Raw genomic sequence first — 57671 nt, 5'->3', positions numbered from 1 at the left:
AAATTTTATATAGAAACTATTTAAAAATAATTATATCACACTATAACGTATTCGGTGCAATTATAAAAAAATAACTATTTGTTATTTTCAGGTTCTAGGAATATAATTTAAAGAGATATTTGGGATTTACTGCAAGATTACCAAGTAGCCGTAATTTTTTATAGGGCATGCAGTGCTTAGAACAGATAAAATATTTTCAACATCGCTAAAGACTTAAAATTGGAAAAAGCACTAGCTATGAGGGGAAGTGGGAAATGATGGGGATAATAACGCTTTTAATGAACTTTGTATTTGTGTTGGTTATATATTGTTTTATTTTTAGTATAATACGACTTATTTACATGGATATAAAATCTATGAACTCTATTAGAGCTAATGGTAATGTCAATTCTCCATATCTTAAGTTAATAAATCAAAGAGAAATGCTTAATTTTAAGGTTAATGAGACTTATATGCTTGGGCAAAACTCTACAATTGGCAGGCAGGATAAAAACGATATTGTAATTAAAGACCCTTATATGTCAGGTTTGCACGCACAAATAACGATCAGGGATGGAATTTATTACATTAAGGATCTTGGAAGTAAAAATAAAACATTTGTCAATGAGAACATCCTGAGAGAGGGATATGATTGGAGATTAAACAATGGTGATAAAATCAGGTTGGGACAAGTAGAATTCTTATTTGTAGATGTATTGATGAATAAATAAAATTAAATTCCGATTTGCTATATGGCCTATTCAAGGAATCTGCGAAGCAAATTTCCTAAAACGAGGTGATTTTTTGTTTGGAATATTTACATACCGTAAGCCTATAAACTATATTATTCTATTGAACTTACTTGCATATATATTTATGTTTTATAATATGAAGACTTATAAATATGATGTACTGGCAGTTGGTTTTGGCGTAATTCTATTGCTATGCACTGCTTATTTCATAATACTGAAAAAGAGACTTGGGGATGAGTATTTGTTTCTCATTGTATCTATGCTTATAAGTCTAGGAATAATGATGATATATAGACTTGATAGTAGTTTGGGAATTAGACAAACAATTTGGATGATAATTGGAATCGGTATGTTTATTTTTTCATGCCAATTCTTTCGATGGTTTAAAAAATGGGAACAGATGGCTAAATACTATATGGTGGCGGCTGTTTTGTTGTATTTAATAACTCTAGTATTGGGTAGAAATGTAAATGGTGCTACTAATTGGATAGTAATAGGAGGACAAAGTTTTCAACCGTTGGAAATCTCAAAGGTTCTTTATATTCTCTTCCTTGCCTGCTATTTTAAGAAGCCTGACCAGTTGTTTTTTGAGGGTTCAAATTACAGTGAGGCAAACAAAGTAAGATTAAATAGGTTGATTCTGGTTCTTTTTACATTCCTTAATATCGGTTTCTTGATGCTTCAGAGAGAATGGGGCTCTTTAGTTCTGCTAGCATTTATATATTTGATCGTTCTTTATGTGTTTGGAAAGGATATTCTTTTCTTCATTTATAATATTATTCTCACAATACCTGTTGCTCTTTTCGGTTACTTTTTTGTGTATCATATAAAAGTAAGAATTGACACATGGTTAAATCCATGGGCTGACATTGCAGGAAAGGGGTATCAAATTACTCAGTCGCTGTTTGCAATAAGCTCAGGTGGATATTTTGGAACCGGTCTTGGTATGGGAAGACCTGATATGGTCCCTGTAGTCAATACCGACTTTATTTTTTCTGCTATTTGTGAAGAAATGGGGGTATTAACAGGGGTAGCAGTTATACTTTTGTATATGCTGCTTACGTATAGAGGTATGAAAATCGTTATAAAAGTGAAAAAGAGATTTAATAAGGTTTTAGGACTTGGAATAACAACAATGCTAGGACTGCAAACCTTTATAATTATAGGAGGGGTAATAAAGTTAATACCCTTGACAGGAATTACTCTTCCATATATTAGTTATGGGGGCAGTTCCCTTGTGAGCAGTTTTATTATACTAGGGATTTTACAGGCTATATCAAAAGAGAGTTATGCTGACATGGATGGTGAAACATATGAAGGAGAATAAAAAAATAATAAGGGTTCTTATAGTTATTTGCTCCCTTTTTCTTGTTTTGATTGGATACCTTACATACATACAGGTTTTTAAAAGTAAGGAGTTGGCACAAAATTCTTATAACAGAAGACAGTATCAAGCCGATGATAATACTGTACGCGGAAGAATTCTTGATCGTGATGGGAAAGTTTTAGCGTATAGCGAAGAAAAAGACAATGAACAGAAGCGCATATACCCATATGGATCCCTATACAGTCATGTGATAGGTTATAATTCGAAAGTATATGGAAGATCCTTACTTGAAGCAGCCTATAACAACTATCTGTTGGGACTTGACGAGTACACTAAAGTATTTAAGTTGTTTAAAAGCACTGATACAGAAAAAAAAGAAGGTAACAATCTTTGTCTTACAATAGATCATGAACTGCAACAGTTAGGCCGAGAGCTTTTGGAAGAGAGAAATGGTGCTGTTATTGCTATGAATCCTAAAACAGGGGAGATACTTGCTTTAGTAAGCAAACCTGATTTTGATACAAACGCGGAAAGTTTGACTGAAAATTGGAAAGCATTGGTTGAATCTCAACAAGCTCCTTTTCTTCCGCGTGCAACCCAAGGTTTATACACACCTGGATCAACATATAAAATAGTTACATCAGCAGTGGCTATTGAAAACGGTCTGGATGGACTAAAATTCAATGATAAAGGTGTTATAACTATAGATGGAAAGGAGATTAGTAATTCTAAAGGGAAGGCATATGGAGAAATAGACCTTAAAAAAGCTCTTGCTGTATCTAGTAATGTAATGTTTGCACAACTTGGTGTAAAACTTGGACAGGATAAACTAGCAGATATGGCGAAGCGGGTTGGGTTTGGAAGCGATATACCTTTTGATATTCCCGTAAGTAAAAGCTTATTTCCATATCAAAAAATGGAGCAAAATGATATGGCTGCTGCAGCAATTGGGCAGGGTAAAATATTGGTTTCACCGCTCCATATGGCAATGATAGCATCAGGTATAGCTAATAATGGCATGATTATGAAACCATTTCTGGTAAGAAGTATTGTATCTCCTACAGGAAAGGAAATAAAGGGTACAAAACCGGATGAGTTTAAACGGATAATGGAGTCTGATGTTGCGAGCAGAGTAAGTATGATGATGCGGGAAGTGGTAGTTAGCGGAACCGGTAAAAAAGCAGCGATAAAAGGCATTAATGTAGCTGGAAAGACCGGAACAGCAGAAAACGAACTGACTGCTCAAAAAAAGAATAAGGAACATGCCTGGTTTGTTGGCTTTGCTCCAGCTGAAAATCCACAGATAGTAGTTGCTGTTATACTTGAATATAGCGGTTCATCAGGAGGATCAGCTGCAGCACCTATAGCACAAAAGGTAATGGCTAAATACTTAAAAGGTAAATAAAAATTTTAAATATGGGGGTTTATTAAGTGAGTGAAAGAATTGTTATTGCATCGAAAAACCAGATTCTATATTATAATGATTCAAAGCTTTCATACTTAAATAGTCAGTATCTAAAAAACTATAAAAAAAATATTGATGAAATTAGCAAAAAATACGAATGGAAAACCCAGGGAATTAATGCAATGTTTTTAGGAGCAGGACATTCTCCTGTAAATGTAAATGCAGTTGAGCAGGCAATAGTAAATGGTATTGGAACACTTGAAAGTGACGATAAGATTATTTACTCGGTGGAAGTAGAAAATAATTCGGGTATATTTATTAAATACCTTAATGATGACAAAGAAATGGAGCACCATGTTATTCATGATGCAAAAGCCGGGTTTTACAATCTTGATTACAACCGTACTACAGGTGAAGTAGCAGTTGCTGTACAACAATCTCCAACAGAGCGGAATATTGCAATACTGGATATAAAAACATCGAGATACAGCGTAATTACAGAAGGTGATTCTATTGATAATAACCCAGTATGGGGAAAAGCTAATCCTGAAATCATTTACTTTGATTCGACAGGGGTTGGAAGAAATGGGCAGGGGATGGTAATAGGTTTTAGTTCGAAGGTTATAAACCGGCTGAATACTCAAACCGGAGAATTATGTGAGTTAATTTCATTTGACGGGCATGATTGTTTTCAACCAAAAGTTGATGGTAAGGATAATGTATATTTTATTAAGCGCCCGTATCAATCTCCATTTAGTAAGTCTATTTCGATAAAGGATATTATTTTTATACCTTTCAAGATATTAAAGGCAATATTTAAGTGGATTGAATTCTTTACCATAAAACATACGGGAGAGCCACTTGTAACAGGAGGCTCAAATCCTGCAAAATCAAAAGAGCTGGATCAGCAACAAATTATTATAAATGGTAATATTATTAATGCAGAAAAGATAATGAAAGAAAATAGCGCAAGAGGAGAAAAATACCCAGGTATTGCACCAAAGGAATGGGAGCTTTTGAAAATGGACAGAAGTGGTAGTTTAAGTTGCATTAAAAAGGGTGTAATGGGCTATGATGTTGATAGTGAAGGTAATATTGTTTATTCAAATGGTAAGTATATAATAAGAATACTTGAAGATGGGAAGGAAGAAGTAGTTGAAAAAATCGATATGGTTGATAAAATGTTAATTATATAAAGAACGCAGTATCTTTGGAAAAAGTATACAAATAGAAGGGGCTAATATGAAGGCAATTATTTTTGATATGGACGGTCTGATGATTGATACAGAGACTTTATACTATGAAACGGACAGAGAAATAGCACAATCTTTTGGAAAAGTAGTAAGTGACGAAACATTGTGGAAAATGATGGGCAGAAAGCCTATGGACTCATATAGAATATATTGTGATGATCTAGGCTTGGATATGCCTATTGAAGGACTACTAAAAATACGATATGATTCTGTCGAAAAGAAAATGTTGAATGACATTAAGCCGATGCCAGGACTCTTAAGTATTCTCGGTGAGTTTAGAGGAAAACTAAAGTTGGCAATAGCAACAGGCTCTCCTAATAAATTCATGGAGTTAGCTTTAAACAAATTAAGTTTGAATCAATATTTTGATGTTACACAGCCATCTGATGAAATTAAAAATGGTAAGCCACACCCTGAGATTTATCTAAAAGTCATAGAGAAGCTGAACCTTAATCCGGAGGATTGTATAGTTATTGAGGATTCAAGCAATGGGGCGCGTGCGGGGAAAAGTGCGGGATGTTATACGATTGCCGTCCCATCAGAATATACATATATGCAGGATTTTAGTTTTGTTAATTATGTTGCAAGCGACCTTGATAAGGCAAAAGAGCATATAAAGGGATTATTATCTTCAACATAACTAAAATATATTTTTATCATAGAATTAATAGTTAGGGCTGTATCGAAAAAATTTGAATGATATGGTTTAGCATGATATAATTATTTTGATGGTGAAATTTAACAATTGAGTTAAGTGCTAATAAAACCGAAAATATTTTAAAACTAATGAAAGGAGCTTTATAATGATGCAGTGTATCACTTTGATCATAATGTCTGTTTCAATCTGCTTGTTAGGAGCCCTTTCACTTTACTGTTTTGCTAATGTTGCGCTGAGGATAGGGAAGAATCTGCCTGGCGATTTGAAGTGGGTGCTTGAAAAGGCAGCTTCATTAGATGCCTTTATAGTATTTGTAGTTACCATACTTATAATATCTCATAGTTTAGCAAGTTCAGCTAATCAAATATCCAATCATATCATATTGTCTTTGGATATACTGTTTTTCTTGAATTCTTTAATTCTGATACTCTTCCATACAATAAAACAAATGAGATTTGCTCCGGGTAAATGATTTGCTATTTTAGCGACTAGAAAATGGTTGTGTTAAATTTACGTATATTTACCAGGAGGGAATTTTTATGTTCAAAAAGCTCTTAGATTTAAAGAAAAAGTATAATATGCTTAAAAATGATAATATTGAATATAATGTAGAAAAGTATTATGATGCGTTGGAAAAAATAAATGGTTACAAGCTTGAATTAATGGAAGATGAACAGCTTAGAAGCAAGTCACTCGAACTTAGAGTTAAGTTGGCAAACGGAAAAAGTATGGATAGTATAATGCCTGAAGCATATGCTTTGGCAAGAGAAGCATCTGCGCGGGTCTTAGGAATGCGTCATTATGATGTTCAAGTAATTGCAGGAATAGCAATGAATCAAGGCAAACTTGTTGAAATGCAAACTGGAGAAGGAAAGACTCTAGCAGCAGTTTTGCCGGCTTACCTGAATGCAATAAAAGGGCAAGGAGTTCATATACTTACATTTAATGACTACCTTGCAGAGAGAGATGCTGGATGGATGGGACCTGTGTTTAGGTTCCTTGGGCTATCTGTGGGCTATATAGTTGAAGGAATGAGTATTAATGAAAGAAAAAGGGCATATGATTCCGATGTCACCTATGTTACGGCTAAAGAGGCAGGATTTGATTATCTTAGGAGTTTTCTTATCATAAATAAAGATGATATAATTCAAAGACCTTTCAACTATGCAATAGTAGATGAAGCGGATTCTATTCTTATAGATGAAGCAAGAATTCCACTGGTTATTGCTGGAGGAGTTCAAGAGAATGAGATTAGCCTTAAGCAAATAAATGACCTGATTAATGAGTTAAAACGTATTGTTCATTATAATACAGATGAATATAAGAGAAATGTATTTCTGACTGATGAAGGTATGGAATATATTGAAAGTGCTTTAGGGTTGCAAGATCTTTTTGATGAAAGAAATGTTGGGTTGATAACCAAGATAAATAATGCGCTTCATGCTCATGTGCTTTTGAAATGTAATGTCGATTACATTATTAAAAATAGTAAAATTGAGCTGATTGATGAATTTACCGGGCGGATCGCAGAAAATAGAAGATGGCCTTATGGTTTGCAGGAAGCAATTGAAGTAAAAGAAGGATTTTTGCCTGAGTCTAAAGGTCAGATTATGGCGTCAATCACGCTTCAGAATTTTATAAGACTATATCCAAAGATAAGTGGAATGACGGGAACTGCCTTGTCTGCAGCGGATGAGCTTAAAGAATTCTATGACCTTAACGTAGTTTTACTTCCTACAAATAGGGAAAATATAAGGATTGATCTTCCTGATATAATATTTACTCATTTAGAAGCAAAATATAAAGCCTTAATTGAAGAAATATCAAAAGTTCACAAGACTGGACGTCCAATCCTTATAGGCACATCGAGTGTTGAAGAGTCAGAATACCTTGCTTTATCTTTGAGAGATGGTGGAATAGAATGCCGAGTACTCAATGCGAAGAATGATGCAATGGAAGCTAAAATAGTTTCAAAAGCTGGATCGATTGGAGCTGTGACTGTTTCTACAAATATGGCAGGCAGAGGTACTGATATTAAACTTGGCGGTGAAAATCAGGAGGAAAGGGAGAAAGTTGTAGAACTAGGAGGTTTGTATGTTATAGGAACCAATCGGCATGAGAGTTTAAGAATAGATTTTCAATTAAGGGGAAGAGCAGGTAGGCAAGGAGACCCTGGATCAACACAATTTTTTATCAGTATGGAAGATAGCTTGATGGTGAAGTATAATCTTAGTGAGCTTATTCCCAAAAAGCATATGCCGAAGACGCAGATAGAACCAATTAACAACCAAGCTCTTGTAAAGATAATTGCACATGCTCAGAGAATTATAGAGGGCCAAAACTTTGAGATACGAAAAAACTTAGTAAAGTATTCATTGCTATTGGAAGATCAGAGGAGAATTATATATAATCTCAGGAGGGATGCTTTATTTGACTTGCTCCAACTTCAATTATTTAAAACCAGACTGAAAGAGCTATATAACAAACTTTTGCCGCAAGTTGGTGAAGAAGCGTTGGTAAAGGCCGAAAAGCAAGTTACATTGTATTATATAAATAAGAGTTGGGCAGAATATTTGGATTATATATCTTATTTAAAAGAGAGCATTCATCTGGTTAATGTCGGCAATAAGCAGCCAATACATGAGTTTAATAGAACTATTATAGAAGCTTTCGATAATTTTACCAATGATTTGAAAGATGAGATAACAAGTACTCTAAAAGCTGTTAATATATCAAAAGAAGGAATTGATATGGATAAGGAAGGATTAAAAGCTCCAACTTCAACATGGACATATCTGATTAACGATAGTGCAGAGCAGGTTGGTATTTTACCTCTCTGTTCCAATGCAGGTGTTGCTGCATTAAATTTCCCTCTACTTTTGGTGTATGGAATATTTAATCGATTTTATGCAAAAGTAAAAAGATAATGTGTTCAAACAGAATTGTGAAGTAGGAAATGTTATGTTATAATCAAAATAACCGCCTTATAATATTACAAGGTCGGATTGTAATATTGTAAGGCGTAGTTTTTGGGGGAGGAGTAATATTAAAAATATTAGTAAACAGTAATGAGAATGGAACAAAGCCACTATTAGACTCTATTAGAAAAAAAATAAGCTTTTTGTGAATTTGTTAAATTTTAACCCCCCAAAATTTCGAGTTATTTCGTATTACTATTATAGAATAATTAATAGGAAAGGTTGAACAGTCGAACTTAGTTAGATTAAAAAAATGATTTTACTCTTTGGCAAAGTAGTTCTTGAAAGATTAAAAGTTTTAATATATAATAAAGTTAAGCTCATAATAAAAAATTATTTAAATATATATAAGTAGATGTATTAGGGAGTAAAGAGGTCACAATAATCCTAACAACCTTACTAATTCAAGTCCAATTCTATTCCAGATGAGGTTTAATTTCTTTTTAACTTCTTCCTCTAAATACCCTAATACAGCAAAAGTTAAAATATTATTATTTTATAATATATAATACATATAAGTTTATTTAAGGAGGAATTTGTGAGGAAAAAGAATAATCTGGTCTGTTTTATTTTCAGAGAATTTTAAATTGTTTAGAATGGATTATACTAGAGAAATAATTTGTAGTTTATTTATTAATCTCGCTGTAGCATTTATTATTATCGTACATATTTCGTAGTGTTGTTGTAATGTTTTCAATATTCTTTCTACCAAAATATTTTTCTTACTACTTCAAATCTATTTCTATTTTTATTCCAAGTGTTCTCTGGTAGCATATTTGTTTCGTACAAGTTTTTACTTATTACATGAGAGACAATAACTAACATGTATATTAGGTATCTGTTTTTTTGGGTACCTTAAAGATCTTTAAATAGATCATATAAAAATAAAATTTTTGGGAGGAATGGTTAAATGAAAAAGGTTATCAGTATGATTGTAGCTATCGCTATGCTTGTTACCATGTTTTCAACAGTAGTTAACCTTGGAACAGCATCTGCGGCAACACAAGATTACGACAAAGCGCTTGATTACGCAATTCAATTTTTTGACGCTAACAAGTGCGGTCCAGACGCAGCAAGTGACAATGTGTTCAGTTGGAGAGGCGCGTGCCACACTTCTGACAAAGGTCCTAGTGGAGAAGATCTCACAGGCGGTTACCATGACGCAGGTGACCATGTGAAATTTGGTTTACCTCAGGCATACTCAGCATCTATGCTGGGATGGGCATTATATGAATACGGAAATGTTATGGATAGCACAGGAAATAAAACTAAAATTTTATCCACTTTGAAGTATTTTTCAGATTATTTATTAAAATGCCATCCAAGTGCAAACATTTTCTATCATCAGGTAGGAGAGGGTGGACCAGACCACAGCTATTGGGGAGCACCAGAAAAACAGACAGGTACAAGATCAACTAAAGTTGTTGATTCAAATACAGCTGGAACTGATGTAGCTGGTGAAGCTTCAGCAGCACTTGCTATTATGTACCTTAATTACAAGGATATTGACGCTACATATGCAAACAAATGTTTAGCAGCTTCTAAGACACTTTTAGCTTTAGCAAAATCTAAGATAGGTGCTTACAATGAATCAGAATTTTATAAATCATATTGTATATATGATGACCTTGCATGGGCATCAATATGGTTATATATAGCTGGTGGTAGCACAGATTCTACATTATTAGCTGATGCTGAAAAGTATTCTGTAATGGATAAGCTTAATGGAGAATCTCCTTTGAAGCATGTATGGACTATGTGTTGGGATGATGTTTATCTTCCTGCTTTCATTAAATTAGCTCAGATGACAGGTAAAGCAACATATAAAGATGCTTTAGCATATTCTTTTAATTACTGGAAGAGTACTGTTACCACAACTCCAGGCGGTTTGAAGTGGTTGAACAACTGGGGAGCATTGAGATACGCTTCTGGTGAAGCAGCTCTTGCATTTATGTACAACAATCTTGTTGCGAAGGATGCAACTTTAGTATCTACTTATAAAGCTCAGATAGACTATGCTCTTGGAACAAATCCTTCAAATTATTCATATGTTATTGGTTATGGTTCTACATGGCCAAAGAGTCCACACCACAGAGCAGCTAATCCAGACAAGTCATCTAATGCTAAATATACATTAACAGGTGCATTGGTTGGAGGACCTAGCAACAGTGATTCTTATGTTGATGATGTTAATCAATACCAATATTCAGAAGTAGCTATTGATTATAATTCAAGTTTTGTACTTGCTTTGGCAAGTTACCTTGGCACAACAATGACTAGCACAACAACACCAACAAAGACTGCAACAGCGCCAACACCAACAAAGACAACATCAACTGGTACTGGATTCACAGTTAATGTTGATTCAGTTAATGGTAATGTTGGAGAGCAAATAGTAGTACCTGTAAGCTTTGCAAATGTTCCTTCAAACGGAGTAAGCACAGCAGACATGACAATCACTTATGACTCAAGCAAGCTCGAATATGTAAGTGGAGCAGCTGGAAGCATAGTTACAAATCCTACTGTAAACTTTGGAATAAACAAAGAAGCAGATGGCAAATTAAAAGTATTATTCCTTGACTATACAATGTCAACTGGATATATCAGCACAAACGGAGTATTCGCAAATGTTACATTTAAAGTGTTAAATAGTGCACCTACAACTGTTGGTATAACTGGTGCAACATTTGGAGACAAGAATCTTGGTAACATATCTGCAACAATAAATGCAGGATCAATAAATGGTGGAACAATATCAACACCAACTAAGACAACTGCAGTAACACCTACTAAGACAACTACTATAGTACCAACACCAACAAAGACAACATCAACTGGCACTGGATTCACAGTTAATGTTGATTCAGTTAATGGTAATGTTGGAGAGCAAATAGTAGTACCTGTAAGCTTTGCAAATGTTCCTTCAAACGGAATAAGCACAGCAGACATGACAATCACTTATGATTCAAGCAAGCTCGAATATGTAAGTGGAGATGCTGGAAGCATAGTTACAAATCCTACTGTAAACTTTGGAATAAACAAAGAAACAGATGGCAAATTGAAAGTATTATTCCTTGACTATACAATGTCAACTGGATATATCAGCACAAACGGAGTATTTGCAAAAGTTACATTTAAAGTATTAAATGCAGGTGGTTCATCTGTTGGCATAACTGGTGCAACATTTGGAGACAAGAATCTTGGTAGCGTATCTGCAACAATAAATGCAGGATCAATAAATGGTGGATCAATACCAACACCAACTAAGACAACTGCTGTAACACCAACTAAGACAACTGGTGTAACACCTACAAAGACACCAGTAATTGGTACTGGATTCACAGTTAGTGTTGATTCAGTTAATGGTAATGTTGGAGAGCAAATAGTAGTACCTGTAAGCTTTGCAAATATTCCTGCAAACGGAATAAGCACAGCAGACATGACAATCACTTATGATTCAAGCAAGCTCGAATATGTAAGTGGAGTACCTGGAAGCATAGTTACAAATCCTGATGTAAACTTTGGAATAAACAAAGAAACAGATGGCAAATTGAAAGTATTATTCCTTGACTATACAATGTCAACTGGATATATCAGCACAAGCGGAGTATTCACAAAAGTTACATTTAAAGTATTAAGCTCAGGCGGTTCAACTGTTGGCATAACTGGTGCAACATTTGGAGACAAGAATCTTGGTAACGTATCTGCAACAATAAATGCAGGATCAATAAATGGTGGTTCAATATCAACACCAACTAAGACACCTATAGTAACACCTACTAAGACAGCTACAGTACCAACACCAGGTAAGACTGCTGTATCTTCAAACTTGAAAGTTGAGTTCTTCAATGCAGGTACACAGGCTCAAAGTAATAGTATTTATCCTAAGTTCAGACTTACAAACACAGGTAGTAATGCAATCAATCTTGCAGACGTAAAATTACATTATTACTTTACAGTTGATGGAGATAAAGCACAGACATTCTGGTGTGACTGGTCTCCAGTAGGCAGCTCCAACGTAACTGGAACATTTGTAAAAATGAACCCAACAACTACTGGCGCAGATCAGTATCTTGAAATCGCATTCAGTAGTGCAGCTGGTACTCTTGCAGCTAATACTTCAATAGAAGTTCAGGGTAGATTTGCTAAGAGCGACTGGACAAATTACAATCAAGCAGATGACTACTCATTTAACTCAAGTGCAACAACTTATACATCATGGGATAAAGTAACTGCATATTCAGCAGAGGGCTTGATCTGGGGTATAGAACCTAATGGTACTGTAGTAACACCTACAACAGTAGTAACACCTACAAAAACAGCAACAGCAACACCAACAAAAACAGCAACAGCAACACCAACAAAAACATCAACACCAAATCCTAATGCTATGGCAGTAGCAGTTGGAGCAGTTCAAGGTGGAGTTGGTGAAACAGTAACAGTTCCTGTTACAATGACTAAAGTTCCTACAACAGGAGTTAGTACAGCTGATTTCACAGTTACTTATGATGCAACTAAGCTTGAATACGTAAGTGGAGCAGCTGGAAGTATAGTAACAAATCCTGATGTAAACTTTGGAATAAACAAAGAAGCAGATGGTAAAATAAAAGTATTGTTCCTTGACTATACAATGGCTACTGAATATATCAGTAAAGATGGAGTATTTGCAAACTTGACATTCAAGATTAAATCAACTGCAGCAGCTGGTACAACAGCAGCAGTAGGCATAGCTGGAACAGCAACATTTGGTGATAGTGCATTAAAACCAATAACAGCAGTTATAACAGATGGTAAAGTAGAGATCATAGATGGAAAAGCTATGAAAGTAGTTATAGCTAATGTAAGTGGTAATGCTGGTTCAGAAGTAGTAGTACCTGTTTCAATAGAAGGAGTATCTGCTAACGGTGTTAGTGCAGCTGATTTTACAATCACTTATGATGCAACTAAGCTTGATTATGTAAGTGGAGCAGCTGGAAGCATAGTTAAAAATCCTGATGTAAACTTTGGAATAAACAAAGAAGCAGACGGAAAATTGAAAGTATTATTCCTTGACTACACAATGGCTACTGAATACATCAGTGCAGACGGCATATTCGCAAACTTGACATTCAAGATCAAGTCAACTGCAGTTAATGGTGATGTAGCAGCAATCAGTAAGTCAGGTACAGCAACATTTGGAGATAAAAACTTAGGTCCTATAAGTGCAGTTATTAAAGATGGTTCTGTTACAGTAGGAAACGTAACGCCTACTAAGACTGCAACTGCAACACCTACAGTGACACCTACTAAGACTTCGACTGCAACTGCAACACCAACTGGTACACAAACTGGTTTCAATCTTTCAATAGATACTGTAGAAGGTAACCCAGGTTCATCTGTTGTAGTACCTGTTAAACTTTCAGGCATAAGCAAAAATGGAATTAGCACAGCTGATTTCACAGTTACTTATGATGCAACTAAGCTCGAATATATCAGTGGAGATGCTGGAAGCATAGTTACAAACCCTGGTGTAAACTTTGGAATAAATAAAGAATCAGACGGTAAATTAAAAGTATTGTTCCTTGATTACACAATGTCAACAGGTTATATCAGTACAGATGGAGTATTTGCTAATCTTAACTTCAACATCAAATCAAGTGCAGCAATAGGTTCAAAAGCAGAAGTAAGTATAAGCGGAACACCTACATTTGGTGATAGTACATTAACTCCAGTAGTAGCAAAAGTTACAAATGGAGCAGTTAATGTAGTTAAGAAAGATGATCCAAATGCTTTTAAAGTATCAATTGATACAGTAAAAGCGGCAACTGGTACACAAGTAGTGGTACCTGTATCATTTGTAAATGTACCTGCAACAGGAATCAGTACAACTGATATGACAATCACTTATGACGCAACTAAGCTTCAGTACGTAAGTGGAGATGCTGGAAGCATAGTTACAAATCCTGGCGTAAACTTTGGAATAAACAAAGAAGCAGATGGCAAATTGAAAGTATTGTTCCTTGACTATACAATGACTACTCAGTATATTAGCGAGGATGGAGTATTTGCAAACGTGACATTTAAAGTTATTGGTACTGATGGATTAGCAGCAGTAAATGCAGAAGATGCAACATTTGGTGATAGCTCATTATCTCCTGTAACTGCTTCAGTTGTAAACGGTGGAGTTAATATTGGTATAGTATCTGAAGGAACTACAGTTTCAGGCTATATTAACCCTGACTTTGTAACTACTTCTACTACAGCTCCAATAGTAAAAGCAGGATTTACAGTAGAAATAGTTGGAACAACTAAGTCAGCTGTAACAGATAGTAATGGATACTTCGAAATAAAAGATGTAGCAGCTGGAACATATACTGTAAAGATTACTAAAGCTAATTATCTCACTAGAGAAATAGCTAACGTTTCAGTAACTGCAGATAAAGAATTATCAACATCAGCTTCACCTATACTCATGTGGGCAGGTGACATGGCAATAGGCGGTACACAAGATGGCGCAATCAACTTGGAAGACATATTGGAAATCTGTAAAGCATTCAACACTTCATCTACTGATGCTAAGTATCAAGTAGGTCTAGACTTGAATAGAGATGGCGCAATAAGCTTGGAAGATGTAATGATAGTTGCTAAACACTTCAATAAAGTATCTTCAGACTATTAAAAACTGGTTAACACATACATATATGAGGAAGGGTACGTGTGTACCCTTCCTCATATCAAATAAAGGCTTATGTTAAGGTTTTCTATGTTTTGGAGATGCAGTTTAATCAATTCATAAAAGTATATCCTAAAAGAAATAGGGATGCTAAAGAAATGTTAAGAAGGGGAGAGGTATCATCGATGAAGGTTAATAGAATATTATCGTTTCTTCTAACTCTAATGTTAGTAATATACAGTCTATGTGGTAACCTAATAAACGCAGCTCCAACATCTAGTATAGAAATTGTACTAGATAAGACTACCGCATCAGTAGGAGAAATCGTTACCGCATCAATAAATATTAAAAATATCACCAACTTTTCAGGTTGTCAGTTAAATATGAAGTATGATCCAGCTGTATTACAACCAGTTACATCATCTGGTGTTGCATATACAAAGTCAACTATGCCAGGGGCTGGAACAATTCTTAATAGTGACTTTAATTTAAGACAAGTGGCCGACAATGACCTTGAAAAGGGTATTTTGAACTTTTCAAAGGCGTATGTAAGTCTTGATGATTATAGAACAGCTGCAGCTCCTGAACAGACAGGTACAGTTGCTGTAGTAAAATTTAAAGTTTTGAAGGAAGAAACTTCTTCAATCAGTTTTGAAGATACAACATCAGTTCCAAATGCAATAGACGGAACAGTTTTATTTGATTGGAATGGGGATAGAATACAATCTGGATATTCTGTGATCCAACCGGCAGTAATTAACTTAGATATGACTAAAGCAAGTTATATAACAATGGGTTATGATAAAAATGCAGCAGAGGTAGGAGAAATAATCAAGGCAACTGTAAAGATCAATAAAATAACAAATTTCTCAGGATATCAAGTAAACATAAAATATGACCCGACAGTTTTACAAGCTGTGAATCCAAAAACAGGAGTAGCTTATACAAACAGCTCATTGCCTACAAGTGGTGAATTGTTGGTAAGTGAGGATTATGGACCAATAGTTCAAGGAGTACACAAAATAAGTGAGGGTATACTAAATCTTAGTAGATCTTATACCGCATTAGAAGTTTACAGAGCTAGCGAATCTCCGGAAGAAACAGGAACATTAGCAGTAGTAGGCTTTAAGGTATTACAAAAAAAGGCAACTACGGTAGTATTTGAAGATTCAGAAACAATGCCAAATGGTATTACAGGTACAACATTATTTAACTGGTATGGAAATAGAATTCAATCAGGATATTTTGTAATTCAACCAGGAGAAATTAATTCTGCTCCAATTGCAACAGCAACACCAACAACAAAACCAACAGCATTTGCATCAACAATGCCAACAGTAACACTAACACCAACACCAACAGCAACAACAACAACAACAATACCTACAGCAGTACCAACAACAGAAAGTTATATAACAATGAATTTCGACAAGAATACTGCTGAAGTAGGACAAATAATCAAGGCAACTGTAAAGATTAATAAAATAACAAACTTTTCAGGATATCAAGTAAACATAAAATATGACCCGACAGTTTTACAAGCCGTGAACCCAAAAACAGGAGTAGCATATACAAACAGCTCATTGCCTACAAGTGGTGAATTGTTGGTAAATGAGGATTACGGACCAATAGTTCAAGGAGTACATAAAATAAGTGAGGGTATATTAAATCTTAGTAGGTCGTATACTGCACTAGATGTTTACAGAGCTAGCGAATCTCCAGAAGAAACAGGAACAGTAGCAGTAGTAGGCTTTAAGGCATTACAAAAAAAAGCAACTACTGTAGTATTTGAACATTCAGTAACAATGCCAAATGGTATTATCGGCACAACATTATTTAATTGGTATGGAAATAGGATTACTTCGGGATATTCTGTAATTCAACCAGGAGAAATTAATTCTGAGACGATAACTACACCTACACCAACAGCAACACCTACAATTATAGTAACACCTACACCAACAGCAACAGCAACACCTACAATCGTAGTAACGCCAACAGTAAAACCAACTCCAACATCTACAGGTGATAGCTATATTACTATTGATTTAGATAAAACTGATGTTTCAGTAGGCGATATTATAAAGGCATCGGTTAGAATAAATGATATAAGTAATTTCTCAGGATACCAAGTAAATATAAAATATGATACAACAGTATTACAAGCTGTCAATCCAAAAACTGGGGCAGAATATAAAAACGATTCATTGCCACTAGAGGGTGAGATACTTGCAAATCAGGATTATTCGCCATTTCCTACATGTGATAATATAATTAGCGAAGGTCTACTAAACTTCGGCAAATTATATACAGCACTAGACGTATATAAAGAAAGTAACCTTGCTGAAAAATCAGGAGTGGTTGCAGTAGTAGGGTTTAAAGTTATTAAGGCTAAAAACACTGCAATTACATTTGAAGATTGTGATTCAATGCCAAGTGGAATAACAGGAACTATGCTCTTCAACTGGGATGGTGAAATAATTAAATCTGGATATTCTATAATGCAGCCAGCAGCAATAACTGTTAGAAGTGTAACACCAACAGCCACAGCAACACCAACAGCAACACCAACAAAAACAGCAACACCAACACCAACACAAACAGCAACACCAACACCAACACAAACAGCAACACCAACAGCAACACAAACAGCAACTGCAACAGCAACAGCAACAGCAACAGCAACACCAACTGCAACAGCAACAGCAACACCAACTGCAACAGCAACACCAACTGCAACAGCAACTACAACACCAACTACAACACCAACTACAACACCAACGCCTAAATTTATATATGGTGATGTTGATGGTAATGGAAGTGTAAGAATTAATGATGCTGTCCTAATAAGAGACTATGTATTAGGAAAAATCAATGAATTCCCATATGAATATGGTATGCTTGCAGCAGATGTTGATGGTAATGGAAGTATAAAAATTAATGATGCTGTTCTAGTAAGAGACTACGTGTTAGGAAAGATATTTTTATTCCCTGTTGAAGAGAAAGAAGAATAATCTAGGCATGTAGTGTATTAGTTCACGTATGATTGTAAAGGAAGGAAATAGCATATGGTAAATAAAGGCAGGAAATGCTTATATAGCTTAAAAAGAATATCATGTTTGCTGATAATATTGTGCATTATCATTAGTACTGCTTCGATATCATTTGTACAGGCTGCAGAACAATTGCAGGTAGACATTGGAAAAGTTAGTGGAGAACCAGGCAGCATAGTGTCTGTACCAGTGACATTTAGTAATGTACCAGCAACAGGTATATATGCTTTAAGTTTTAGTGTGAATTTTGATAAAAGTATGTTGAGTGTAGTTAGTGTTGAACCAGGGTCTTTAATAGAAGACCCTAGTGACTTCAATCATTACTACAATAATGTGAATGGACTTGCATCAATGTCATTTGAAGCCCCAGTAGATGGTAGTAGAATGATTGATAATAATGGAGTATTTGCATCAATCAAATTTAAGATTTCTGAAACTGCACCAGTAGGAGAATCTTATGATATTACTACCAATTATTCAAGAACTTCCTTTTACTCAACAGGCACTGAAGAGATTGTAAATATTTTATGTAATAATGGTGCAATTAATGTTGGGGCAGATTTGAAGGCAGAAATAGGAAGTGTAAGTGGAAAGCCAGGCAGTGTTGTTAGCGTTCCGATAACGTTTAGTAATGTACCTAAATCGGGAATTTACGCGTTGAGTTTTAGGATTGGTTATGATAACACTAAAATTAGAGTAGTAGGCGTTGAATCTGGAAGTCTAGTTGAAAAGGCAGAAGATTTTAATATGTTTATTAACAATACATATAATTTTACTTCTATGACTTTTGAGGCACCTATTGATGGCTCTAGAATGATAAAAAGTGATGGAGTATTTGCACAAGTAAAATTCCAGATATCTGATACAGCTTTACAAGGCGAAACATACAAAATATCCCAAATAAGTTCTAATACTTCCTTTTATTCTACAGCAGTAACGGAAATTACTGATGTTATATATGCTGATGGAGCAATTAAAGTTGGATCTGATTTACAGGTTGACATTGGAAGTACTAGTGGAAAAGCAGGTAGTGTTGTTAGTGTACCTATAACATTTACTAATGTACCTAAATCAGGTATCTATGCTCTAAGTTTTAGAACAAATTTCGACCCACAAAAGGTAACTGTAGCAAGTATAGATGCTGGCTCACTGATTGAAAATGCTTCTGATTTTACTACTTATTATAATAATGAAAATGGTTTTGCATCAATGACGTTTGAAGCCCCAGTTGATAGAGCTAGAATCATAGATAGTGATGGTGTATTTGCAACCATTAACTTTAAAGTTAGTGATAGTGCCAAAGTAGGTGAACTTTACAATATTACTACTAATAGTGCATATACTTCATTCTATTATTCTGGAACTGATGAAATCAAAAATGTTGTTTACAATGATGGAAAAATTGAGGTAATTGCAAGTCCAACACCAACACAGAGTGCAACACCGACAGTAACACCAAGTGCGACTGCGACACCAACACAGAGTGCAACGCCGACAGTAACACCAAGTGCAACTGCGACGACAACACCAACACAGAGTGCAAAGCCGACAGTAACACCAAGTGCAACTGCGACACCAACACCAACACAGAGTGCAAAGCCGACAGTAACACCAAGTGCAACTGCGACACCAACACCGACACAGAGTGCAAAGCCGACAGTAACACCAAGTGCAACTGCGACACCAACACCAACACAGAGTGCAATGCCGACAGTAACACCAAGTGCAACTGCGACACCAACACCAACACAGAGTGCAATGCCAACAGAAACACCAAGTGCAACTGCAACACCAACACCAACACAGAGTGCAATGCCGACAGTAACACCAAGTGCAACTGCAACACCAACACCAACACAGAGTGCAATGCCGACAGTAACACCAAGTGCAACTGCGACACCAACACCAACACAGAGTGCAATGCCGACAGTAACACCAAGTGCAACTGCGACACCAACACCAACACAGAGTGCAAAGCCGACAGTAACACCAAGTGCAACTGCGACACCAACACCAACACAGAGTGCAATGCCGACAGTAACACCAAGTGCAACTGCGACACCAACACCAACACAGAGTGCAATGCCGACAGTAACACCAAGTGCAACTGCGACACCAACACCAACACAGAGTGCAATGCCGACAGTAACACCAAGTGCAACTGCGACACCAACACCAACAAAAAATGCAATGCCGACAGTAACACCAAGTGCAACTGCGACACCAACACCAACACAGAGTGCAATGCCGACAGTAACACCAGAAGTAACAACTAGTGCAACACCGACACCAACACCAACAGGAAGTGTAACACCAGGTGTAACAACTAGTACAACGCCAACGCCAACACAGACTGTTAAGCCTACAGCAACAACAGTTAATGAAGGTCCAGGTGTAATTCCAGGTGGAAATCCAGATGTAAATCCTAGTCCGATAACAACACCAACACCAAAACCAACAGCGACACCTACATCGGGTGCTGTAGTTGAACCTACATCTGAAGTTCCAGGTCCAGATGGACTTCCATTAAGTCATACAGCTTACTTGAAAGGCTATCCGAATGGTTTATTCTTGCCTGATAATAATATTACCAGGGCTGAGGCAGCAACTATTTTGGCTAAGTTATCAGGTGCGGATGTGACATATGTAAGCGATAAAGTAAGTTTCCCTGATGTTAAGGATACACATTGGGCATTATGGGCAATTAAGTATACTACTGATAAGGGATATTTTAAAGGTTATACTGACGGAACATTTAAACCTGATCAGAAAATAACAAGAGCTGAATTTGCAACAATAGTGTACCATTTCCTTGGCATTGAAGATACAAATATTACAAAATATAAGTTTGAAGATGTGAAAGGACATTGGGCTCAAGTATATATTGAAAAACTTACTGAACTCAAGTATATTAGTGGATATCCTAATGGTAATTTCGAGCCTCAGGCAAGTATTAAGCGTTGTGAAAGTGTAGCACTTTTAAATAGGGCACTTAAGAGAGGACCATTGTATGGTACAACGCAGAAATTCCCAGATGTTCCTACAACACATTGGGCGTTTAAAGATATAGCTGAGGGTGCATTAGACCACCAGTACATTATTGAAGGAACTTTAGAAAAGCTATATGTTAAATAGTATATAAGAAACTTAAGCTTCCTTACCTTTTCTAAGAGGTAAGGAAGTTTTTTGTTACTTGAATATGGAACAGTTTTGATATATAATAACATTATAAGGAAATATTATATAGGTTATTAATGGGGGAGTTTTAAGATTAGAGATAAATCATTATTTGATGGGGTGTAGTTCTTAATTATATTTGTATTTCTTTACGTAGTAATCGGCCTACCATATCATTAAAATGTTGCTATACCTATTCTTGATTTATAGGTCCTATCTGAAAAAACTCAGTATTGATCCCTTGAAAGGCTAAATAGATTACAAATTTGAAACTATGGTATTATGGAGAACGAGCAGAATTTTTGATTGGTTTACATGCTATTTGGCAATCAAATAAGCAAAGTTGACTATCTATTCTTATTGCTTGTCATCTCTAAATATAGTACCTTAATAAATATTCAATTTTTTATCTTTGTGGGAGGAATGTATAATGAAAAAAGCAATTAGTGTAGCTACCATTTTTCTATTGTTGACAACAATGTACTTTCAAATGTTTTTGCAGGTAAATGCAAGCGATGAGTCTTATATAACAATGGATCTTAATAAAACATCCATAGAGCTAGATGATATAATAACCGCGACAATTAAGATAAGTAATATTCAAAAATTCGCTGGATATCAAGTTAATATTAAATTCGATCCAGAAGTACTTCAGGCTGTAAATCCCATATCAGGTAAAGAATATCAGAGTTCTACAATGCCACTACCAGGTGATTTGTTAAATAATTCTGATTTCTTAAGTTTTTCTAAAGCAGTAAATAATTTAGATAATGGAGAACTTAACATCTGTAAATCATATATAACCCTTGAAGCCTATAAGAATAGCGGGACGGAAGAGAGTACTGGTTCTATTGCCATTATAGGCTTTAAAGTTTTGCAGGAAAAGGACACTACTATTTCCTTTGCCGATTGTACTACTATGCCCAATGGTATAACGGGTACTATATTATTTGACTGGGATGGAAGTAGGATAGCCTCCGGGTATGAAATAAAACAACCTTCAGATATTAAGGTTAAAGTACCTCCAACACCTACAGAAACAAAAGTAGTTACACCTACAATAACCAAAACAGCGACACCTACAGCAACAGCAACACCAACACCAACAGCAACAGCAACACCTACAGTAACGAAGACAGCGATACCTACAGTAACGAAAACAGCAACACCAACAGCAACACCAACAGCAACACCAACAGCAACAGCAACACCAACTACAACTAACAGTTACATATCAATAAAGTTAGATAAGACGTCAGTTGTTGTTGGAGATATAATTAAGGCATCTATACAGATAAACAATATTAATAATTTTGCAGGATATCAGGTTAATATAAAATATGACCCGACAATTTTGCAGGCTGTAAACTTTAATACGAAAAGTCCTTTTAAAATTAGCACACTTCCATTAGATGGTAGTATATTGCTTAATTCTAATTATAGTCCTTTTGCATACGCTGATAATCATGTTGACAAAGGAATTCTCAATTTCAGTAAGGCTTATTTGGGACTTGAAGGATACAGGACAGGTGGGGTGGCTGAAACGTCAGGGGTTTTAGGGGTTGTTGGGTTTAAAGTATTAAAAGAGGGTACTACAACTGTTAAGTTTGAAAATGCAGATAGCATTTCAAATGGAATAAGTGGTACTCTGCTTAGTGACTGGTACGGAAATCGCATATACTCTGGGTATTCTGTTAATCAACCAAGTAGTATTAAAGTTGTATCTGCTTCAGCAACACCTACACCAACCAAAACTATAACACCTACACCAACCAAAACTATAACACCTACACCAACCAAAACTATAACACCAACTGTAACACCAAATGGATTCCAAGTAAAAATTGGTTCGTATGTAGCAAACTATGGTGATGAAGTAACGGTGCCTGTGAAATATGTAAACGTACCTGCTAAAGGAATCAGTACAACGGACATGACAATTATATATGATAAAAATATGCTCAAATATTTAAGTGGAGAAGTTGGAAGCATAGTTTCAAATCCTAATACAAACTTTGGAATAAATAAAGAAGCAGATGGTAAGTTAAAGGTATTGTTCCTTGACTATACAATGAGTGATGGCTATATTAGTTCTGATGGAGTGTTTGTAAAGCTCAAATTTAAAGTAATAAGTTCTGCAAGGACATCTACTAGTATAACAGTAAATGATGCATCCTTTGGAGATAAAGATCTGAAAAGTGTACGTGCAACATTATATTCTGGGACTCTTACTTTAAATAGTGGAGTGACTGTAACTCCAACAAGTACTGTAACTCCAACAAGTACTGTAACTCCAACAAAGACTACGTCAGTAAAAACAACACCAAACAGTGGTACTGTTGTAGAACCTACTGAGGATATACCTGCTGGTGTTAAAACTGGAGAACATAAATCATATCTTAAGGGATATACTGACAATTGTTTTAGACCAAAGAAGGAGATAACAAGGGCAGAAGCTGCAGTTATAATTGCAAAATTCGTTGATGTAGGTAGCTCAGCAAATTCTAATAATGTTAATTTCCCAGATGTCACCAATAAACATTGGGCAAAAGAGTCTATTGAACTTGTTACTAAGGTTGGATTGTTTAAAGGATATCCTGATGGTAGTTTTAAGCCCGATCAGACAATAAAAAGAGGTGAATTTGCAGCTGTTATTTACAACTTGCTTGATCTTGATGCAAGTACAGGCTTGAGTAATAATTTTACCGATATAGATGACCATTGGGCAAAAAGCTTTATACTAAAGCTTGCTAATTTACGATATATCAATGGTTATTCCGATGGGACTTTTAAGCCAGATAATAAAATTAAACGCGATGAGTGTGTCGTTTTGGTTAATAGGGCTTTAAATAGAGGGCCACTGAATGGTGCAACATTAGATTTCACTGATGTACCTAAAAACTATTGGGCATTTAAAGATATTGCAGAAGGATCTTTAGATCATAAGTATTATATAAATTCAGATGAGGAAGAAGTTATTATAAAATAATTTGGGTATATAAGCTAAATTGATATTGATACAACAACGTAATATTAATAGTTAATAATGAAATAGAAAAGCTGCCCTAAAGTATATAAATAGTTACTTTTGGGGCAGCTTTTCTATTTGCTATCATTAATTTATTAGTATTCAGAAATCTTTTCATGGTCTGTATAAAAGTCGCTATTATCAAAATAATTTGTGTTGAGACTATGTGCGAAGGTTGTATCTACATTAACCCAGCGATTTTCTTCAGGGATATATATTTCATTCCAGGCATGGAGTTCCTTTCGATAGGGATTAACAAAGTTTCCTTTTATAACTTTTACCTGTAGTCCAACTGCTCTTCCTAGAGCGGCTACTAGTGTAGAATAATCATAACATACGCCAGTTTTAGTTTTTAGGGTTATCACGGCGCCATAGTCATTATCAAAATTTTTATTGATTTGCCTTAAATACTTATCATAATCATATTCAATGTTTTTTGCTACCCAATTGTATATTGATAATGCTTTATCTTTTTCGGTTGTTGAATATTGTGTAATACTTTTGGCAAGTGCAATGATTTCTTCATTATTACTTTCAACATGTTTGGTTGGAACCAAAAATCGATTAACATCTATTGTGTTTTCAACTTCTAAAGTAGGTCCATAAGAGTAGGTTCTATCGTATTCATGAACAACGACGGAAATTTTATACTTTCCTTTACCATCGATAAGCCATATTTCTTCTTTATATTTCCCTTTGGTTAGTGATACATCATACCAAGTTGACGTGTCGTCCTTCGAAACAATGATTTTGATTTTGCTTTTATAAGTATTGCCGGTAAGAACAACTTTGCCTTCAACTGATGTAGGAAGCGTTTCGAGTACTACACCATTAGAGACAATTAAATGGGTTTGAGTGTCACCAAAAGCTTGTACGGAATTCAGACAAATAGTGATGACAATACTAATTAGTAGTAAGTATCTTAGGCTTTTTTTCATAATTATTCCTCCCTTATTCGGTAACTCAGCCATCATAGTAATGAAACCCGTAGACCTGTAGTTTTGCGTCCTCAATTTTCATTGAGTTTGCCATTTTCGAAAGGGTTATAAGGTTAAGAAACAGAACAACTAAAAAAGCCCTTATTGGGATTACCAATAAGAGCACTTAAGAGTTCTAGTCTCTTAAACACTTGGCAACCCGGCTGTCGTAGTCAAGCGACCGTAGACCCGTAGTTTTGCGTCTCTATCTTTCGATAGATTTGCCTTTTACAAATGATTGCAAATTAAATTGTTCTTAATACTATTATACTATAAAACCAAACATAATTCAATGCTTTAAAAAAATTACATGCTTGAGTTGAATGAATAAATCCAGTGCTTTTCAGAATAGACATTTTTTTAAATGTATGATTTCCAAGATAAGTATGCACTAGAAAAAGTTCAATAAAGAACAAACTTTGCATATTTGTATCTACATATATAATTATATAATTTTTAAAGTTGATTATATATAGTAAATTAGTTTCATTTTCTGTGATTCAAAGTTACTACTAAATATAAGACTGTTTTCAGCTAAGAAATAGTATACATACTGTAAATGCTAGAAGAGATAGATTTAATTTTATTTAGGGAAATAATTGAATATATGGCTTATTGGATTTAGAATGGGAAAAGGTTGCTTATAATCTTTGATATAATGATATAAATGTATGAACTTTTTAGCAGGTTTCGACGTCTAATTATAGTGTTAGTAAATATGAATTTGAAAAGTGTTTAAGGGGGATCGGCTACATATGAAAGGGTATAGCTATACTGAAATTGGGATGCTTTTAGGAGCTGCAATGGGAGGGGCGATTGCGGTTTTAGGGTTTTCAATTTGGAATAGTTTAATGTCATATATTTTAGTTGGTTTTTCAATATTATTAGGAATATTTGCAGGTAAAATTGTAGAAAAAAAGCGAATGTAGAATTTGTATGGTTAAATAAAATTCTGCTAAATATAATTTGAATAATTGCACAGAAAGTAATAAACAGAGTTAATATTTGAAATAATAGATTCATCACATTAACATGAATGGAGGAATCTATCATAGCTACTAATGAGTATAATGAAGCAATAAGCCTGGTAAACGAGCTTGAAGATATGGAAAAACGTATATGTAATTTGCCTAATGTATTTGCAGAAATATTAAAAGATGAGATAAATGCAAATGATGAGCAAAGATTATTTAACGGGTTTAAAAGAATTATAAAAAAATATTCCCAAGATACAAAAGGGCAAGAAGTTATGGATGAAATGATTAGGGTATTGTGCGGTGGAGCATCTATATATGAAATACTTCAAGTAACCAAGGAGGAAAGCATAGACCCAACATTGTCGACAGGAATAACAGTAGAGAATCAATGCCATGTTGACAATATAGACCAATAAAAAACACAAAATTAGCTATGGGAGCAGCACAATAGTCAAACATCTCTTAATGTATAAAGAAACCTTTTGATGTAGACTTATTATGGATATTCTATAGCTGATTTTATTTATATTTAAAAAAATTTATTGTTTATAATAATTCCAATGGATATAATAAATACTGCCAAGTAACAAATATGAATAGACTTGAGGTATGATTATATGGGGAAAATACATCTTATTGCAACATCTGCTTTTGGAATAGAGGCAGTTGTAGGTAGGGAACTTGAAAAGCTTGGATATAGCGATCAATATGTAGAAAACGGAAAAGTTACTTTTTCTGGTGATGAAAGTGCAATTTGTAAAACGAATTTGTGGCTTAGAACAGCAGACCGTGTATTATTGAAAATGGGAGAGTTCAAAGCTTTATCTTTTGATGAGCTATTCGAACAAACAAAAGCACTTCCATGGGAGCAGTGGATACCCGAAGACGGAGAATTTCCGGTGGATGGTAAATCTGTTGACTCAAAACTTTTTAGTATTTCTGACTGTCAGGCTATTGTAAAAAAGGCTATAGTTGAAAGGCTTAAGCAGAAGTATAAATGCGAATGGTTTAAGGAAACAGGTCCGCGATATAGGGTTGAAGTGTCATTGCTTAAAGATATGGCGACATTAACAATCGATACTAGCGGGTCAGGGCTTCATAAAAGAGGCTATAGGAAGCTTGTAGGAGGAGCCCCGCTAAAGGAGACAATGGCTTGCGCTTTAATCCAAATCAGTAGATGGAGACATGATCGGACACTTTTTGATCCATTTTGTGGTTCGGGAACTATTCCGATTGAAGCAGCTATGATTGGTTTGGATATTGCTCCAGGTCTAAACAGGGAGTTTGATGCTGAAAAATGGCCTAATATACCAAAGGCTCTTTGGTTGGATGCCAGAAAAGAAGCACGAGGGATGATTAAGGTTGATAGAGAGCTAAAGATTCAAGGTACTGATATTAGTGAGGATGCTATAAGCCTTGCCAGATACCATGCAAAGATGGCGGGGGTAGATAAGTATATACATATTCAGAGAATGCCTATGTCAGAAATCAGTTCTAAAAACAAATATGGCTTTATCATCTGTAATCCACCTTATGGCGAGCGCCTTGGAGAGATAAAAGAGATTGAAAAGCTGTATAAGGAAATGGGAACGGTATTTGGTTCATTGGATACCTGGTCACATTACATTTTATCTTCACATCCCGAATTCGAAAAGCTTTTTGGCAGGAAAGCAAATAAGAAAAGGAAATTGTATAATGGTAGGATTCTATGTAACTACTATCAGTTTTATGGGCCACCGCCACCAAAAAACAGCAGGATTGAGTGATAATACAATAAAAGAAGAAATAAGGCTTGCTTGAATGTAATCCCTTTGAATGTGCCCCGTATGCTCTAGAAAAAATGCGGGGCATTAGTTAAACTTCTTGTAGCTTTTTCTTGCGTGATCAAGTGTGTTCAAACCAATATAAGTGATTTTTTCAAGCATTATTTTGTCTTCAACTATTTTTAGCGCTTTCTCCATAAGCGCTTGAAAGTTTTTGCCGTCATGGGGGAAGGTAGTATGGACGGTGTAGAAGTAGTCATTAGGTAGGTTCAAACTATTCAGCCCATCAATCAGGCTATCCTTTATTTTGATCATTACCTTATCAGCTCCTTGGGCGTTTGTAAAAGGTAGTATGACTAATATATCCTTGCCGTCATTGAAGATAACTGTATCGGTGGATCTTGAAGCTGATTTGACTTTTTCTATGGCCATTTGGTACGCTTTTTCCTTTTGAGAGTGAGAAAGCGTTTTTTTACTCTCTGAGGAAACTTTGTTTATATCTATATGGGTTATAAATACTATTGATAAATTTTGATTTGCTCTTGAAGCTATTTTAAATTCTTTTGCAATATAGTCTTCAACAGACATAGTAATAACATTTGCACTATTTAGATTATAACTGAATTTGTTTTCGATTTTTAAGGTACTTCTTATTGAGTTTTCGAGGCGCTTGGTTTGGTAAGGCTTAATAATAAAGTCACTTACATTGAATTTGAGTGCGTATTTTTTATATTCAATGTTATCAGATTTTGTTATAATTATTATTGGTGTGTTTGAGGTGACTGCATTTTTTCTAAGAGAAGAAATAACTTCAAAGCCTTCGCTCTCAGAAGGAAAAGAAATATCAATAATTATCAGAGAAAAATTAGACAAGTCGTGAATAACATGATAATACATTTTCATGCTGTCAATTTCAGTAAAATTAAACTCTCCAATATTATCGAAGGTTATCTTTACTTTTTCTCTTTCATATTCAGAATAATCAATAAGCAATACTGTTCCATCCATATGATCAAAAGTCCTTATTATAATATTTGATAAGCCATATAATACCAAGTTAAAGCTTGTACAATATACATACATTAACACACCTATATATATATTCTAACACAAATTACAAATCCATTGTAGTACCCAATCCTTTTTATTGGATAGCCCAAGTTATTTTTCAGCATTCCTAACCTGAATATTTCTTATCTTTCAGGTATTAAAAGTGTTGAGTGATTACATAGCTTACCACTTTGCAGAGGCATTTGCTATTCTATTAGTTATGAGTGAATAGTTGCTATTTTAGAATTATATGATAATATAATAACAAGGGACTTGGCAATAATTAGCTTTCAAATCCCTAAATAGATAAATTAATGTAGCATGGTAGAAGGGAGTTTTATATGATATTAAAAGTCAGAAAATCAAAGGTAAATGGAAGAGTAAAAATACCGGGGTCAAAATCCCATACGATAAGAGCTCTTTTTATGGCTAGTCTTGCTGGAGGAGAATCACAAGTATATAATCCACTTATTTCAAGTGATGCACTGTCAGCAGTTGAGGTCTGTAAAGCTTTAGGAGCTCAAATAGATAAGCTTGATAACAAATATACTATTAAAGGTTTTAATGGAAGTCCATGTACCCCTGCGGATGTTATAAATGTAGGTAACTCAGGGACTACTTTAAGACTTGGGGTTTATTTAGCAGCATTAGGAGAAGGATATACTGTTTTTACAGGTGATTATCAGGTCCGTAGAAGACCATTGGGGCCACTCATCAAGGCAATTAATAACCTTGGAGGAGAGGCATTTGCAACTAGAAATAACGATATGGCACCAGTAGTGGTCAGAGGGAAACTAAAAGGTGGAAAAACAGAGCTTGATTCTGTCACTTCTCAATTTCTTTCTTCAATTCTAATCAGCTCTCCTTTAGTTGATAAGGACACAGAAGTAAATATTACGCGCCTAAATGAAATACCTTACGTTGATATAACAACGTGGTGGATGGATAAGCTAGGTATAAAATATGAAAACAACGAATACAAGTCTTTTTATATTCCGGGAAATCAAAAGTATCAGCCATTTAATGTAACTATACCTGGAGATTTTTCATCGGCAACATTTTTTGCTGTTTTAGCGGCCATTTCAGGTGAGGAGTTTGTGCTGGAAAATCTTGATATAACAGATCCGCAAGGGGATAAAGAGGTGTTTTCAATACTGGAAGACATGGGAGCAAAAGTAACACGGGGAAGAGATAGTATTATAATTAAAGGTGATACTCTTACTGGTATGGACATAGATATGAATGCTATTCCCGATGCACTTCCTGCTATGGCTGTTGCAGGGTGTTTCGCAAAGGGGGAGACAAGATTATTAAATGTTCCTCAAGCAAGGTTAAAAGAAACTGACAGGATTCATGTTATGTGTGAACAGCTTGGCAAAATGGGTGCGAATATAGAAGAATTGGAAGATGGCCTTATTATTCGTGAGAGTAAACTTAAAGGCTGTCAGGTTAATGGCTGTGATGATCACCGAATTGTTATGTCTTTAGCAATAGCCGGGTTAAACAGTGAGGGAGAAACAATAATAGATTCGGCAGAAGCTATCAATGTGACATTTCCTGAATTTGTGAGCAATGTAAGTAAATGTGGTGGCGAAATAGAATTTTATTAATGAAATTTAGAGAAAATTGTATTATTTTAGTGCATTTTATATTATAATTAATTAGGGAGATTACCAAAAGAGGTTTATTTATTAAAGGGAGTATGAAATGAAAGATAAAATTACAGTTTTAATTGCAGATGACAATGTGGAATTTGAAGAATTATTAAAGGAATATATGGACCAGTACGACGATATAAGTGTTGAAGGTATTGCTAAGGATGGAATGCAGGCTTTAGAAATGATTAAATCTATAAAGCCTGATGTTGTTGTTCTTGATGTTATTATGCCAAACATTGACGGAATAGGTGTTTTAGAGAAACTGGCAACGCAGCAGATGGATCGGAAGCCTCTTTTTATTATGTTATCGGCAATTGGTCAGGATGTGTTTGTCCAAAAGGCAGTATCATTGGGTGCAGAGTATTACATTATAAAACCTTTTGACGTTGAGGTTCTAGTTACTAGAATAAGGCAGCTATATGAGGAAAAATATCTTTCGGCTTTTTCCTATAAGCCAGTAAATAAAAATATGGAGTTTGCTAACGCTGATGCTTTAGATCGTACATATGATATTGAAGTGGAAGTTACAAATCTGATGCATGAGGTTGGAATACCTCCGCACATGGCGGGCTACCAGTACTTAAGGGAAGCGATTGTGCTAACTGTGAAAAATCCAAAGATGTTTAGTTCAATAACAAAGAGTTTGTATCCTGCTGTTGCTGATAAATTTAATACTTCGTCGCAAAAAGTGGAAAGAGCGATAAGGAATGCAATTGAAAGTGCATGGGCAAGGGGAAATCTTGATACTATAGATTCTTTGTTTGGATATACAATTAACTATACAAAGGGTAAACCTACAAATTCTGAGTGCATTGCAATGATGTCAGATAAGATCAGAATTTCAATGGGAATCAGGTAATACTTGGTTTTTCTGAGTGAGTTTCATTTAGTAATACTTATTTAATAATTTATTAATTAAAAAATATTGAAGTCCTGTCTACAACTAGACAGGACTTCAATATTTATCAATAATATTTATTACTTTTTATTAATAATATCTTTTAGGCCTTTACCTGCTTTAAATACAGGAGCCTTTGATGCTGGGATTGTGATTTCTTTTTTAGTTTGTGGGTTTCTTCCCTTTCTAGCAGCCCTGTTTCTTACTTCAAAAGTACCAAAGCCAACAAGCACAACTTTATCGCCTTTTTCAAGAGTTTCTTCAACTGATGAGATTAAAGCGTTTAAAGCAGCTTCACTGTTCTTTTTGTTTAAACCAGATTTTGAAGCAATTGAGTTTACCAATTCTGTTTTGTTCATGTACACAACCTCCTATATTTGGAATTCGACAATATTTTATAATGAAAATAGCGGAAAGTCAAGCCATTCCTGATAAATTAGTGGTTTTAAGCAAAATTTTTTTAATATGGGTATATTTATCTTGAAAATTAAATCAATTATGTGTATAATGTTATGTTAATTTTGGAAAATGCCTGTCTGCAACCTGTGTCTATTGGATCAAATAAGATTAGACTGTGAAATAATAGACGGGGTTGTATTTTTTTACATTACTAAATTATAAAAAAGAGTGATGGATTGAATTGACCAACACTCTTTTTTTTAGAAAAGATTAAACAATTTTCGACATTTATATCATATTTCTTCTTGAGGCACTATTTTTATTTCTACATTACTTAGCAGACATTTTAGCTCGTTAAAAAAATTGTTTTCCTTATGATCGTTAGGTGATTCACCCATCACAATATATGATATCTTTTTTTCTCTTGCAAAGGTAACTATTGTTTCAACAATGTTATCTGATTTTAGTACTGATAAATCAGCTCCTACAGATTTAGAAATTCTAAACAGGTAGTCGAGTGCTTCTCCTTCTTTGATGTTGTCTAAGAAGTTCCATGCGTTCTTTGCAACATGTATAACGAATAGCTCACCTTTTAGATCATCTTTCAAACTTGCTGCCCTTCTAATCAACCTTTCGCATGTTTTCTGTTGAGTAACGCATACCAGAATGTTTTTAGGAGAATCCAAACTTAAAAACCCCTTTCATATAATGAACTGCAAAAATCATGTAGCCAAACACAATAAAATCCAAAGGTTATATTAGCATATTTGCTTTATGTAGTAAAGATTTACAAAATGAAATAAAAGTAACTTATTAAGTTTTTTAAGCCAAAGTATTAAATTTGTAGTGCATTAGTAAAAAATTAAAAGGTTGTACAAACTACAAGGTATTGAAATGAAAGAATATAATCATCTCCTACTATCTATTATATCAGAATTATTAAACTCATGTGTGAACAATTTTTTAAATTTTTAATAAGTTTTTTTAGTATTTATAAAGTATTCTTTTCATACAAGCAAGATTTTAGTATACTAGTAGGTGGTTATAATGTAAAGAGAGATGGAGGAAAATATGAGAACAATACATACGGATGAAATAACTGAAATAGTACAAAAACTTTGTAAAAGTGCGAATTACTATCTAAATGAAGATATACTAAACGGTATTAAGCACGCACTGGAAACTGAAGAGTCAGAAACAGGTAAGGATATATTAAGTAAGCTTATTGATAATGCTGGTATTGCCAAAGAAAAGGAAGTAGCTATTTGTCAGGATACCGGTATGGCCGTAGTTTTTGTTGATGTAGGGCAGGAAGTACATATAACAGGAGGAAGCCTTACAGATTCTATAAATGAAGGTGTAAGAAGAGGATATGAGAGCGGGTATCTTAGAAAATCCGTTGTGAAAGATCCTATAGATAGGGTTAATACAAAGGATAACACGCCTGCCGTGATTCATTATAATATTGTGGAAGGTGACAAAGTAAAAATCACTGTTGCTCCTAAAGGATTTGGAAGCGAAAATATGAGTGCTTTGAAGATGTTAAAGCCATCAGATGGATTGGATGGAGTCAAGAAGTTTGTCATAGATACTGTTGACAATGCGGGGCCAAATCCATGCCCTCCTATTATAGTAGGTGTTGGTATAGGCGGAACAATGGAAAAGGCAGCACTGTTGGCTAAAAAGGCGCTTTTAAGGCCAATAGATCAAAGAAGTAATGTTAAATATGTGAACGAACTTGAGGCCCAATTGTTAAGTGATATAAATAAATTGGGAATAGGTCCATCCGGTCTTGGTGGAAGGACTACTGCGTTAGCTGTAAATATTGAGGTATATCCTACTCATATAGCAGGACTTCCTGTTGCTGTCAATATTAATTGCCATGTAACAAGGCATGCAGAGGCAGAGATATAGAGATAAATGTATTGGAGGGATAAAATTGCTGTACAATTTGGAAGCACCTTTATGTAAGGCTGATGTAAAAAAGCTTAAAGCAGGAGATATAGTTAATATTAGCGGTATTATTTATACTGCAAGGGATGCTGCTCATAAAAGAATGATTGGTTTGCTGGAAGAAGGTAAAAGCCTACCTTTTGATATAAAGGACCAGGTTATATATTATGTTGGACCATGTCCGGCAAAGCCCGGAGAGGTGATTGGATCAGCGGGTCCAACTACGAGCGGCCGGGTAGATGCTTATACACCAAAACTCATTGAGATGGGTTTAAGCGGAATGATAGGAAAGGGTCTCAGAGACAATAGCGTTATTGAGGCTATGAAGAAATATGGAGCTGTATATTTCGGTGCTATTGGAGGGGCAGGAGCATTAATAGCTAAAAGTATAATACATGAAGAAATAGTTGCTTTTCCCGACTTAGGGACAGAAGCAATAAGAAAGTTAACAGTTAAAGAATTCCCTGTAACAGTTATCATTGATAGTTTAGGGAATAATTTATATGAAGCAGGAAAGAAAATGTTTAGACAAACTATTTAATAGGGTATATTTTTATCAAGGAGTAGTGTATAATAAACACTAGTAATTTGAATATAGGAGGGAAAAGCATGAACAAAATTACATCAGATATGATAATATCAGAGGTTTTAAGAATTGATAGGGGAACTGCACCTATATTCTTAAATAATGGAATGCACTGTTTGGGTTGCCCATCTTCATCTGGGGAAAGTATTGAAGATGCTTGTGCAATTCATGGTATAGATGCTGAAAAACTTGTTAAAGAACTTAATGAGTATTTTGCCAAAAAGGAACAGGCATAAATTCTTAAATAAGAACAATATTATACTGAGTTACAAAAATAAGACGCTAAGTAAGAGTGTCTTATTTTTATTTGAGGAAGTTTCAAAACACTTAGAAATACGCCTAAATGTGCTAGAAAGGTCCTTTATTAGCATGAAATCCGAACAATGAGAGCGAAAAATGAATTAATATTCGGAAAACTGGTTGCTTTTTCACAGGGATATGGTACAATAATTAAAGTAAGGTTTATATTGTAATTGGTTTGTTTTGCGGTTATAATTTATATGTTGTCAAAAATAAGGAAATTTGCAGTACCATTAAGAGCTATTATTTGTGGTCTGACTTCCGGAATAGGGGGAATGGTAGAATGGCTACCAGAGTAGTAATAGGCACACAATGGGGTGATGAGGGAAAGGGAAAGTATATTGATATGCTTGCCAAAACCTCAGATGTAGTAGTACGTTTTTCAGGCGGAAATAATGCAGGACATACAATAGTCGCGGATGGAGTTAAATACGCGTTGCACCTCATACCATCAGGTATCCTTCATAAGGGGAAAACGTGCATAATTGGGAATGGAGTAGTTGTAGATCCGGCCGTTTTATTAAAAGAAATGGAGAATCTTGCGGATAAAGGAATTAGTACAGATAAACTTTTAATTAGTGATAGAGCGCATGTAATAATGCCATATCATAGACTCCTTGATGAGCTTCAGGAGAAGTTTAGAGGAGAAAATTCAATAGGAACTACAAAAAGAGGTATAGGACCTGCATATGCCGATAAAACAGAAAGATCCGGAATAAGAATGTGTGACTTAATAGATGAAGAGATTTTTGTAAAAAAGGTAAAAGAAAACCTTGCTGTTAAGAATCTTATTATTGAAAAAGTATATGGCGGGCAGGCAATTAACGAGGACGAAGTAATTTCAGAATATTTGGAATATGCTAAAAAGTTAAAGTCTCATGTTATAGATGCTAACAGCTTACTTTTTGATAGTATTGAAGCTGAAAAGGAAATTTTGTTTGAAGGAGCTCAAGCTACGTTCCTGGATTTGGATTTTGGTACATATCCGTATGTTACATCCTCAAACCCTATAGCGGGTGGAGTTTGTACAGGTGCTGGAATAGGGCCTGTATATATTGATGAGGTTTATGGCGTTTTGAAGGCTTATACTTCGAGAGTTGGAGCTGGACCATTTCCGACTGAGCAGGATAACGAAATAGGCAATACCATAAGAGAGCTTGGTTGGGAGTATGGTACAACCACAGGAAGACCGAGACGTTGTGGGTGGCTTGATTTGGTTATGATAAGATATGCCGCAAGGGTTAATGGTTTAACGGGACTTGCAATAAATCATGTAGATACGATTGGAAAGCTCCCTAAGATCAAACTTTGTGTAGCATACAAGAAAGACGGTAAAGAGACAAAAGCTTTTCCTGCAAGCTTGAAAGAGCTTGCTAAATGTGAGCCTGTTTATGAAGAATTTGACGGATGGAATGAGGATATTTCAAGTGTTAGGAATTTTAATGATTTACCAGAGAATGCAAAGAAGTATCTGAACAGGATTGAAGAGCTCGTAGGTGTTAAAATAAAGCTAATTGGAGTAGGAAAAGAAAGAGAGCAAACGGTAAGAGTATAAAGTTTTCTTAGTGTGAAGATATATTTATGATTTATACTTAGGGAGTGTCGTAAAACTACTTAAAAAGTAGTGAGCGATGCTCCCTTTACTTATAAAAATGTAAAATAGTTCCTAAAACTTGCGTATTATTTTAAATATTATCTCTCTTTTTCCTTTTTAATCGCACTTTTATAAGCCTAATTGCTTTTAGTAAAATGTATTTAAATAAGCCAGCTAGCAATGCTACCATAAGGATCTTTACTATATTTTAAAAATATTTTAAAATAATTTTGAAAAACTGGTTGACAGAACTATGAGTTCTGCTGTAATATATATAACTGTGCGGTAGAAATTTAAGGCATGGGCCATTAGCTCAGTTGGCAGAGCACTTGACTTTTAATCAAGGTGTCCCGCGTTCGAGTCGCGGATGGCTCACCAAAACAAAAAAGCGTGTATTTCAGAAAATATGAAATGCACGCTTTTTTGCATTGTTTTCTAACCAAATGCAAGCCAATATGTGCGCTTCTTTATGTTAATCTTGTGTTGTCCTGTCCTAGTTACCATTACCATACCATTATCAGCGTATATTGGCATTTATTATGGAGGTAACGCAAGCTGACTATATTAGAAGGAACCCATATAAAATATTGGTGCTTTTTGAGCTGCAGCAAAGCAAAAAAGCGTTAATGAAATTGATTAAAGACATGGTTATAAATCTCATTCTTAATTTGCACGTGTGTTTATTGAATTTTATGGTATATAGTCCGCCTTTTAATGACTTTTAACAGAACTGTTAGTGGAGTTATTCTTTATGACTCAGTTCTCAAAGGCTAGGGATATAAGCATTTTGGCCGTGGCACCTATTGAATGCTAAAATGGGGATAAAATTCTACAAAATTTTTTTTAAATTATGCTTGACTTTTTGCTCTGATCTGGTTAGAATATATTTTGTCGGTTGACGCAAGTGATAACAAAACGAAAGCCGATGATATTTATGGCCCATTGGTCAAGCGGTTAAGACACCGCCCTTTCACGGCGGCTACAGGGGTTCGAATCCCCTATGGGTCACCATTATAACCTGTGCAAACTGCTGGTCTGTCAGAAAGGGAAATAGCTGGTAGGCCAGTTAGCAGGTCAAAAAAATATGGCCCGGTAGTTCAGTTGGTTAGAATGCCAGCCTGTCACGCTGGAGGTCGAGGGTTCGAGCCCCTTCCGGGTCGCCATTAAAATTTAATATGCTGGTGTAGCTCAGCAGGTAGAGCAATTGACTTGTAATCAATAGGTCGGGGGTTCGATTCCGTCCACCAGCTCCAATATGGGAGGGTTCCCGAGCGGCCAAAGGGGGCAGACTGTAAATCTGTTGTCTCTGACTTCGATGGTTCGAATCCATCTCCTCCCACCAAAATGAAGCGAGTCATTTGACTCGCTTTATTTATTTGTGTTAGCCAATAAACCCATAGCTATGCTACGGGAGTCAATGAGCATTATCCTCAATTCAAGTAGAAAAATAGGAGAGCCAGATGAAAAGATAGTTACTTAACATTTATGTAAAATAGTATTAGGGTTTGAAATGTCCCTCTAGAAGGCTTTATAAAGCTTTTTAGAGCTTTTTTTAATTGAGGAGAGGGAAACATATTAGTGATATGTTTTTTGCGTTATTATGTTGCCTGGTATTACATATAAAGCTCGAAGGTATAAGACCTTCGAGCTTTATAACATAGGAATATTATTTTCTTCCTATAATCTTATTTGACTTTTCTTCTGAAAAATTCTTTGTCTGCCTGACAATATATAATGGTCTTCCTTTTGCTTCATCATAAATTCTTCCAATATATTCTCCAATAATACCAAGAATCATCAATGTAATACCGTTAAAAAACAAGACAACTGCAAGTATAGAAGCCCATCCTGGCTGAGTAATAGCTGGCATAAACAGCTTTGTACAAAGCACTACAAGAAGGTAAATAAAGCTGAGGAAGGACAATAGCATACCAGTATAAGAAGCAAGCTTTAATGGCTTGTATGAAAATGAAGTTATTGCATCAGCAGCAAATCTGATCATTTTCTTTAAAGGATACTTTGTCTCTCCAGCAAAGCGCTTATCCCTGTTAAATTCCAACCCGTACTGTTTGAAACCCAGCCAGCTTATAATTCCTCGAATATATCTATTTTTCTCGTTAACCAGTTTTAATGCGTCACAAACTTTTCTGTCAATAAGCCTGAAGTCACCGGTATCTACAGGAATATCAACATCAGTCATGCTTCTTAAGAAGCGGTAGAACACTTTTGCAGTAAACTTCTTGAAGAAGGTTTCTCCTTTTCTGCTGGCTCTTTTTCCATAAACAACATCGTAACCTTCGCGCCATTTTTCAATCATTTTAGGTATTAATTCAGGTGGATCCTGAAGGTCAGCATCAATTACTACAACAGAGTCTCCTTCGGAAAAGTCCATTCCAGCTGTTATAGCTGTCTGGTGCCCAAAGTTTCTAGCAAAGTCGACGAACTTTATTGTATTATCCTTATTGCAAATTTCATACACCATTTGAGCTGTTTTATCTCTGCTTCCATCATTTACAAAGACTATTTCATAGGGCTCATTTAAAGAGTCCATGACTTTTTTGAGCCTCTTATAGGTTTCAAGAAGAACTTCCTCCTCATTATAAAGCGGAACTACAACAGAACAAACTATTTTTTCAGACATGTAATTTCTCCTCCTAAGTCTTATTTAAAAATACCAGGTTCCAAACCATTTTAAATTGCCCATGTATTCAATAGGCACTTCAAGTCCTGAGAGACCTGGATAATAAAGGACAAAAAGTGCAAACACCAATCCAAGATAAACATAGGCTATAAACTTTCCTTTAGGATATTTATCGACAAAAATATTTATTATATAAACTATTGAAAGTATTAAAAATGGTACTATAGAGAAGTAGTGATAGATAAATGCTACTCTTGTAATAAATATCCAGGGGATATACTGAAAGACTATTGCTGCCATAATTACAAGCAACTTTCTGTCGTATTTATATATTCCCCTAAACAATATTGAAATACAAATTGCTAGAAAAATCAATATTGCCAAGCGAGTACTCAATTGCTTATAAAAATCCAGATTTTTTTCTGCTCCGTAGAAAAGTAAAACGGGAATTATAAAACCTATATAAGAAGCAGCTGAGGCGAGTAGCTGCTTTTTATCAAATTTTGACAGGATGAGCAATAGTATTAATATAGTGGCACATATTGCCATCCACCATGTTTCCAGCCTTCCGAATTTAGTAACAGAAGTAGTTAATGTGCCTGGTAGTGCTGTAAATGCAAATGCTGCAGCCGATGTAATGAAGATTGGGACATAGTATTTCTTTAATTTTGAAAGTGCAAAGACCGTGAATATAACAAAGACGAGAATACCTGTCCACCAAATAGCAGGGTTACCCATGGTAAAAATCTTTGAAGCCATATCAGGTTCTAAATCACTTCCAAAATAGAAGGCCATTGGTTTGACCATAATAGGCCATTCCCACCAGGATGATTGATAAGGATGATCATCTACCAGGTTTGAATGATAATTAAACATACTGACTGAATTGTCGTAAAAGAGGTTTAGCCCGTGACCTTCGCCGGGAACCTGCATCCAAGGGATATATGACAAGGTGTATATAATTAATGGCATTAAAATAAATGCAAAGACACAGTATGCAACTGTAGAATTAACGTAGAGCGGGAAGAATCGGTATACCCAGGAGCCTTTTTGTGGCTCTTTAGCAATTAGTTTTTTGTAATCATTAAATTCGCTTATCTTAGTAACGAAGAATAACAGTGCAAGTCCTGCAGCACCATAAAAAGCTATCCACTTGCTTGCCGCACCAAGTCCAAAAAATAGACCGCTCAGGAATAGTGGTTTTAATGATGCTTTGAACCCTAAAACGTATGATTTATTGGTAAAGTAATCATACATGTAATAATACATAAGAATAATAAATAGAGTAACATAACTGTCTATAGTGGCAATTCGTGTTTGGCTGAAATGCATAAATTCAAACATCATAAGGAAAGCAGAGCAGAATGCGTAAAATCTCTTGTGAAAGATTTTTTTGCCAAATGCATACATTACTGGTATCATAGCGGCGCCAAATAATGTCCCCATTATTCTCCAGCCAAAAGGCACCATTCCAAAAATAAGTAAACCCAGTGACAGGATAACCTTACCTAATGGGGGATGAGTTGTTTCATAGGGCTCTATCTTGTTTATGTGTTCATAGGCAGTACGTGCATGGTAAACTTCATCAAAATACATACTGTTCTTATAGGAAGGTTTGAATACTACAAGGTTCTGTTCATCAAAAAGATTTTCTATACTTCCTTTGCTGTTTTCGTTAACATTTTTTTTAATTATTGTAATGCCTTGCAGTGGTTTTGTACTTCCATATTCAAAAATACCTATTTCATTAAGTGTTCCACCGGCATCATCAACTATAAACTTAAGTTGTCTTGTCTTAACAGGAGCAGTTTCAATATACTTCCAGCTAAAGATATCCTCTTTTACAAAAGAAGCAAGATGTACAAAGCCGTTTTGTCCGTCAAGATACTCGATTGTATACTTTCCGGAGGCATCTCTGTCACTGCCAAGTCCTAAATTAAAATAGATTCGAGAAAGTGTAGTGTCCTTTCCTAGATCGACAGTAAAGTTTTCTCCGACCTTAGACGGCAGCCATGATGTAGTTGGTACTTTAAGATCGCCAAGATTGAACAAAGCTACCAAAAGGTATATAAGAGACATTGAGGCCATAATAAGAAAGTCTTTTTTGTCAAACCTGACCTTTTTTAATTGGGATCTTGCAGGAAGTGCACTTTCATCAAAATCCGATAAAGTTTTAGTTTTGATTTTTGGTGCAGATTTTATCTTGGAATTCTTGTCCTTATATATAATGAATAACGCAGAAAATATAATTCCTGCCATTAAGACGATGAACCCAACAAGAAAAGGACTAACAGTGCTATTAGCGGATTGATTTTGGTGTGAATTCCAGTTTGGATCCATACTTACGGAAGTTTTTCCGGGAGGCAGACTGTCAAGTTCGACCACTTCAACACTGTCGAACCAAGCTTTACCTGTATTTGTACTGCCATATCCACCTATGCCTAAAGTCAGGGTAAAGCTCTGCTGGTTGGGGCTTGTCTTTCCATAAAGCTCAACATACTCCCAATAGTTACTTGTTCCCTTGATATCTTTTGTGGAATCAAGAGAATTTTCAATTGAAAGGTTAGCGCCTTTTTGCTCAGAGCCTATATTTACAGTTTTTATCCAGCAAGACATTCTATAATAAGTATTAGCTTTGACATTTATAGTCTGTTTGTATCTTGAGTCGTTTGCAGAGTTATTTACAATTAAGGCACTTTTAGAGCCACTGTGTACTTGTGTTTCATCAAGTGAAAACTGAGTAACACCTTCATTTTTATCCCAACATTCAGAAATCCATGTATCTATACTACCTTGCTCGAATTCGGGATTATTGGCAAGGTTTTCACCCTGTGCAAAGGAGTTAAGTGGTAGCATAAACTGTATTAGAAGAAATATAAAAAAGCAAAAACCGGACAGTTTTTTCGACACGCTGAAAGCACCCCCAAAATAAAGAACTTTATATAACAATAGCTGTTTAGTCCAAAGACTTAAGCCTTTTTACATGCTTATTTCTTTGCAATATCAGGTGTTAAAGTATTGGAACCTGAGTTAAAATCAAAAGTTATTGATCTGTTTTTAACAACCGTATTAAACGCAACTATGCATAATAGTATAAGTAGTAGTACATTAGCTAGTGAACCAATGAAAAGTACGGTATTGTCTGCTGGTATATGCGGGCTGTCAGTTAAAAACATTCTTGTAAGTACATCATAAGTATTGACAAATACTGTGGCGCTAAATCCTCCAAAAAGGAGAAGATAGCCAATATCTTTATAAAAGATATATGCAAGTAGTGCAAACGCTATAGCAGGGAATAAATATCTTTCATGCATTCTTGAGGAGAGAACAAACACACCCGTAATCTGAATAAGAGATGCTATAGGAGCAATACTGCGTGCATCTTGTTTGTGCTTTAAAAAGTTTGCAAAGTATAAAAATCCTGTAAATAAGGAAGTTAGCACAATAAACAAAATACCCCAAGTATAGTAGCTGAATATGAATAGGGTCTGATCATCAAATTTGTTGTTTGCACCTAAAAGGCTAAACAAATTATATGCATTCATTGCCGCATACTTGTAACCTTCAGTAGTGTTTATATATAAATCTATCAACCATGTTGGGGCTCTTCCTGCTGAAAACGGAATTATAACTATAGCTGTAGTTACAATAGCATATAGTACTGAAAGACCTATGTTCTTAAAGTTCTTTGTTTTTATAAGGTCAATTATAAGTTCGTAACCTATAACAGGGAGGAATATTATTCCTTGTGGCTTCATCAAAACAGCAATTGTGAACAAAATGGTTGAGAAGCTGAGTTTACCATTATCAATTAGTAAAAGAGCTGATAAAAGTATCATTGTAAAAAATGAATCAACCTGCCCCCAAAGTGTTGAATTCAGGAAAACAACAGGGTTAAATATATAAAGTATGGACACAATAAAACTTATAGAAGGATTAAAACGTTTGCTCGCAAGTTTGTAAAAAATAAAAGCAGTGACAATATCTGCAATTATAGAAGGCAACTTAATCATTATTAGATGTGTTGGAAGCATAGACGTAAAGTTTAGGAAGTTTGAAATATGGCCTACAAGTGACAACACAAGGATATAAAATGGTGGATAATCGCAGAACATTCCACTTGTGTAGAAGGTAGAAATACCATTAACATTTGAGGCTGCCATAGACCATCCTCTGAAACATCCTATATCTACACTGAAACCTTCAATAATAGGAGCAGCTATCAATCTTACCACTAGTCCTATAAGCAGGGAAACAATAAGATAGACTTTTTCACGTCCTGGTTTTATTCTTAAAATATTTTTCTTTGTAAGTAGTATCAACAGTATTGCTACGATAAAAAATACTATGGAATACGGAGTCATAAATGATATATTTTTACTTACAGGTATATCAACAACCTTTTTTGGAGCTTCTTCAACGTAAAATTTAGCAACGTGAACATTAGAAGGTAGTTTATCGACTTTCTCAACAACTACATCATCAAACCATGCTTTCCCGGTGTTTTCGTTGCTATATCCCCCAAGACCAATTGTAACAACAATACTGTTCTGTTTTTTCTTTGTTGAACCGTATATTTCAACGCATTGCCAACCACTGGTACCTTTTATATCATTTGAGGTATCAATAATACCATCAACAGAAATGTTGGCTCCTTTGTATTCTGAACCGACATTTTCGGTTTTTACCCAGCAGGATAATTTATAGTAGGAATTGTCTTTAACTTTTATATTTTGTTTATATCTTGAATCATTGGCTGAGTTATTTATGATACATACACTTTTTGAACCGGTGTGGGATACTTTATCATCAAGTATAAATTCAGTTACTCCGTCATCGTTATGATAGGAAGATTTTTCCCAATTATCTAGAGAACCTTGTTCAAAACCGAAGTTTTGAACAAGGTTGGTGTTATCTGCAAAAACAGAAATATTTAAAAGTAATGTAACCATAACAACTATAAGTGGTAATAGCTTTTTCATATTTTTCCTCCAGTGAATACCAAATTAGTAACTAATGAAAACTAAGTACTAGTCTTTATTGGTTGAATCATCAGAATCTACAGAACTGTCATCCTTTTGTTCTTCTGCCTCATCGGATTCTTTGTCTAATTCAGTGTCGTCTGTCTTAAGGTCAGAAGAATTATCTGAAGCGTCACTATCTTCGGATGGAGAAGATTTAAATGTGCTGTAAGTAGCAGCAGCTACAATTAATATACAAACTGCAAGTATTATCCATACAATTTTATTAGTACCAGATTTCTTTTCTGTGTCAGGGGAAGATGGATTATCAGCGTGTGACTTCTCTACAATTGCAATTACAGATCCATCGGGTATGCTGTCCACTTCTTCAACGGTTACATCATCAAAGGATGCTTTTCCAGTGCTCATTGCACCATATCCTCCAACTCCTACTGTAACATTAAAGGATTCAATGCCATCCCCTGTTTTTACATACAATTCAGCATAGTCCCATTTGCCGTTAGTGTTTCTTAATGTATTTGAAGCAGCAACCTGACCTTCAATGGATAATATTGCTCCGTTGCCAGTATCACCTATATTTTCAGCCTTTATATAGCAAGAAAGTTTATATTTTTTGTTTGGCTGTGCACCTATAGTTTGAAGATACCTTGAATCGTTTTCTACATTGTTTATTACTGTGACACATTTACTGCCGGAATGAGCTCCTTGGGCTTCAATTTTAAGCTCTGCTGAGCCTTCATCTTTAACATAAGAGTAGTAGGTCCAATCGGTAGGGTTCCCTCCTTGTTCATCTTCAAAGGAACCATTTTTTATGAGATTTCCTTCCGCAAAAATATTGGTTGTGATTGACATAGTAATAAAAGTAACACAAAAGAAAATCTTCATTTTTTTGAACATTGTGTATACCTCCTGTAAAATAAAAATATTTATTATTTTTCAACACTTTTAAGTATAAGCTTTTTTAGATGTTGAAAATATTAACCTTAATACTCAAGTACTGTAAATCTCTTAAACTGTTTTACATTTTTAGGGGACTTCACCCCTGTAAGGTTATTAATCTGGAAATTCTCCACAATATAATATGAATTATCAGCTGCTTCGATGCTTTTATCTATAGTAATAAATTTATAGTTTCCAAAGGATGATACTGGCCTGAACTCAGTATATGGGTTTGTATAATTTACAGTACTGTAAAACTCATTTGGGTCGTATTTTGTGTAAAACAGCACTAAGGTGAATGCTCCGTTAAAATCTGTGACGTATACATCCCTGGTGTCTTTGTTGTTATCAACTACATATTGGAGTGCATCATCAAAGGACTCGTGGAAAATCTGGTTTATTTGGTCGGGGTACTCAGTAAAGTAGTATTTTGCAAAGGCAGAAAAGTTAGTCAAATATAAAACTGCTATTATTGTTAGCACTATTAATTTAGCTAATTTGAATGCGTGCTTCTGAGCGTTTGCACTTATTGATTTAACAACAAATTTTACTAGAAGTGATGCTAAAATTGCAAATACATATATTCCATAAGCTGCAAGGTACATCATAGGTATGAATATAATGTTTATTCTGTTTGTATTCGTGTTATTTACTATACCAAGAATGCAACTTAATATAAACCAGACTAGAAATACAAAATCAAGCTGTATTTTCTTTTCTTTAAAAGATTTTAATGTTCCGAGTATGGAAGCCAAAAAACCTATTAAAAAGAAGAAGTTGCTTATTCTATATATTGTACCGTATTTGTCAATTACATTATATATATATCCAGTTTGCCTGAAAACAGTATCGTAAAAGACCGCAAAATTTTCTTTTAATGTATTCCAAAGGTTAGATTTACCGCCACCTAGGAAAACTACCTGATTGTATCGATAACCAGCTTCGACAAGTTTGGGAACAGTTATGGGCCCAAGTTTTACTGTCTGCGATGATGGGGAGATTATATTGATGTAAACGAATATAACAATTGGAATTGCAATAATGACAAAACAAACAAATGCCTTAAGATAGTTCTTAAACCATTGTATTTTGCTTTTAGCAAAGTATGCCTCATATATTGCTAATATAAGCAATAATACAGGAATAACAAAATATGCTGGGCCATAAGCATATAGACTAAGAGACATAACGGCGGCAAAAGGAATTATGTACTTAGGTTTTTTTAAGTATAGGGAGTAAAAAAACACTCCAATCAAAACAATAGCGGGGAAAATGTTCTCTAAAAGTCCCCATCTGGCTATCATTATATGCCACGGGGAAATTGCCATTATAAAGGTTGCAAGTAGGGCCATGTCAATATTTTTAAGTCTTTTGACTGTAAAGAAGATAATTACAAGACTTAATATGCAGAAGATTAGATTCCCGAGAATGGCGGTTGTTTCATTGAGTCCGAATATCTTTATTAACGGCATGGTTAAATATGCATAAAGTGTGTTCATACCGCTTCCCCATGAAATGAAATGTACAGGAAAGCCCATACCATTGCTATCAATTCCGTAATTTGCAAGAGCATACGTTTCATAATTGCCATAGGCTTCATCCTGATTTAGGCCTGCGGGGACACCGGAAATATTGTATACACGAACAACTATTCCAATAACAAGAATAATGAAAAATAAGATATACCGAAAGTCTATTTCAATATTAAACAGTTTGAATTTACCAAAACCAGTGGACTCAAATTCATGGCTGAGGTTGTTTAACCTTGAAAATAAATTACCACCATTACTTTGATTTGCATTGATTGTATTTGTAAGAACCCCACTTCTTTCTTTCTTAACCGAGTTTAAAAAAAGCAGTGTTATACAAGTGAAGGCAACAATGCACACAATCAGTATTAGGTCTAGCATTACAAAAACCCCTCCCAAATACATTTAAATAATATAATCAAGTATTTTTTACACCTTACTAAATTGCTGTTTTGTAAAGATGTATTACTTATTAAATGATGGTTCATACCTCAATCCTATAAACTTCGAAAATAGTTGTCATAACTCTAAGGCTATATTTATTTTTATTCAGATAAATAACAGCAGCAGAATAACTGTTATAAAGTTTGTTATTCCACTACTGAACTTTATATAACGTATGAACCGACAAAAATAATACCCCAATGTTGATATCGATAAATGATATCAAAAAGGGTCAAAACACCTTGCAATTAGCGTCGTATCTTAATATATTGTAGCAAAAATAATTATAATTAGCAATTTTATTTTTCAGCTTTTACAGCTTTTATCATATTTTGTTGTGTAATTTGTGGTTATACATACAATTATCACATTTGTTATACAATAAGGAAAAGTATGGCATACATTATAATTAAAGAGTGATAAATTGTTATCTAACTATTTTAAGAAATTGAATAAACAAAAGTCCAATAATGAATTTTTTGAGATACTAGCCAGAAAATCTACTAAAAAGTGTTTTTGGTATTTGCTACAGGTCCAATTATTTTAGCTAGTTATATGTTGTCATGGAAAAAATGTGTGTTATAATAATTAAAGAATAAAAATGCAAGATTTAGCTTAGGAGGTTGCAAAATGAAGTTTACAAAGATGCAAGGACTTGGAAATGACTATATATATGTAAATTGTTTTACAGAGAAAGTAGATAACCCTTCTGAGGTAGCCAAGTTTGTAAGCGATAGACACTTCGGGGTTGGTTCCGATGGGCTGGTGTTGATTATGCCCTCCCAGATGTGCGATTTTAGAATGAGGATGTTCAATTCCGATGGCTCGGAAGCTGAAATGTGTGGTAATGCAATAAGATGTGTAGGCAAATTTGTTTATGATAATGGGATGACTCAAAAGTCCGTTATAAAGGTTGAAACATTGGCTGGAATAAAAGTTCTTGATATGACGGTTAAAGATAATAAAGTTGAGTTGGTAAAAGTTGATATGGGAGAACCTATTCTAGAGCCTGCTAAGATTCCTGTTGACAGCAATAAGGAGCTATTTGTATCTCAGCCTGTTGTTATTGATGGTAGGGAATTTAAAGTTACATGCGTTTCTATGGGAAATCCACATGCAGTTACGTATGTTGACGATGTTGAAAAATTTCCTCTCGAAGTAGTTGGTCCTAAGATGGAAAACAACAGCCTGTATCCAAAGAGAATCAATGCTGAATTTGTTCAGGTTATCGATAGAGATACTCTTAAAATGAGAGTTTGGGAAAGAGGAGCAGGAGAGACTCTTGCCTGTGGAACAGGAGCATGCGCAGTTTTAGTTTCATCAGTATTAAATGATATAAGCAACAGGAAAGTAGTTGTAAAGCTGTTAGGCGGAGATTTGATTATTGAATGGAACGAAAAGGATAACCATGTATATATGACAGGGCCTGCAACAAAAGTATTCGATGGTGATATTGATGTTTAGTGTTTTATTTGCTTTAAAATAGTGTAAAATTTTATATAAGAATCAGAAAGGAAGATTACTAATGGCACTTATTAATGAGAACTATTTAAGACTTCAGGGAAGTTATCTGTTTGCAGAAATTGCAAGAAGGGTTAATAAGTATAAAACTGAGAATCCTGATGCAAATATTATCCGTTTGGGAATTGGGGATGTAACAAAACCATTGGCTCCTGCGGTTATTGAAGCTATGCATAAGGCTGTTGATGAAATGGCAAAAGCAGAAACCTTTAGAGGTTACGGACCGGAGCAGGGTTATAGTTTCCTGATAAGTAAAATTATCGAAAATGATTATAAAACAAGAGGAATACACTTGGATGAAGATGAAGTTTTTGTAAGTGACGGAGCTAAGAGTGATACTGGAAACATTCAGGAGATATTTGGTTTGGACAATATAATTGCTGTTACAGACCCTGTATATCCCGTATATGTTGATAGTAATGTTATGGCAGGTAGAACAGGCGTAATTAATGACAGCGGCCGCTTTGAAAAAATTACCTATCTTCCATGTACAGCTGAAAACAGTTTTACACCTGAGTTGCCCAAAAACAGAGTTGATATGATATACCTGTGTTTCCCAAACAACCCTACAGGTATGACTCTTTCAAAAGAGCAGCTAAAGAAATGGGTAGATTATGCAAAGCAGAATAAGTCTATTATATTATATGATTCAGCATATGAGGCTTTCATACGTGAAGATGATGTTCCACACAGTATATATGAAATAGAAGGAGCAAAAGAAGTAGCGATTGAGTTCAGAAGTTTTTCGAAGACTGCTGGATTTACTGGTACCAGATGTGCATATACAGTTGTTCCGAAAGAGGTTATTGCCTATACTGCAAGTGGTGAGGAACATCAACTGAATAAACTCTGGAACAGGAGACAGACTACTAAGTTCAATGGTGTTCCATATGTGATACAGCAAGGTGCTGCTGCTGTTTATACTAAGGAAGGACAAAAACAGATAAAGGATACTATCGATTATTATATGAATAATGCCTCAATAATCAGGGATGGTCTTAAGAGCTTAGGCCTTACGGTGTTCGGTGGAATTAATGCGCCATATATTTGGTTAAAGACTCCAAAGAGCTTAAGTTCATGGGAATTCTTTGATAAATTATTGAAGGAAGTTAATGTAGTAGGTACTCCAGGAGCAGGATTCGGACCAAGCGGTGAAGGATATTTCAGGTTAACGGCTTTTGGAAGCAAAGAGAACACTGAGGAAGCTATTCAGAGGCTTAAATCAAAACTTGATATTTAGCGCTTAGTTAATGGTTACCATATATTGTACATTGCATAAATAGGAAAGGGCTTGAGATATCTCAGGTCCTTTTTGTATTAAATATTTTATTGGACATATAATATAGTTGGCAATAATCAAAAAATAACTTCAAAAAGTATCCAATAAAAGTATTACCAGATTGGGAGAATTATGCGGCTTAGGAAATTTATATTTGGGACATGTGTAATAATTTCGATAATTTTATTTACTCAAGGTACATATATACTGAATTCACTTAACCAGGAGGAGATTCCGTATTATAGCCACTCAACGCCCTTGGAAAGAAGCGGAAATAACCCAAAGATTACGGGAATTGAAAGGAATATTAATTTGCTGATTTTGGGTTTAGATGATGAGGAAGTAAGATCGGATGTAATAGCATTACTAAACTTCAATCAGTCGAAAAAAAAGATAAATATTTTATCATTAGCAAGGGATACCAGAGTCAAAGTCAATGGAAAATATGGAAAGATCAACGCTTTAATTGCAAAAGGTGGAGAAGAACTAATTGCCAATGAGGTTGGAGAGATTACTGGCTTAAAGGTAGATTACTATGTGGTTTTAAACTTTAAGGGCTTTCGGGAGATTGTCGATGTAGTAGGTGGGGTAGAAGTAGATGTGCCTATGGATATGGATTATGATGATCCTACACAGAACCTGCATATACATCTTAAGAAAGGTAAACAGATTCTCAATGGAGAAAAGTCTGAAGAATTTGTAAGGTACAGAAAAGGAAATCATAAAGGGGAAGGATATGAAGATGGAGATATTGGAAGAATTCAAGCGCAGCAGCTCTTTCTCAAAGAATTTATAAATCAGAAGCTTAGGCCTAGATATATTCTGAAGGCAGGTAATATTTTTTCTATCCTTAAGAAAAACATGAGGTCAAACATTGAGATAGGTGATATTGATTTTTTCGTCAGGGAAATAAATAATATCAGGCTAAATGGGGTTAAAACTTTTATACTCCCGGGTGATTCAGTATATAAAGGTGGAATATGGTATTACATTTATGATAAGAAAAAAACTGAGAAGATTATAGAAGAAAACTTCTATAATTGAAACTTTTTTGGCCTGAACGGACAAAGATGGGGCTAAATTGGTGCATTTTACTCATGACTCAAAATATTATTAATGTTATAATGTTTTTTATTGAAGTACAACCTTGGAAATTAGCTTATTCTGTCATTTCTTCAATTCATTTTCTAATAATGAGAGGGTGTTGGAATGGATCCCATAACACATGGAGTTATCGGAGCTGCCGTAGCTAAGCTTACTGGAAATGATATAACCATTTCTGATGCGGCCACTGTAAGTATGGTAATTGGATCAATTTTTCCTGATGTTGATATCGTTTTTCAAAAATGGGGCGATTACGTATATTTAAAAAATCACAGAGGGCTTACCCATTCAATTATGGGGATTATTGCTTCGGCAACTTTTTTGGCTGTTTTGTTAAGCTTTTTTTACAGGGGTTCAAGCATTTATGCTCTTTTTTTATGTGCTTTGTTAGGCGGTTTGTCTCATTCTGCCTTTGATTTATTAAATTCCTATGGTGCAAAGTTACTATGGCCTTTTTGTAATAAGAAATTTTCGTTAGGAATCTTAAATACTTTTGATCCAATGTTTTTATTGACTTTGATAAGCTATATCATATCACCTCCTGTGTTTAAAAATGCATCTTTTATTGTATTCATTTCATATATTGTTTTACGAGTTTTGATGAGGTGCATTGTTTTAAATGAGCTCAATAGAAATTTCAGTACCCAGTTTAGTAAATTGAGTTTGCTGCCTTCGGTTACAAGTCTTTTTCGATGGCATTTTGTACTGGAAGAACCTGATCGTAATGTAGTAGGGGAAAAGAATATTTTAAAGAGAAACGTTAAGATATTTAAGGTGCTTGATAAGATAGAGGATGAGGTTCTTGAAAAGGTTTCATTTTCATATGTTGGAAAGTTTTTTAGTGAGTTTACACCTGTTTTTCATGTAATGTGTGAAAAAATCGATGATGTGACCAGATATGTTTTTATTGACATGAGGTATTACATGAGAAATAGTTTCTTGCATCATGCCGTTCTTGAAATGGATAAGGATGACAATATTATTAATGCCAGTTTTAACCCATACTCTATGAACAGGGTTAGTACTATTCCCAACCCTGATTGCAGAACCAACGATACGTTTTTTTCACGATTGGTAGGTATGTAAATCCTAATATTTAAGCGTTCTTTAATGTGTCAGAACTCTAAATTATAAATACATGACTTTTAAGTTTAGCTTCTTTGTATTATAATAAAAAACTAAGGGATTATTAATAATAACCGCCTCTAATATTTTCTCTTCTAATTTTATGAGAAAAAGGGGCGTTAATTATTTTATGTGCTCCTTAGTTTATGTTTTTTGAAGAGGTGGACAATTGAAAAGTATTGGATTTACAACAAGCATACCGGTGGAGATAATATATAGTGCAGGTCTTAGACCTGTAGATTTAAATAATGTTTTCATTACCGACAAAAATGCTGTTAGACTTATTGAGGAAGCTGAAAATGTAGGATTCCCCAGGAATACATGCTCCTGGATTAAGGGAATATATTCTGCTGTACTTAATTCAAAAGATATTGATACTGTAGTTAGCGTTGTTGAAGGAGATTGCTCAAATGCAAGAGCGCTTTCAGAAGTATTTGATTTAAAGGGAATAAAATGTATCCCTTTCTCCTATCCAAATTCTAAAAGCTATGAAGCTCTAAAGATGGAGATGGAAAAACTGTGCAAGGTATTTGACACAAGTTTTGAAGAAGCGTTAAAAGTAAAGAAGGAGCTGGATTTGATAAGGAAAAGGCTGGTATATGTTGATGAGCTAACGTGGAAGCATAACAAGGTATCTGGTTTTGAAAACCACATTTGGCAGGTTTCGAGCAGCGACTTTGACAGCGATTACAGGTCATATAGGGATAGGCTTGAACAGGAGCTTGCTATTATGGAAAAAAGGGAGACGAGGTTTGAAAAAGTCAGACTTGGATATATTGGAGTTCCACCTATAAATAGCGATTTGTACGATTTGGTTGAAACTATGAATGCCAGAATTGTATATAATGAAGTTCAAAGACAGTTTACAATGGCGGATGGAATAGGGATTGATGATTTAGTTGAGGTTTACAGGGTTTTTACTTATCCCTACAATCTTTTTGGTAGAATTAATGATATTAAAAGCCAGATCAAAAAAAGAGAAATTGATGGAATTATTCACTATACACAAGCTTTTTGTTTTAGAGGTATAGAGGATATTGTAATAAGAAAAGAATTGGATGTGCCGATTCTGACACTTGAGGGTGATCGTCCTGGGGCAGTGGATTCAAGGAGCAAACTTAGAATAGAATCGTTTATTGATATGTTAATATAGGTAGAAAAATATTTTTTGTGGCATTAAATGGTGGTGTGATATGAGGATACTGGGAATTGATTTGGGAAGCAGGGCTGTTAAACTTGCTGTATTTGATGGTAATGAGTTTGTTATTGGAAAGGTTTTTGATACGGCTTCTTTTTATAGAGATTACTGTGAAAACAGGAACCAAAAAATAGGTATAAACTTGGAAAAGCTTGATATAGGTGAAATTCATAAAATAATAAGTACAGGTTACGGAAGAAATAATGTGAATGTCAGCGATGCAGAGGTTATTACCGAGTTGAAAGCTCACACCTATGGAGCTGTATGGCAAACAGGACTAAAGAATTTTACGCTTCTTGACATTGGCGGGCAGGACAGCAAGGTTATATCGGTGAGAAATGGCAGAATGGCCGACATGGTTTTAAATGACAAATGTGCTGCTTCTTGCGGCAGGTATCTTGAGAATATGGCAACTATAATTGGTATAAGCATTGATGAAATGAAAAAATATTATAATGAACCAGTGGAATTGAGTTCCACATGCGCTGTATTTGGTGAGTCTGAGCTGATAGGAAGAATTTCGGAAGGTTATACGGCGGATAAGCTTGCTTCGGGAGTAAATTATTCGTTATATAAACGAATAAAGCCTATGATTGCAAGATTTCCGGCAGATTATCTTGTACTCTCAGGGGGAGTAGCAAATAATGAGGCGCTTATTCATTTTATCAAGCAAGACCTTGGATGGGGTGAAATAGTTGTGCCTGGCAAACCTCAACTTAATGGTTCAATTGGATGCTGTGCATATTATTTTGATAAGATGAATTGATCAGGATTGAAAATCTCAACGGTATTTAGTCCTAGCAGATTGTTAGGGTATTTACTGCATAAATTTTTGAAATCAAAAATTAATCTTTGATAAAGCATATATATATTGTTATACTTATATAGAATTGTTTTTTAAAGTTTGCTTATGATAAGTAAAATAGGGAGGCTGGCAACTAATGAGTAAAGCAATTGTTCTTTTTTCGGGCGGTCTTGATAGCACTACATGTTTATCTGTAGCTTTTAAGGAAGGTTATGAAGTTTATCCTTTATCTTTTGATTATGGACAACGCCACAAAAAGGAACTGGAGTGCGTTAAGCAAATAACAAAATATTATAAAATAAAGAGCAACAAAATAATTAGGATAGATAATGTTGGTGGAAGTGCACTGACAGATTCTAGTATTGAAGTGCCTGATTATCAGGGATTGCCTCAAATACCGGTTACTTACGTACCTGCGAGAAATATTATATTTCTAAGCTATGCAGCAGGCTATGCTGAAGCTATAGAGGCGGATGCTATTTATATAGGTGTTAATGCTGTAGATTACAGTGGCTATCCTGATTGTAGACCTGAATTTATTGAAGCGTTCGAGAAAATGATAAAGGTTGGAACTAAAAGAGGTGTGAATGGAAAACCTATAAAGATAGAGACTCCTTTGATAAACCTCAGCAAAGCAGAAATTATAAAGCTTGCATGTGAAAATAATGCACCGCTTCATTTGACAACCAGTTGTTATAAGGGAGAGGAAAAGGCATGTGGGGTTTGTGATAGTTGCGTTTTAAGACTTAAGGGGTTTAAAGAGGCAGGTATAATAGATCCCATTGAGTATTTACGGAAAGAGTAAAATATTACTTCCATTTTTTGCGTGGCTATTTGTCATCAAATAAGCCTTAAGCAAAAACATTAGCGGAATTTGCAATTTCACCGTTGATAAAGTAATAGCTTAGAATATTTGTTTGTCTTTTATAATATTGAAAGGATCAGATTTATGAAAATTGCAAGAATGAGTATAACCAAGGTATTTACATTTGATAGTGCACACCATTTAAATGATTATCCTGGCAAGTGTAAAAACATTCATGGCCACACCTATAAATTAGAGGTTACATTAAAAGGAATACCTGATAAGAATGGTCTGGTTATTGATTTTCACGATTTAAATGATATGGTGGAAAAAGAAATATTGAGCAATATTGATCATAAATATCTAAACGATATTTTTGATTTTAATCCGACTTGCGAAATGATTGGATTATGGATATGGGAACAACTTTCAAAAAGTATGACAGGATTGGAATGTAATTTGGAGAAACTGGTGCTCTGGGAGACACCTACAAGTTACATAACTATAGATGCAAAAGATATGTTGTAATATTTTGTTGACTAATTTAAAGGGTGAAATAGATGCTGGTTAATGAGATTTTTTTGAGTATTCAGGGGGAGAGTATATCCACCGGTTTTCCCACTATTTTTGTACGTTTTACAGGTTGTAATTTAAGATGCTGCTATTGTGATACTACATATGCATATGAAGATGGAAAAGAAATGTCACCCTACGAAGTGTTTGAAGAAGTAAAAAGATTTCATTATAAGCGGGTGTGCATAACTGGTGGAGAGCCGTTATTGCAAAAAGATCTAAATGAATTGCTCAGGCTTTTAGGAGACTATGCAGTAACTATTGAGACAAATGGTGCAGTTCCGATAGAAGATATTACATTGTGTGAAGGACATTCCTGGGTTATGGATATGAAAGTACCATCATCAGGATGTTCCAATCAAATGGTATTAGATAACTTCAGATATTTACGGGATAAAGATGAGATTAAATTCGTAATTGGGGACAGAAATGATTACGACTGGGCTAAAGGAATAATAAAGAATCATCACTACAAAGGAACAATAACCTTTTCTCCTGTCTATGGAAGAATAAATTGTGAGGATGCGGTAAGTTGGATTTTAGCAGACAGGCTCGATGTAAGGTTTCAGGTACAGCTCCATAAGATTATATGGGGCGTTGATAAAACGGGAGTATAATTAGTATGTTTAATTGGGAAGAATTAATTAACAGCTGCACAGGTTGTTATAACTGTCAGTTAGGCAGAAAGAGAAATAATATAGTAATTGGTCGTGGCAACAGGAATGCCAGTCTTTTGATGATAGGAGAGGGACCGGGGGAGCAAGAGGATTTGCAGGGGCTTCCGTTTGTAGGAGCTGCAGGAAAACTTCTGGATCTTTTGTTAAAGGCGCAGATGATAAAAGAAGACCAGTATTATATTGCTAATGTAGTAAAGTGCAGGCCTCCTGGAAACCGCGTTCCCACTGATGAGGAAGCGGAAAAATGTCTGCCATATTTGAGAAATCAGGTTTATCTTATCAAACCTAAGATTATTGTGTGTTTAGGTGCTACTGCTATGAAGTATGTAGTAGACAAAAATGCGAGAATAACTCAAATAAGAGGTCAATGGATTGAAAGGAAGGGGTATTGGATTATGCCGACTTTTCACCCAGCTGCGCTCCTAAGGGATGAGTCAAAAAAGATTTTAATGTGGGAGGATATAAAAAAGGTTAAGCAGAGGATGGATTGTTTATGTCAAAATCAGAGCAATTGAATATATTATATAGTAGATATAGAGAAGAATTTCAGGGACAAGAAATTGTTACAGGTGATGGCAACCCTAATTCTTCTTTATTGCTGATTGGAGAAGCTCCCGGAAAAGATGAAGTAGCCAACTCAAAGCCTTTTGTAGGAATGGCTGGCAAGAACCTGGCACAATTTCTTGAAGTCTTAGGACTTAAAAGGGATGAAATATATATAACCAATGCTATAAAGCATAGACTTTCAAAGGTAAACCCTTCGACCGGCAGATTGTCAAACAGACCTGCAACCAAGGAAGAAATTGAGCAAAACAGAGAATATCTTATTGAAGAAATTGATATAATTGGGCCAAAGTACATTATTACATTGGGTAATGTACCTTTACGATCAGTACTTGGGGACCATAAAGCTTCAATAGGAGATGTACATGGAGCACTTGACAAGGTTAGTGTGAAGGGGCGCGAATATGGACTGTATCCGCTATATCATCCTGCAAGTATCATATACAATGCCAGTATAAAAAAGATATACACCAAGGATATAGAGAATTTGAGGGAAATTATTAAAACCTGAAGACTTAAGAGTAGAGATTTGGATTTTTTTATTGAGGAATTTACAAAGTAAATGTACTAAATCTGCCGGCGCTAAATGCATCTGAGATTTTGGTTTGATGTTAAGCATAGACTGAGCAAAACAGAATAAAAATATGCTAGAACGTGTATTATTTAATAATAATGAGGTAAAATAATATCTATAAGAAAAATCAACATAATAATTCATATTTATTTTCATAATACCCTTGACTTCGAATTATTTATGGTGTTATAATTTAAAAGCTGTCGCTTCTGGAAGACGAGAGTCGATAACAGAAGAAAAACTAAAAAATACCAGAAAAAAAGGTGTTGACAAACAAAAGACAGCGTGGTAATATATAAAAGTCGCTCGGCTCGAGTGGCTGAAACAAAAGTAATATGGACTTTGAAAAGTAAACAGTGTAAGACGATAAGGAACTCGTTAATTAATTGAGTAACTTGCGAAACAAATATACGCGAGTAAGTAATTTAGAGCCAAAAGGCTCTCTAATAAATATTTTTTAGAGAGTTTGATCCTGGCTCAGGACGAACGCTGGC

Annotated in this window: 40 protein-coding genes, 5 tRNA genes, 1 rRNA gene and 2 riboswitches (1 of these 48 only partly in view); of the genes, 37 read left to right on the top strand and 9 right to left on the bottom strand. The window is 35.0% G+C overall.

All coding sequences use genetic code 11. The annotated features are described in order from the left end of the window. Nucleotides 1-278: 278 nt before the first annotated feature. The 11 genes from ACECE_RS0212000 (at nucleotide 279) to ACECE_RS0211950 (ending at nucleotide 24223) form a co-directional block, all read left to right on the top strand. Complete coding sequence (locus tag ACECE_RS0212000) at nucleotides 279-710, top strand: FHA domain-containing protein (protein WP_456049014.1); 432 nt, start codon at nucleotides 279-281, stop codon at nucleotides 708-710. Nucleotides 711-867: 157 nt separating this feature from the next. Continuing rightward, nucleotides 868-2058: an FtsW/RodA/SpoVE family cell cycle protein gene (locus ACECE_RS0211995; protein WP_456049013.1), complete on the top strand. Its 1191-nt coding sequence runs from the start codon at nucleotides 868-870 to the stop codon at nucleotides 2056-2058. After that, on the top strand, nucleotides 2045-3463 hold the full coding sequence (locus ACECE_RS0211990) for a peptidoglycan D,D-transpeptidase FtsI family protein (protein WP_010247264.1): 1419 nt from the start codon (nucleotides 2045-2047) through the stop codon (nucleotides 3461-3463). Before ACECE_RS0211995 ends, ACECE_RS0211990 begins: the two co-directional genes overlap by 14 nt. Before the next feature lie 26 nt (nucleotides 3464-3489). After that, the gene (locus ACECE_RS0211985; RefSeq protein WP_010247262.1) at nucleotides 3490-4659 is read left to right on the top strand and encodes a TolB-like translocation protein; all 1170 of its coding nucleotides are present in this window, start codon (nucleotides 3490-3492) and stop codon (nucleotides 4657-4659) included. 46 nt (nucleotides 4660-4705) lie between these two features. Continuing rightward, complete coding sequence (locus ACECE_RS0211980; protein WP_010247259.1) at nucleotides 4706-5356, top strand: HAD family hydrolase; 651 nt, start codon at nucleotides 4706-4708, stop codon at nucleotides 5354-5356. A gap of 163 nt (nucleotides 5357-5519) precedes the next feature. After that, on the top strand, nucleotides 5520-5846 hold the full coding sequence (locus ACECE_RS0211975) for a hypothetical protein (protein ID WP_026073813.1): 327 nt from the start codon (nucleotides 5520-5522) through the stop codon (nucleotides 5844-5846). 67 nt (nucleotides 5847-5913) lie between these two features. Then, nucleotides 5914-8301: an accessory Sec system translocase SecA2 gene (secA2, locus tag ACECE_RS0211970; RefSeq protein WP_010247252.1), complete on the top strand. Its 2388-nt coding sequence runs from the start codon at nucleotides 5914-5916 to the stop codon at nucleotides 8299-8301. A gap of 961 nt (nucleotides 8302-9262) precedes the next feature. Next, nucleotides 9263-15010: a cohesin domain-containing protein gene (locus tag ACECE_RS0211965; protein ID WP_010247249.1), complete on the top strand. Its 5748-nt coding sequence runs from the start codon at nucleotides 9263-9265 to the stop codon at nucleotides 15008-15010. 152 nt (nucleotides 15011-15162) lie between these two features. After that, nucleotides 15163-18018: a cohesin domain-containing protein gene (locus tag ACECE_RS0211960; RefSeq protein WP_268871014.1), complete on the top strand. Its 2856-nt coding sequence runs from the start codon at nucleotides 15163-15165 to the stop codon at nucleotides 18016-18018. Between the two features lie 105 nt (nucleotides 18019-18123). Then, a complete protein-coding gene (locus tag ACECE_RS31115; RefSeq protein WP_162862538.1) occupies nucleotides 18124-21192 on the top strand; it encodes a cohesin domain-containing protein in 3069 nt (1022 codons plus the stop codon). Nucleotides 21193-21664: 472 nt separating this feature from the next. Further along, a complete protein-coding gene (locus ACECE_RS0211950; RefSeq protein WP_010247240.1) occupies nucleotides 21665-24223 on the top strand; it encodes a cohesin domain-containing protein in 2559 nt (852 codons plus the stop codon). A gap of 134 nt (nucleotides 24224-24357) precedes the next feature. Here ACECE_RS0211950 and ACECE_RS0211945 read toward each other — a convergent pair whose 3' ends face one another. Further along, on the bottom strand, nucleotides 24358-25200 hold the full coding sequence (locus ACECE_RS0211945) for a transglutaminase-like domain-containing protein (protein ID WP_010247235.1): 843 nt from the start codon (nucleotides 25198-25200) through the stop codon (nucleotides 24358-24360). 16 nt (nucleotides 25201-25216) lie between these two features. Beyond that, a riboswitch (cyclic di-GMP riboswitch) is annotated at nucleotides 25217-25302 on the bottom strand. Between the two features lie 88 nt (nucleotides 25303-25390). Beyond that, a riboswitch (cyclic di-GMP riboswitch) is annotated at nucleotides 25391-25475 on the bottom strand. Between the two features lie 519 nt (nucleotides 25476-25994). Here ACECE_RS0211945 and ACECE_RS31110 point away from each other — a divergent pair. The 3 genes from ACECE_RS31110 to ACECE_RS0211930 all read left to right on the top strand — a co-directional run bounded on the left by ACECE_RS31110 (nucleotide 25995) and on the right by ACECE_RS0211930 (nucleotide 27982). Beyond that, nucleotides 25995-26168, top strand: coding sequence for a hypothetical protein (locus tag ACECE_RS31110; RefSeq protein ID WP_010247232.1), 174 nt, complete (start codon nucleotides 25995-25997; stop codon nucleotides 26166-26168). Nucleotides 26169-26275: 107 nt separating this feature from the next. Further along, nucleotides 26276-26632: a hypothetical protein gene (locus ACECE_RS0211935; RefSeq protein ID WP_010247229.1), complete on the top strand. Its 357-nt coding sequence runs from the start codon at nucleotides 26276-26278 to the stop codon at nucleotides 26630-26632. Nucleotides 26633-26833: 201 nt separating this feature from the next. Further along, the gene (locus tag ACECE_RS0211930) at nucleotides 26834-27982 is read left to right on the top strand and encodes a THUMP domain-containing class I SAM-dependent RNA methyltransferase (protein ID WP_010247227.1); all 1149 of its coding nucleotides are present in this window, start codon (nucleotides 26834-26836) and stop codon (nucleotides 27980-27982) included. An 84-nt stretch (nucleotides 27983-28066) separates the two neighbouring features. Here ACECE_RS0211930 and ACECE_RS0211925 read toward each other — a convergent pair whose 3' ends face one another. Further along, nucleotides 28067-29062, bottom strand: a complete 996-nt coding sequence (locus ACECE_RS0211925) for a response regulator (RefSeq protein WP_010247223.1) — start codon at nucleotides 29060-29062, stop codon at nucleotides 28067-28069. Between the two features lie 308 nt (nucleotides 29063-29370). Here ACECE_RS0211925 and aroA point away from each other — a divergent pair, with 308 nt between their 5' ends. Beyond that, entirely contained in the window at nucleotides 29371-30639 is a 1269-nt protein-coding gene (gene aroA / locus ACECE_RS0211920) for a 3-phosphoshikimate 1-carboxyvinyltransferase (protein ID WP_010247221.1), read from the top strand. Nucleotides 30640-30736: 97 nt separating this feature from the next. Continuing rightward, nucleotides 30737-31546 carry a sporulation transcription factor Spo0A gene (gene spo0A, locus ACECE_RS0211915; RefSeq protein ID WP_010247219.1) on the top strand — a complete coding sequence of 270 codons (810 nt, stop codon included), beginning with the start codon at nucleotides 30737-30739 and terminating at the stop codon, nucleotides 31544-31546. Nucleotides 31547-31665: 119 nt separating this feature from the next. On the opposite strand, the gene ACECE_RS0211910 is transcribed toward spo0A, so the two are convergent. Then, a complete protein-coding gene (locus tag ACECE_RS0211910; protein WP_010247217.1) occupies nucleotides 31666-31944 on the bottom strand; it encodes an HU family DNA-binding protein in 279 nt (92 codons plus the stop codon). 333 nt (nucleotides 31945-32277) lie between these two features. Further along, on the bottom strand, nucleotides 32278-32670 hold the full coding sequence (locus ACECE_RS0211905; protein ID WP_010247215.1) for an adenine nucleotide alpha hydrolase family protein: 393 nt from the start codon (nucleotides 32668-32670) through the stop codon (nucleotides 32278-32280). Nucleotides 32671-33055: 385 nt separating this feature from the next. Between ACECE_RS0211905 and ACECE_RS0211900 the strand changes: the two genes are divergently transcribed. From ACECE_RS0211900 to ACECE_RS0211860, 9 genes are all read left to right on the top strand, one after another. Beyond that, nucleotides 33056-33898, top strand: a complete 843-nt coding sequence (locus ACECE_RS0211900) for a fumarate hydratase (protein ID WP_010247213.1) — start codon at nucleotides 33056-33058, stop codon at nucleotides 33896-33898. A gap of 25 nt (nucleotides 33899-33923) precedes the next feature. Further along, nucleotides 33924-34478 carry a Fe-S-containing hydro-lyase gene (locus ACECE_RS0211895; protein WP_010247211.1) on the top strand — a complete coding sequence of 185 codons (555 nt, stop codon included), beginning with the start codon at nucleotides 33924-33926 and terminating at the stop codon, nucleotides 34476-34478. A 68-nt stretch (nucleotides 34479-34546) separates the two neighbouring features. Further along, complete coding sequence (locus tag ACECE_RS0211890) at nucleotides 34547-34759, top strand: DUF1858 domain-containing protein (protein ID WP_010247209.1); 213 nt, start codon at nucleotides 34547-34549, stop codon at nucleotides 34757-34759. 347 nt (nucleotides 34760-35106) lie between these two features. Next, on the top strand, nucleotides 35107-36378 hold the full coding sequence (locus ACECE_RS0211885) for an adenylosuccinate synthase (RefSeq protein WP_010247206.1): 1272 nt from the start codon (nucleotides 35107-35109) through the stop codon (nucleotides 36376-36378). 341 nt (nucleotides 36379-36719) lie between these two features. Further along, nucleotides 36720-36795: transfer RNA gene (locus ACECE_RS0211880), tRNA-Lys, on the top strand. Between the two features lie 558 nt (nucleotides 36796-37353). Next, nucleotides 37354-37428: transfer RNA gene (locus ACECE_RS0211875), tRNA-Glu, on the top strand. A gap of 75 nt (nucleotides 37429-37503) precedes the next feature. Beyond that, nucleotides 37504-37580 (top strand) — tRNA-Asp (locus ACECE_RS0211870). Nucleotides 37581-37594: 14 nt separating this feature from the next. Further along, nucleotides 37595-37670, top strand: a tRNA-Thr gene (locus ACECE_RS0211865). A 4-nt stretch (nucleotides 37671-37674) separates the two neighbouring features. Then, nucleotides 37675-37759 (top strand) — tRNA-Tyr (locus ACECE_RS0211860). Nucleotides 37760-38083: 324 nt separating this feature from the next. Here ACECE_RS0211860 and ACECE_RS0211855 read toward each other — a convergent pair. From ACECE_RS0211855 to ACECE_RS0211835, 5 genes are all read right to left on the bottom strand, one after another. Then, on the bottom strand, nucleotides 38084-39058 hold the full coding sequence (locus ACECE_RS0211855; RefSeq protein ID WP_010247202.1) for a glycosyltransferase family 2 protein: 975 nt from the start codon (nucleotides 39056-39058) through the stop codon (nucleotides 38084-38086). A 24-nt stretch (nucleotides 39059-39082) separates the two neighbouring features. Beyond that, nucleotides 39083-41914 carry a glycosyltransferase family 39 protein gene (locus ACECE_RS0211850; protein ID WP_456049012.1) on the bottom strand — a complete coding sequence of 944 codons (2832 nt, stop codon included), beginning with the start codon at nucleotides 41912-41914 and terminating at the stop codon, nucleotides 39083-39085. Between the two features lie 131 nt (nucleotides 41915-42045). Then, nucleotides 42046-44040, bottom strand: coding sequence for a glycosyltransferase family 39 protein (locus tag ACECE_RS0211845; protein ID WP_010247196.1), 1995 nt, complete (start codon nucleotides 44038-44040; stop codon nucleotides 42046-42048). Between the two features lie 48 nt (nucleotides 44041-44088). Then, nucleotides 44089-44937, bottom strand: coding sequence for a carbohydrate binding domain-containing protein (locus ACECE_RS0211840; protein ID WP_010247192.1), 849 nt, complete (start codon nucleotides 44935-44937; stop codon nucleotides 44089-44091). An 86-nt stretch (nucleotides 44938-45023) separates the two neighbouring features. Then, complete coding sequence (locus ACECE_RS0211835) at nucleotides 45024-46478, bottom strand: ArnT family glycosyltransferase (RefSeq protein ID WP_162862537.1); 1455 nt, start codon at nucleotides 46476-46478, stop codon at nucleotides 45024-45026. Between the two features lie 1104 nt (nucleotides 46479-47582). Between ACECE_RS0211835 and dapF the strand changes: the two genes are divergently transcribed. From dapF to ACECE_RS0211775, 12 genes are all read left to right on the top strand, one after another. Continuing rightward, a complete protein-coding gene (gene dapF, locus ACECE_RS0211830; RefSeq protein WP_010247186.1) occupies nucleotides 47583-48416 on the top strand; it encodes a diaminopimelate epimerase in 834 nt (277 codons plus the stop codon). Nucleotides 48417-48477: 61 nt separating this feature from the next. Beyond that, complete coding sequence (locus tag ACECE_RS0211825; RefSeq protein WP_010247183.1) at nucleotides 48478-49713, top strand: LL-diaminopimelate aminotransferase; 1236 nt, start codon at nucleotides 48478-48480, stop codon at nucleotides 49711-49713. Nucleotides 49714-50010: 297 nt separating this feature from the next. Then, nucleotides 50011-50796 carry an LCP family protein gene (locus ACECE_RS0211820; RefSeq protein WP_456049011.1) on the top strand — a complete coding sequence of 262 codons (786 nt, stop codon included), beginning with the start codon at nucleotides 50011-50013 and terminating at the stop codon, nucleotides 50794-50796. A 165-nt stretch (nucleotides 50797-50961) separates the two neighbouring features. Then, a complete protein-coding gene (locus ACECE_RS0211815) occupies nucleotides 50962-51942 on the top strand; it encodes a metal-dependent hydrolase (protein WP_010247176.1) in 981 nt (326 codons plus the stop codon). Between the two features lie 208 nt (nucleotides 51943-52150). Beyond that, entirely contained in the window at nucleotides 52151-53134 is a 984-nt protein-coding gene (locus ACECE_RS0211810; protein ID WP_010247173.1) for a 2-hydroxyacyl-CoA dehydratase family protein, read from the top strand. A gap of 40 nt (nucleotides 53135-53174) precedes the next feature. Then, nucleotides 53175-53945: an acyl-CoA dehydratase activase gene (locus tag ACECE_RS0211805; protein ID WP_010247169.1), complete on the top strand. Its 771-nt coding sequence runs from the start codon at nucleotides 53175-53177 to the stop codon at nucleotides 53943-53945. Between the two features lie 175 nt (nucleotides 53946-54120). Beyond that, nucleotides 54121-54789, top strand: coding sequence for a 7-cyano-7-deazaguanine synthase QueC (queC, locus tag ACECE_RS0211800; protein WP_010247166.1), 669 nt, complete (start codon nucleotides 54121-54123; stop codon nucleotides 54787-54789). Between the two features lie 144 nt (nucleotides 54790-54933). Continuing rightward, nucleotides 54934-55317: a 6-carboxytetrahydropterin synthase QueD gene (queD, locus tag ACECE_RS0211795; protein ID WP_010247163.1), complete on the top strand. Its 384-nt coding sequence runs from the start codon at nucleotides 54934-54936 to the stop codon at nucleotides 55315-55317. Nucleotides 55318-55349: 32 nt separating this feature from the next. After that, a complete protein-coding gene (locus tag ACECE_RS0211790) occupies nucleotides 55350-55979 on the top strand; it encodes a radical SAM protein (protein ID WP_010247160.1) in 630 nt (209 codons plus the stop codon). A 5-nt stretch (nucleotides 55980-55984) separates the two neighbouring features. Next, nucleotides 55985-56554 carry a uracil-DNA glycosylase gene (locus tag ACECE_RS0211785; protein ID WP_010247158.1) on the top strand — a complete coding sequence of 190 codons (570 nt, stop codon included), beginning with the start codon at nucleotides 55985-55987 and terminating at the stop codon, nucleotides 56552-56554. Next, nucleotides 56533-57114, top strand: coding sequence for a uracil-DNA glycosylase (locus ACECE_RS0211780; protein WP_010247155.1), 582 nt, complete (start codon nucleotides 56533-56535; stop codon nucleotides 57112-57114). Before ACECE_RS0211785 ends, ACECE_RS0211780 begins: the two co-directional genes overlap by 22 nt. 517 nt (nucleotides 57115-57631) lie before the next feature. After that, nucleotides 57632-57671, top strand: a 16S ribosomal RNA gene (locus ACECE_RS0211775); it runs 1471 nt beyond the window's last position.

Origin of the sequence: Acetivibrio cellulolyticus CD2 (assembly GCF_000179595.2) — a bacterium.
GTDB classification, from domain to species: Bacteria; Bacillota; Clostridia; order Acetivibrionales; family Acetivibrionaceae; genus Acetivibrio; species Acetivibrio cellulolyticus.
Note: the sequence above shows the minus strand (reverse complement) of the source record. Positions and strands in the feature narration are given on the sequence as shown.

Coding starts and splice junctions, on each gene's coding strand:
- ACECE_RS0212000 (WP_456049014.1), top strand. CDS start 279: ATGAACTTTGTATTTGTGTTGGTTATATATTGTTTTATTTTTAGTATA.
- ACECE_RS0211995 (WP_456049013.1), top strand. CDS start 868: ATGAAGACTTATAAATATGATGTACTGGCAGTTGGTTTTGGCGTAATT.
- ACECE_RS0211990 (WP_010247264.1), top strand. CDS start 2,045: ATGAAGGAGAATAAAAAAATAATAAGGGTTCTTATAGTTATTTGCTCC.
- ACECE_RS0211980 (WP_010247259.1), top strand. CDS start 4,706: ATGAAGGCAATTATTTTTGATATGGACGGTCTGATGATTGATACAGAG.
- ACECE_RS0211975 (WP_026073813.1), top strand. CDS start 5,520: ATGATGCAGTGTATCACTTTGATCATAATGTCTGTTTCAATCTGCTTG.
- secA2 (WP_010247252.1), top strand. CDS start 5,914: ATGTTCAAAAAGCTCTTAGATTTAAAGAAAAAGTATAATATGCTTAAA.
- ACECE_RS0211965 (WP_010247249.1), top strand. CDS start 9,263: ATGAAAAAGGTTATCAGTATGATTGTAGCTATCGCTATGCTTGTTACC.
- ACECE_RS0211960 (WP_268871014.1), top strand. CDS start 15,163: ATGTTAAGAAGGGGAGAGGTATCATCGATGAAGGTTAATAGAATATTA.
- ACECE_RS0211950 (WP_010247240.1), top strand. CDS start 21,665: ATGAAAAAAGCAATTAGTGTAGCTACCATTTTTCTATTGTTGACAACA.
- ACECE_RS0211945 (WP_010247235.1), bottom strand. CDS start 25,200: ATGAAAAAAAGCCTAAGATACTTACTACTAATTAGTATTGTCATCACT.
- ACECE_RS31110 (WP_010247232.1), top strand. CDS start 25,995: ATGAAAGGGTATAGCTATACTGAAATTGGGATGCTTTTAGGAGCTGCA.
- ACECE_RS0211935 (WP_010247229.1), top strand. CDS start 26,276: ATGGAGGAATCTATCATAGCTACTAATGAGTATAATGAAGCAATAAGC.
- ACECE_RS0211930 (WP_010247227.1), top strand. CDS start 26,834: ATGGGGAAAATACATCTTATTGCAACATCTGCTTTTGGAATAGAGGCA.
- ACECE_RS0211925 (WP_010247223.1), bottom strand. CDS start 29,062: ATGTATGTATATTGTACAAGCTTTAACTTGGTATTATATGGCTTATCA.
- aroA (WP_010247221.1), top strand. CDS start 29,371: ATGATATTAAAAGTCAGAAAATCAAAGGTAAATGGAAGAGTAAAAATA.
- spo0A (WP_010247219.1), top strand. CDS start 30,737: ATGAAAGATAAAATTACAGTTTTAATTGCAGATGACAATGTGGAATTT.
- ACECE_RS0211910 (WP_010247217.1), bottom strand. CDS start 31,944: ATGAACAAAACAGAATTGGTAAACTCAATTGCTTCAAAATCTGGTTTA.
- ACECE_RS0211900 (WP_010247213.1), top strand. CDS start 33,056: ATGAGAACAATACATACGGATGAAATAACTGAAATAGTACAAAAACTT.
- ACECE_RS0211890 (WP_010247209.1), top strand. CDS start 34,547: ATGAACAAAATTACATCAGATATGATAATATCAGAGGTTTTAAGAATT.
- ACECE_RS0211885 (WP_010247206.1), top strand. CDS start 35,107: ATGGCTACCAGAGTAGTAATAGGCACACAATGGGGTGATGAGGGAAAG.
- ACECE_RS0211855 (WP_010247202.1), bottom strand. CDS start 39,058: ATGTCTGAAAAAATAGTTTGTTCTGTTGTAGTTCCGCTTTATAATGAG.
- ACECE_RS0211850 (WP_456049012.1), bottom strand. CDS start 41,914: ATGCTACCACTTAACTCCTTTGCACAGGGTGAAAACCTTGCCAATAAT.
- ACECE_RS0211845 (WP_010247196.1), bottom strand. CDS start 44,040: ATGAAAAAGCTATTACCACTTATAGTTGTTATGGTTACATTACTTTTA.
- ACECE_RS0211840 (WP_010247192.1), bottom strand. CDS start 44,937: ATGTTCAAAAAAATGAAGATTTTCTTTTGTGTTACTTTTATTACTATG.
- ACECE_RS0211835 (WP_162862537.1), bottom strand. CDS start 46,478: ATGAACACACTTTATGCATATTTAACCATGCCGTTAATAAAGATATTC.
- dapF (WP_010247186.1), top strand. CDS start 47,583: ATGAAGTTTACAAAGATGCAAGGACTTGGAAATGACTATATATATGTA.
- ACECE_RS0211825 (WP_010247183.1), top strand. CDS start 48,478: ATGGCACTTATTAATGAGAACTATTTAAGACTTCAGGGAAGTTATCTG.
- ACECE_RS0211815 (WP_010247176.1), top strand. CDS start 50,962: ATGGATCCCATAACACATGGAGTTATCGGAGCTGCCGTAGCTAAGCTT.
- ACECE_RS0211805 (WP_010247169.1), top strand. CDS start 53,175: ATGAGGATACTGGGAATTGATTTGGGAAGCAGGGCTGTTAAACTTGCT.
- queC (WP_010247166.1), top strand. CDS start 54,121: ATGAGTAAAGCAATTGTTCTTTTTTCGGGCGGTCTTGATAGCACTACA.
- queD (WP_010247163.1), top strand. CDS start 54,934: ATGAAAATTGCAAGAATGAGTATAACCAAGGTATTTACATTTGATAGT.
- ACECE_RS0211790 (WP_010247160.1), top strand. CDS start 55,350: ATGCTGGTTAATGAGATTTTTTTGAGTATTCAGGGGGAGAGTATATCC.
- ACECE_RS0211785 (WP_010247158.1), top strand. CDS start 55,985: ATGTTTAATTGGGAAGAATTAATTAACAGCTGCACAGGTTGTTATAAC.
- ACECE_RS0211780 (WP_010247155.1), top strand. CDS start 56,533: ATGTCAAAATCAGAGCAATTGAATATATTATATAGTAGATATAGAGAA.